We start from the raw sequence: 57,671 nt of genomic DNA, 5'->3' as shown, positions 1-57,671 counted from the left end.
CCTGAACGAGGCGGACAGCCTTCGTTTCGCGCTATCGGTTATGGTCTGGGAAAATACATTACAGCTCCCTGTTTATAATGGAGCAGGTGAAGAGGTTGGAACCGTAAAGCGCGAGCACCTCCTGCAGGGTGGCGCCTGATGCGCGTGTGGCTGACGCCGGTTGTCTGGATTGCATCCTTGTGCGCACTGGCGGCCTGGCTCCCCACAATGACGCCGCTTTTTTCATGGGTGCAGCCCGGTACTGACAATCTGATTTACAACAGAGACAGTTTTTACGTGCTGTTGCAAAGCCACATCTGGCTCGTGCTGGCTTCTGCCACCATCGGCACACTGGTGGCTGTATCTGCCGGCATTTTTGCGACCCGTCCCGCCGGTCGCGATTTTCTGCCGTTGGTCAGCCAGATAGCCTCCATCGGCCAGACCGTGCCGCCCGTAGCGTTGCTGGCGCTGGCAGTGCCTGTTATGGGTTTCGGTGAGAAACCGACGCTGTTTGCGCTGGTGCTTTATGGTTTACTGCCTATTTTGCGGAATACCCTGACAGGACTAAACGGCATAAACCCGGCGGTGCTCGAATCCGCCAAAGGAATGGGCATGTCTTCCGCGCAAGTTTTGCTGAAGGTTGAGCTCCCACTGGCAGGGCGAGTGATACTGGCTGGAATCCGCACCTCAGTCACCATCAACATCGCTACCGCGGCGATCGGCTCAACCATCGGCGCCCGCACACTGGGTGACCCGGTGATTGCAGGACTGGTCAACGGCAATACCGCTTACGTGTTGCAAGGCGCCATCCTGATTGGCCTGCTGGCACTGGCGACCGACAGCTTGTTTGAAGCGATAGAACGCACCTGGGCTCGGGCTTTTGCAGTCTGAATTCAGGGCCCAAGCTCCAGGTGTAAACAATTGCGTGCTTAAAGGAGCTTTGCCTTGGCAGCCCGTGCAGCATGCAGCTTCTTGTAGCTTTCAATCAGGCGCAGATGTTTGTCCAGGCCTTCCAGCTGCATGTTGGTTGGCGTGAGACCGTAAAAGCGCACGCTGCCATCTACTGAGCCCACCACGGCGTCCATGGTTTCTTCCCCAAACATACGTTTGAGATTAAACAGGTAATCACTCAGCTCGAGTTCTTCATCGAGGGTGATTTCCAGCACTGCACTCATCGCACGATAGAACAGTCCGCGTTCAACGGTGTTGTCGTTGAACTGTATAAACATTTCGACCCGCTCAAGGGCTTCTTCGTACTCTTGCAAAGCCAGGTTGATTAACAGCTTCAGCTCAAGAATGGTGAGCTGTCCCCAGACCGTATTCTCATCGAACTCGATGCCGATCAGGGTAATAATATCGGTGTAATCGTCTATCTGGCTTTCTTCCAGGCGCTCCGCCAGAGCGGCCAGTTGCTTATCACTCAGGATGTGCAGGTTGAGGATGTCTTCACGGTAGTCCAGGGCCCGGTTGGTGTTGTCCCAGATAAGATCCTCTATCTGGTAGACCTCAGAGTAGCCCGGCACCAGCATCCGGCAGACCGGCGCGCCCAGGTCGTCATAAACGGTTGTGTACACTTCTTTGCCCATGTCTTCGAGAATGCCAAACAGCGCTGCTGCCTCCTCTTCATTGGTACCCGAGAAATCCCATTCGTGAAACTCAACATCCGGTCGGGCACTGAAGAAACGCCAGGAAACTACCCCGCTGGAATCAATAAAATGTTCCACATAATTGTTAGGCTCGGTGATTGCGAGGCTGTTGAAGGTAGGCGGCGGCATATCGTTCAGGCCTTCAAAGCTACGACCCTGCATCAACTCGGTGAGGCTGCGTTCCAGTGCGACTTCCAGGGTTGGGTGCGCCCCAAACGAAGCAAAAACACCGCAGGTTTTCGGGTTCATCAGGGTGACGCAAGCCACCGGGAATTGGCCGCCGAGAGAGGCGTCTTTGACCAACACCGGGTAACCCTGGGCTTCCAAAGCACGAACACCTTCCAGAATGTTCGGGTATTTTTCCAGCACGTGCAGGGGCACATCCGGGAGGACAATCTCTTCCTGAATAATCTGCTTTTTTACGGCCCGTTCGAAGATTTCTGACAGGCACTGTACTTGCGCTTCGTACAGGGTATTGCCCGCACTCATGCCATTGCTGAGGTACAGGTTCTCGATCAGGTTCGTGGGGAAGTACACCACCTCACCGTCGGAGTGGCGCTCAAAGGGCAAGGAGCATATGCCGCGCTCCACCTTGCCAGAGTTGGTATCGATCAGGTTGGAACCGCACAGTTCATTCTCGGGGTTATAGATGGCCAGGCAGTAGTCATCCAGTATGCCCTGAGGCAGCTCGTCATTGGGCCCAGGTTTGAACCATCGTTCCCTTGGATAATGAACAAACTCGCTGTTGGCGATTTCCTCACCAAAAAACTGATCGTTGTAGAAAAAGTTACAGTTCAAGCGCTCAATAAACTCACCCAGCGCCGAACACAGGGCGCTTTCTTTGGTGGAGCCTTTGCCATTGGTGAAACACATGGGTGAGGCCGCATCGCGCATGTGCAGTGACCAGACGTGGGGCACGATGTTGCGCCATGACGCGATTTCGATCTTCATGCCCAGGTCCGCCAGAATGGCGGTCATGTTGGCGATGGTCTGCTCCAGCGGCAGATCTTTACCAGCAATATATGTGCTGGTATCGCCCTCTGGCTTGGTCATTAACAGCGCCTGTGCATCACCATCCAGGCTATCGACGATTTCAATCTGAAAATCCGGGCCGGTTTGTACAACTTTCTTGACCGTACAGCGTTCAATCGAACGCACAATGCCCTGGCGGTGCTTCTCGGACAGATCCTCTGGCAACTCAACCTGAATCTTGAAAATCTGTTTGTAGCGGTTTTCAGGATCAACAATGTTGTTCTGGGACAAACGGATGTTATCGGTTGGAATATCTCTGGCTACGCAGTACACCTTTACAAAATAAGCCGCGCACAGGGCCGATGACGCAAGAAAATAGTCGAAAGGGCCGGGCGCCGAGCCGTCGCCTTTGTAACGGATGGGCTGGTCGGCAATCACCGAGAAGTCATCAAACTTGGCTTCAACTCGGAGATTGTCGAGATAATTGACGTTGATTTCCATTGCGAGGGTACCCGGGTTGTAGAATTTGGCGCACGACGGCCTTCGATCGCGGCCATTATCCGGTTTTTGTTGCCGTTCGTCAGGTCAGTTTTTGGAAAGCTGTAAGGCTTTGATCTGTTTGGCTCCTGGCAAGATGACCTGTAGATCTCACCTAAAATGTACTCGCAGAGGATGTAAATTGGGCGGAACGCTGTGTGGCGGTATGGGTGCAACTGGTCAAAAGATTTTTTGAAACAGGTGCTTGTGGTGGTTTGACGGTTGGTACAGCAGGCTCGTCGCCCGGGCAGGACTTATAGGTGTTCTTGTCCAATTGTTTTAACGGCTATTAATATTAAACCGCATTAAAAGTACTCCAAAATATACCCCCATTGCCGCCGGTTGCTTGTGTGGTATGCATTCCAGCTACAACAGCAATTGCGATTGATGAATTCAGGAAAATCTTAACCCTCCATTAACCAGCCTCTGGATAGTCTGAACCCCGTCGCCTACCGCAGACCCGACCGCGCCTGACTGGATTTTGTTTATGTGTCGCTTCGCCTTCCCGAAAGCATTAATGATTGCCTTGTGCTGCTTGACTGCTGCCGGCTGCAGTTCGTTGTCCACAAGCCCGGATTATCTGGCTCAGGCCGATTCTGACCGCCAGAATCTTGTCTCCTGGTCTGAGCTGGACGTTGGTTCCGAAACGGCCTACCTGGATGATTTGGTCAACAGCCGTGACCTGAACGCGCTGATTGCCGAAGCGCGCGCGGCCAATCCCGACCTTGGGCAAACACTGCTTTCACTCGAAATCCTCCGTGCTCAATACCGGGCAACTCAAGCGGATCAACTCCCCGACGTCGAGGCAGGATTCGGCGCAAATAAAACAGAAGATCTCGGTACCGCTTACACCGGCAGCATCAGCATCAGCTGGGAACTGGATTTATGGGCGAAGATATCTGATGAGGCGTCGGCAGCTGCGAGCGATGTCGCCGAACAGCTGGCGCTCTACCAGGCTGCCCGGGATACGCTCGCAGCCGAGGTTATGCAGGGCTGGTTGAAGCTGGTTAACCTGAATCGATCCGTTGCCATCGAAAAACAACGCGTGGAACTGCTGGAAAAAAACGAACAGTGGATTCTTCAGCGCTACCGATCCGGTTTGGGTGACCTTGAGGACCTCGACAGTGCCCAAAGCTCCGCAGCCAGTGCCAGAGCGTCGCTGTTTGCCACTCAGGAATCCCTGCAGCAGCAACAAAGAGCTTTGAACCTGTTGCTCGGGCGGAGTCACGGCAGCACGGCCATTGCCGCCGACTACCCGAAAGTTCTTTTGCCCCTGGCCGACCTTGCCGACCAGACGTTACAGCGTCGACCGGACTTGAAAGCGGCCTATCTGGCTATAGAAGCAAACGACTTTCGTACGTCTGTTGCCTACAAAGAGATGTTGCCATCGATCAGTCTGGAAGCGGCCCTGAGCGACACAGGAACATCGCCAAGCGAGGCTCTGTTGAGAAATCCGGTGTGGTCACTGCTCGGTCAATTAACGGCACCTCTGTTTCGTGGCGGTGAGCTTCAAGCCAATGCTGAAGCTGCAGAACTGACCACAGCCAGGAGCTATCAGGCATACCGGGAAACGTTACTGAATGCAGTGCAGGAAGTTGAAAATGCAATCGGTCAGGAATCAAGTCTTGCCAAACAGCAACAGCAGATAGACAGCGCACTGCTGAGTGCCCGCCGCAATTATCAACAGTACCAACAGAAGTACCGGAATGGTCTGGTTTCTGTGCTGGACCTACTCGAAGTGCAACAGCAGACCTTTGATCTGGAATCACAACTTAACGACTTAATCTACGAGCGCCTGGGCAACCGAATCACACTCGGGCTTGCACTGGGGCTGGGCATCAAGGAGACCGATCAGTCATGATCCGACCATACGCAAAATGGCTTGTTTTGTTGGCCGCCGTTGGCGTGCTGATCAGTGTATTCCTTTATAACGGCCAGAAACTCCGGGATCAGGAAAGTCGGCCTCTGCCCGCGAAAGAGGATGGTGGTATTGCACCGGATGTCGGTGTTATTCCGGCAATAACAGGGTCTCATGCCGTCAACGTTGAAGCTTTTGGTGCGGCCAGGTCGCGATATGAAATAACTCTCACTGCCCAGGTTTCCGGCCAGGTCTCTGAGCTCGCAAGCGTGTTTGAATCCGGACGTATCGTGAGCAAAGGCGATCTTCTTTTGACACTGGAAGACAGCGATTATCGAGCGGCGCTTGCCAGCGCAGAAAACGATCTGGCGAGTGCACAAGTAGATCTCCTCGAGGCCGAAAGAGAAGCAGAGCAGGCCGTTCTGGAATGGAAGGCTTCGGGAATGACCGGCGAACCGGACTCTCCGTTGGTACTGCATGAACCTCAAGTAAAACAAGCTCAAGCGGCGGTCGCTAACGCCGAGGCTGCGGTGGCCAGTGCCGAAAAAAATCTTGCACAAACCCGTGTCCGAGCGCCTTTTGACGCGCTGGTTGTCAGCCGCACTGTCTCACCGGGCACTTATCTGCAGGCTGGGAACGACATAGCTGAACTCTACAGTGCAGACCGAATCGAGCTCTCATTGCCTATATCCCAACTCGACTGGCAGAAGCTCCCGGGTATCGAAGTGCTGGACAACGGCCAGTGGCCGGTAAACCTGGTTTCCGTTGAAACCGGGCAGCAATGGCACGGTTATATTCAGCGCACGCAACTGCACCTGGATGATACAACCCGACAACAGTCAGTGATCGCGGCTGTAGATCGGCCACTGGAACAGGCCGACATGCTGGCGCCCGGCACATTCCTCAGGGCAGAAATCAAGGGTCGTGAACTGAGCGATCTCTGGCGCCTGCCTTCGTCCTCACTCAGCCAACGAGGGGAAGTCTGGTACGTAAATAATGGCGTTCTGGCCAGGTTCTCCGCAGGCCCGGTTGCCAGTGACGAGCAGGCCATCTATATCCGTCCACCGGCCTCGCTTTACGGCCAAACCGTGAACGTGCTGACTCATCCATTGAGCACTTATATGCCAGGCATGGCCGTCAATCCGGTGGAGGCATCCGATGAATGATCAAAGCTGGAACAAGGGCCTCATACCCTGGTTTGCAAACAACCCGGTTGCCGCCAATCTTTTGCTGGTCTTGGTCATCGGCCTTGGTGTTCTCCAGGCCGGAGACCTTCGTAAAGAAGCATTCCCGAGCATCGAGCCGGACAGCCTGACCATTTCGGTCACTTACGACAGTGGCTCAGCCCAGCAGTCGGAGGAAGGGCTGGCCATCAAGATTGAGGACCAACTGGAAGATGTTAACGGCATTGAGGACATCACCAGCACATCGACTGCCAGCGGCACGACAGTCACTGTCGAAAAGCAAAGCGATTACGACCTGGATGTGCTGTTACGAGATGTCAAAAACAAGGTGGATGCCATTTCCACGTTTCCGGCGGACGCTGAAAGTCCGGTTATTGAAAAAGCGGAACGTGAAGAGCACTCGCTCTGGTTGCAGCTACATGGCGAAGCAGACCGCCACACTCTGCAACAACTGGCCGAAGAGCTGAAATCTGACTTGCTTGCAATGTCTACAATCAGCCGGGTCAGCAAATCCGGTTGGCTTGACCCGATGATGTCGATAGAGATTAATGAGGGGCGTTTACAAGCCTACGGATTATCCCTGTCCGATGTCGAAGATGCGATCAATCAGGGTTCGTCCAGCACGATGACTGCGGTCCTGAAAAATGAACAGGTCTATCTGCAACTGAAAGCCTCGCAACAGGCATATTTTAAAGAAGAGTTTGCGGCAATTCCTCTGATCACCAGCAGCGATGGTGTGATTGTCGCCCTGGGTGATATCGCTTTCATTCACGACACCTACGACGATGATACTGCTGTGTTGTCCCGCTTTGCCGGCGAAAACAGCGTTGCTTTGCAAGTGATCACTACCGGCCTGGACGACATCACCGAGACGGTAGAAGCCGCCAAACAGGTGGTTGAGGAATGGCATAGCAATGGAACTCTGCCACAGGGCGTGGAGCTCACCAGTTGGTACGACCGTAGCACCTCAATAAGTGAACGACTGGACCTGCTCATTACCAACGCACTTACCGGTATTGCGATGGTATTCGTTCTTCTGGCGTTGTTCCTGAACCTCACGGTGGCGTTTTGGGTATCCATGGGGCTGCCATTTATCTTCTTCGGAACGCTGTATTTCATGGGCGACCGGTTTACCGGTCTTTCATTGAACGAGTTCACCACATTTGGTTTCATCATGGCTCTGGGGATTGTCGTGGATGATGCCGTGGTTGTGGGCGAAAGCATTTATACCGTGCGCAAACAGGAAGGCGATACCCTTCGCAATACCATTCGAGGCACCCTGCGAGTGGCGGTGCCCACGCTCTTCGGCGTGTTCACCACCGTGGTGGCCTTCTATTCTTTGTCGAATCTCAGCGGCAGGCTTGGACAGATCTACGCCCAGTTCGCTGCCGTTGTCACTATTTGCCTGTTGTTGTCCATTGTTGAGTCAAAGCTCATTCTGCCGGCACACCTGGCACACCTGAACACCCACCGAAGAGCCACTGGAAACCCGTTCCTCGAAGTCTGGCGACGCATCCAGCAGGGAGCCGATTCCGGGCTTCAGTGGTTCAACGACCGGATCTATAAAGCGGTTATCAACTGGGCACTCGCTTACCGGTACGCAGTTTTGATTATGTTCCTTGCCCTGTTTGTTCTGGTTATGGCCATGCCTTTCAATGGTACCGTTCGGACCAGTTTTTTTCCGAACATACCGGGCGATACGGTCCGAGCGAACATCACCATGGAAACCGACGCCAGCTTTGGCCTGACTCACTCCGCTTTGCTTGCCCTGGAGCAAAAAGCTCATCAAGTGGATGAGCAGCTTGTTAAACGCGCAAACGTCGATTCACAGACCGGCATTGCCAGCCTGCAGGTACTCTCCGAAAGCGACCAGTCCGGAACAGTCACGGTTGAGCTGGCGCCAGACTCCCCATACGATATCACCACCTTTTCCAGCCAATGGAGACGCAGCGCTAGCCTGCCTGAGGGTGTACGAACCCTCAGCATCGCCAGCCGGCGCGAAACGGTGGACGCACTTCGCATTGAATTGAGGGCTTCTGACGATGAATTGCTGACAGCAGCCGGCCGGGATATCAAGGAACAGCTCGCAACCATCCCGGCGATCAGTGGCATCGAAGATAACATAGAAGCCAGCCAGCCACGCCTGTTTCTGGAACTCAACGCCCAAGGCAAGGCCTTGGGCTTGAGCACGGGCACCCTTGCCACGCAAGTGCTTCAGGCCTTCAGTGGTCAGGTGGTTCAGCGCTTCCAGCGCAGTAACGACGAAGTGGAGGTTAAAGTCCGCTACCCGGAAGGCGCCCGGGAAAACCCGACTGACGTACTGAATGCCAACATCCGTACAGACGACGGCACCGTGCTTCCACTGTCCAGTGTTGCTACGGTCACCTACGGCTACTCCAGGGACACCATTACCCGTATTGACGGCAAGCGGGCACTCTATCTCTCCGCCGAGGTGGACAAGGACATGCTGTCGGCTTCCGAGTTGGTCGCCAATCTGCAGCAGGAGCTGGTTCCGACACTGGAGCGGCAATACCCGGGACTCGATATCAATTTTGCCGGTGAAGCGGAGCAACAGGCAGAAACACAGGATTCCATGGTGCACGTGTTCATGATCGCCATGCTGGTGATCTACATGCTGCTGGCGATCCCTCTGAAATCCTATATTCAGCCCGTCCTCATCATGACCGCCATTCCGTTCGGAATCGTCGGAGCAATCCTGGGGCACTGGATGAACGATCTTTCCATCAGCATTCTGTCGCTCAATGGTATTATTGCTCTCAGTGGTGTCGTGGTGAATGACAGCCTTTTGCTGGTATCCCGTTACAATGAACTGAAACCCGATGTAGACCATCAGATCGAAGCGATCAGTAAAGCGTGCAGGAGCCGTCTACGCGCGGTTCTTTTGACGTCATTCACAACCTTTGCCGGCCTTGCGCCTCTGCTGTCTGAAACATCATCGCAGGCACAGTTTCTGATACCGGCCGCCGTGGCATTGGGATACGGAATTATGTTCGCAACCGTAATCACCCTCATTCTGATACCTGTCCTGGTCGCTATCCAGCACGACGTGGTCGAAAGATTCACAGATATTCGCCGCTGGTTTACTGTGAGCCCAGATAAACAAGAGTCCGATCCATGCTGAAATTGTTATTGGCCGAAGACGATCTCGACCTGGCCCAGACGCTGGTGCAATACCTGGAGCTGGAAGGGTTCATCTGTGACCATGTCAGCAATGGTATCGCCGGGCTGAATTTGATTAAACAAAACAGCTACGATGTCCTTTTGCTGGATATCAACATGCCCCGCCTGGACGGCCTTGGCCTTTGCCAGCGTTTACGAGACGAGGGGAATGATACCCCCGTTCTGATGCTGACAGCGCGCGACCAACTTGACGATAAACTGCAGGGCTTCAACGCCGGCACCGATGATTATCTGGTCAAACCCTTTGAAATGCAGGAACTGTTGGCCAGAGTCCGGGCGCTCTCACACAGGCGCAGCGGTCAGATCCAGAAACTCACCTGCGGTGATCTGCAGATGAACCTCAGTGAGAAGAGCGTGCGGCGCAGCGGGCAGGCCCTGAAATTGTCGCCCACGAGTTGGCGCCTGCTTGAACGCCTGATGCGTGCATCACCGTCGCCGGTATCTCGTGAGGAACTGATGGACTCGGCCTGGGGAGACGATCACCCCGATAGCAACAGCTTGAAGGTTCATATTTACAACCTGCGCAAGGCCATCGATGGCCCCTTTGCTGAGCCGGTTTTGCACACGATCAGCGGAGCCGGTTTCGCTATCAAACCTCCCGGAACAGGCAAAACAAATGCGTAAAGCGAGTGTTAGCCTCAGAGCAGTTCTGATAGCGTCTTTTCTGGCTTTGAGCCTTGTTCTGGTCGCAGCCTACGCATTGGTCGCCAAGGAACATTTTATCCGGGGGCTGGATGCGGCGATGGCAGGCAATATGGAAAAAACAGCTCGAACCTTCAGTGAGGTGATTGGCGCAGAGGAAAGTGAGCAGGTCAGAGAATTCAGCGGTTTTGACGTTGCAACACGATGGGGCGGCTTGCCCGACTACGCTCTTCGTGCCTTCCCGAATGGGCCGGGCGAGTCAGGCCAATTGCTTAAGCAAGAAAACAGCGCCTGGCTCAGTCGCCCTAGGTCGGTCATCTTTGCGATGCGAAACGATACCGGTCACGGCCCACTGTACCTGAGTCAGAAAGTTACGCCCCGAGGAGCATCGGAGGTGCTACCTCAAGCCGCCCGGCAAAACCGTGCGTTTACGCTGACCGTCAGTCTTCTGGTGATTGGTTTCGTTTTTATCGTCGGCTGGCTGCTCCTGTGGCATGTGTCCCGCCCCATGGCTGCATTGCGAGCCTGGACCCGTTCCCTCAACAACGAAAAACTCTCGCATCCGGTGCCGGATTTTTCTTATCCCGAGTTGAATGAAATGGCGGAGCTTATCCGAAACAGTCTCTCAACAGTGCAGCAAGCGGTAGACCGTGAACGGCGCTTTCTCAGACACGCCAGCCATGAACTCCGGACACCGATCAGCACAATCCGCTCCAACATCGAGCTACACCGAAAGCTCACGCAGAAACGAGAAAAGTTCGAGGACGAGCAAAACATCGTCGATCGTATCGACCGCGCCAGTCTGACCATGAAGCACCTAACCGAAACGCTGCTCTGGCTGAACCATGAACCGGATACCCCGCTTCAGTCCGAGGTTGTCGACATATCAGAGCTGATACAGGAGTTGGCTGCCGAGATGACGTATCTGTTGGTCGGAAAGCCTGTGACCACAGAAATTAGCACCGTTCCCTACAGTTGCACTGTACCTTTGGTACCAGCACGCATCATTCTGGGCAATCTGATTCGGAACGCCTATCAACACTGCTGGGAAGGCACGGTCGTTATTGAACAGCAGGAAGATAGGGTTACGATCAACAATCCCGTAGAACCAGATGCGCAAAATCCTTCCCCGGCATCGTCAGAAAATACGGGTTACGGTCTGGGCCTGGAGCTGACAACAAGCCTTAGTCAAAGGATCGGATGGCATTACACATCCAGCCGCCACGGAAACTATCATCGCGTTATTGTTGAGATTGGGCGCAGTCTCGACGGCTAACACGTATCTTCAGTTTTGAGCTCATCAACATATCCGCCATGAAGCTTTTGCCTGGCTGGACAATGCATTACAAGAATTGCTTCTGCCGCCATAGAATCTCTGTAAATTATCACCTTGATTGGCAGACTTGTGGATACTTGCAACTGTAAACATCCCAGTTTTAGTTGCACCCCAAGATGTACCCCAGAATGTATAGATGGGGCGGGATTCTATAGATCGATAAGGACGGATATGTTCCGTTAAGTTCTTTGAAAACAGGTGGTTGGGGTGATTTTTGGATCGATACGGAAGAGTAACTGGTGCCCTCGGCAGGACTCGAACCTGCTACCTTCCCCTTAGGAGGGGGACGCTCTATCCAGATGAGCTACGAAGGCGCTTCTTTGAGAAGATCGGTATGATAACGGCCTGAGGCTTATGGCTCAAGGTGTTACCGTGTTTTCTGTTAGTTCGGGAGTGTGCTTTGTCTGATCCTTTGTCGCTTAGTATTATTGTACCAGTCTGGATGGAGGCTTCGGGCGTTGTTGAAACGCTTGACGCTCTGCAGTCTTTACGCGACGCGGGGCACGAAGTGATTGTTGTGGATGCGGGTAGCACGGACGGCACCGCCAGGTTGGCAGACCTTCTTGCAGATAGGGTGGTTCAGTCAGACAAGGGCAGGGCCACTCAAATGAATGCAGGCGCGTCTGTTGCCAACGGCAGCATTTTGTTATTTTTGCACGCAGATACCCGCCTGCCATCAAGTGCATTGGATCGCTTGAGTGCGTTTGTTTCAAGCGATAGAGCCTGGGGCCGTTTCGATGTCCGCCTGAGCGGCAAGAGTGCGATGTTTCGTGTGATTGCCTGGTTTATGAATCAGCGCTCTCGGTTAACGGGCATTTGCACCGGTGATCAGGCGCTGTTCGTGCGCAGGGAGGTTTTTGAAGCTTTGCGCGGGTTCGATAGCCTGCCGATTATGGAGGATGTTGAGTTCTCCCGGCGCCTCCGCCCGGCTTCCCGGCCCTTCTGTATTCACGATCCGGTGGTCACTGACAGCCGGCGCTGGGAGCAAGGTGGCATCTGGCGTACGATTTTTCTTATGTGGCGTTTACGCTGGCGCTATTGGCGCGGCGAATCACCTGAAGCGCTTGCTCACTCCTACCGTTCGGACGTTCGTAATGCCAAAGATTGAAGCCCCCAGTGCGCTGTTAATGCAATTCGCCAAGTGGCCGGAAGCCGGGCGGGTAAAAACCCGGCTTATTCCGGCGCTAGGTGCTTCCGGGGCGCTGGAGGCGCACATAACTCTTACGCTTGCTGTGCTGGATAACCTGTGTGGCTCTGGCCTTCCTGTGCAGTTCTGGTGGGATAGGGCAGTGGAGGCTGTGCCGGAGGATGCGCAGGAGGTTGTTCGCGCCATCGAGCATCATGGCTTGCGGCAGCGAGTACAGCAGGGCGCTAACTTGGGCGAACGTATGCTGGGCGCTCTGGAAGCCGGTCTTCAATCACATACCTTGGCTTTGATTGTGGGCAGCGACTGCCCTTCGGTTGAGCCAGAATATGTGCGCCAAGCCGTTGCCCGCTTGAAAGAATGCGATGTGATTTTGGGACCATCCGATGACGGTGGCTACGTGTTAATTGGGGTTCGCCGGGTGGTTCCGCACATGCTCGATGATATTGTGTGGGGTACGGAGCACGTTCTTGAGCAAACCTGTGAACGGTTGGAAGAGTTGGGGCTCAGCGTTGGTTTGCTTGAGCCCCGCTGGGACGTGGATGAGCCCGAGGATTGGGCGCGCTTTAAGCTTATTTTGCGGTAACTGGCGGTTGCTGAAGAATAAGGTCGCGAGCTTTATCTGCACTCAATTCGTCGCCCCCAGTCACCACACGTAGCGCCCTGTCACGGTTTAATACCGCAGCCCTGAAGGTGGCCTTCAGCTCTTCAGGGCTGACTGCTTCAATGGCCTTCGCGAGTTTCTCGCGAGAATCAAAGCTATCTGCTCCCCTGTCAATCTCGCGCCAGTAGCGCCCGGAAATCTCACCCAGTTGGCGATCCTGCTCCAGAATACTGCTGATAACCGCCTGTTTTTCACGCTCAATGCGCTCGGCACTCAGGTTACTGAGGGTCGTTTCAAAGCCTTCAGTGAACTCGCGAACTGCCTGGTCAATGGTCGCCTGGCTGGCAGTGGGGGATTGAACCACGAAGCCAAGGGCCGGCGTTTCGAGCATCTCGAATGGGGTTGCGTACACGATGTAGCCAAGTTGGCGTGTGGTACGGATTTCTTCATAAAACGGGCTGCTAATAATCTGCGCCAGCAAGCGGAAGCGTGCGCGCTCTTCGAAGCTGGTGTTCGTACCCTGTGTGTAAAGCGTATATCCGGTATCCGGGTGTTCTACGTTCAGTGAGACCAGTAGTTCCTCTTCCGGCAGCTTGCGCACACGGCTTCGTTCAACCGGTGCAAAGGCACTTTTGCCCAGAACTATGGCATCAATCTGCTGCGCCAGGTTCAGTGCGTAAGCCTGGGTAACATTGCCATGAACCAGCAGCACGGGATCAACTTCCGACAGCAGCGCCTCGGCGAAAGACATGAGCTCGTCGAGGGTTACGCCTCTGGCAGCGAGCAGCTTTTCTTCTGTACTCCAGGTGTCCTCAAGCAGGGCTGTCTGGATGAACTCCGATGTTTGCTCCACTGGGCGGTCTTTGGCTTTGTTTTGCAGGCTGTCTATCAGGTTTTGTCGGGCGATATCAAACCGCTGTCGGGTAACCTGCGGGGTGGCAACCTGCATGAGGATGCGGTTCATCAGAGTGTGGAGTTTGTCGCTGTAGCCGCCAACCCGCACGGTGATGCCACGCAGGTGCGGGTATATGCTGTAATCCAGCCCGGCAAGGCGCGCGGAATAGGCCCAGGCGTTAAGATTGTTGTTGATGCTGTCCACCAGAAGCCGCGTAAGAACATGACTGCGAGCAGATATGCGGGCAGCCGGTGTGCGCAGGCTGAAAAATACGTTGGCTTTTGGCGTATTGAAGCGTGTATCCCGGGCAAACCAGATCGCCATACCCTCATGATTACCCAGCAGCTCGGGCTTATCCATGGCTTTGCCTGGCACCATGGCGAGGTTTTCCGGCACAAACGGGTTGGGTAAGGGAAGCTCGAGCGCTTTGGCAAGCGCGTCTGGTGCTTTGGTCTGAAGCGCTTCCGCATTCAGGGGCTCAATTTGCCAGGGTGTTTCATACCACTGGGTGAGGTTTGGGTCCTTCAGGCCAGGTTGTGGTGCGAGCAAGTACACCATTACGTTATCCGGAGTCAGTCTGGAGAGAATATCCCGGTACTGATCCGGTGCGTAGCGTTCCATCAACCATGGCGCGCTGAGAATGTCATCTGTAGGGTAATCCTGGAGTTGGCTCGACAGGCGCATGGCCTCATGCATGGGCTCGCCCTGTTCGCGAAAGCGAAAATCGATTTGCGCCAGCCGCTGCATTTCCTCAAAACGCTGTTGGCTGATGCCCTGCTCACGGACAATGTCGACATACCGGAATACCAGCGGAAGGATTTCGTCATGCCGCTTCAGGCCTTCCGGCGTCAGGGCAATGCTGATGTCCAGCGTAGCGTTTTCGCCCGTATCCATGCCAATGCCTGCAGACAGGCCATCGGCCAAGCCGTTTTTCTTGAGCACGTCAAACAGGCTTCCGGGGCCTTCGTGGCCCAACAGGTTGGCAACGTAGCTGGCGGGCTTGGTGCGGTAGTTTTCCTGCTGCGAGGGAATCGGGAATGACAGCGACAGGCTGCGCACATCCTTGATGGCTTCTACAGTTACCTTGGCTGGCAGCGCATCGGCTTCCAGCAGGCTGGCGGAGTGGACCCGTGGTTTCAGGTTGCGGTTCTCAATGGCGTCAAAGCGCGCTCGCACCATCGTTTCAAGCCTGTCGAGCGTCTGTGGACCATAGACAGCGAGGGTCATCAGGTTGGCCGAGTAACGGGCTTTCCAGAACTCGATAAGATCGGGCCGAAGCGGGTTGTCGTCGGTGTTTTCCAGCGTGGTCAGGTTGCCCACGGCGAACTGGTGGAAAGCATGCTCGGGATTGCTGGTGGCCTTTTTGACGGAATAGAAGCGCCGGCCATCTTCCATTTGTTTGGAACTGAATTCTGAATGCACTGCGTTGCGCTCGCGGTCGACAAGTTCGGCGGTAAACAGTGGTGCCGCGAACTGTTGGGAGAAGCGGTTCAGCGCTGGCTCCAGGTAATCGGCCTGGATATCAAAGAAGTAGTTGGTGTTGCGAAAAGCCGTAAAAGCATTGTGGCTGCCGCCGTGACTTTTAATGAACTGTTGGTACTCGCCGGGCTCAGGGTACTTTTGAGTGCCCAGAAACAGCATGTGCTCCAGAAAGTGTGCGATGCCCTCGCGTTCTTTCGGGTCATCACCGCTGCCAACGGCTACGTTCATGGAGACGGCGGCTTTATCTGCGTTTTTGTCAGATACCAGAATGGCGCGCAAGCCGTTATCCAGCTCTATGAAGCGGTATTCGTTGTTGTCGTTCGGGCTCTTTTCCGGCGCTTGTGCCGCTGAGGCAAACGAGCTGAAAAATATTAGCAATAACAGCGTAAGTACATTTTCCGTCAGAACCTGCATTCTCGCATTCAAGTTAATACCAATTCGCATAGGGCCTCTGCTATCCGTTAAGGAGCTTTTTGAAAGTCATTCTGGATATACGGTCTTGCGCGGAAACGATGTACGCCGTCTCAATGCATCATTGCCTTACGGGTATTATCCGGCTGTTGATCCAGCGTCTTGCGAGCCAGGTCAGCCGCTTTTTCGCCATCAAGCTGGCCAGACGCAATGCGCTCGAGCACAGTTGCCATGATAGCGACGGATTCGCGGTAATCGGCAAACTCAGCCTGGAAAGCCGTGTCGATTGCCTGGTAAACCGCCTGAATCTTCTGCTCACGGTCTCCGGAGTTTTTCGCCGTGTCATTGATGGCTCTCAGGCAGGCGCGGGCAATAGTGATGTAGCGTTCGGCATTCGGGTTGTCATTTTGCATCGTCTGGTTTCCGGATATTGCTTGGTCTGTGAAAAGGGTTGATGCCTGAAGAGGCGACAAGTTCCGGATTATCGCATTGCTGGCAGGCTGTTTCATTGCTTTGCGGTAATTCATCCGGGGGGAAGGCATACGCAGATTACTGTGCTAATCTCAAATTCCGCATGTCGACAAAAAATACCGGCATGCTGGCCACATATTAGAGTAATGACTCTATTTAAAACAATAGGTTACAGAGTAAAGACTCTAAAAAAGACCGATACATGAAAGCTGCATTTGGTTACAATGCCGCCTTATATGGCCGCCATAAGACTTTGGTCTAATAAGGTCAGCTTTAACAGACAACAACAGAGCAATATGCAGGGTGGATTATCAATGAATTATTTCCTGACCGGTGGTACAGGGTTTATTGGCCGTTTTCTTGTGGAAAAGTTACTGGCGAAGGGCGGTACCGTGCACCTGCTTATGCGCGAGCAGTCGGCGGGAAAGCTCGACGCGCTCAGAGAGCGTTGGGGCGTTGACGACTCCCGTGTCAAGGCCGTGTTTGGCGACCTCACCCGCGAAAACCTGGGTATCGATGCCAAAACCCTGAAAGCGCTGACAGGAAAGGTTGACCATTTTTTCCACCTGGCTGCCGTTTACGATATGGATGCCGATGAGGCAGCTCAGCAAGCCACGAATATTGATGGCACCAGGGCTGCAGTCAATGCCGCCGGAGCCATGAAGGCCAAACATTTCCACCATGTTTCGTCTATCGCAGCAGCAGGCCTGTTCAAGGGCATCTTTCGTGAGGATATGTTTGAGGAAGCTGAAAAGCTGGATCATCCTTATCTGATGACCAAGCACATATCCGAAAAAGTTGTCCGTGAAGAATGCAAAGTGCCGTTCCGTATTTATCGCCCGGGCATGGTAGTCGGTCACTCTGAAACCGGCGAAATGGACAAAATTGACGGACCATATTATTTCTTCAAAATGATTCAGAAGATCCGTCGCACATTGCCCCAGTGGGTGCCGACGATTGGCGTGGAAGGTGGTCGTCTGAATGTTGTCCCCGTGGACTTTGTCGTCAACGCCATGGATCACATTGCGCATCTGGAAGATGAGGACGGAAAGTGTTTCCACCTTGTTGATTCTGATCCTTATAAAGTGGGCGAAATTCTTAACATATTCTGTGAGGCCGGCCACGCACCCAAAATGGGTATGCGTATCGACTCTCGTATGTTTGGTTTTGTGCCACCGTTTATTCGCCAGAGCCTGAAGAATCTGCCGCCGATTAAGCGGCTGACCAGCGCTGTGTTGGACGATATGGGCATTCCGCGCTCGGTGTTGTCTTTCATAAATTACCCCACACGCTTCGATGCTCGTGAAACCGAGCGCGCATTGAAAGGAACAGGTATAGAGGTGCCTCGCCTCGAGAGCTATGCACCCGTGATATGGGACTTCTGGGAGCGTCATCTCGATCCCGACCTGTTCAGGGACCACACCCTGAAAGGTACGGTTGAAGGTAAGGTGTGTGTGATAACCGGCGCAACGTCCGGTATTGGCTTGGCGACGGCTGAGAAATTGGCAGAAGCTGGGGCTGTTCTGGTGATTGGCGCTCGCACCAAGTCAAAACTGGATGAGGTGACTGCATCCCTGGAGGCCAAAGGTGGCAATGTGCACGCCTACCAGTGTGATTTCTCCGATATGGAGGAATGTGATCGGTTTGTGAAAACCGTGCTGGATAACCATGGTCACGTCGATGTGTTGGTGAACAATGCCGGGCGCTCGATCCGTCGTTCGCTGTCGTTGTCATTTGATCGCTTCCACGATTTTGAGCGCACTATGCAGCTGAATTACTTTGGCTCTGTTCGCCTGATCATGGGTTTTGCACCTTCCATGCTGGAACGCAATCGTGGGCATGTGGTTAACATTTCGTCCATTGGTGTGCTTACCAACGCACCACGCTTTTCGGCTTATGTGGCGTCGAAATCGGCATTGGATGCATTCAGTCGATGTGCGGCGTCTGAGTGGTCAGATCGGAATGTAACGTTTACCACCATCAATATGCCGTTGGTGAAGACGCCCATGATCGCACCCACCAAGATCTATGACTCGGTACCGACTCTCTCGCCGGAAGAGGCGGCGGATCTGGTGACTAACGCAATTATTGAACGCCCCAAGCGTGTTGCCACGCGTCTTGGTATTTTTGCTCAGGTACTGCATGCGTTGGCGCCAAAGATGGGCGAAATCGTAATGAATACAGGGTATCGCATGTTCCCGGATTCATCCCCGGGAGTGGGCGGCAAGTCCATTGAAAGGCCTAAGGTGTCCACGGAGCAGGTGGCATTCGCAGCGGTTATGCGGGGTATTCACTGGTAACCAGTATTTTCCGCAGCTTTGAATTAAAAAAACCCGCATTTAATCGCGGGTTTTTTTATGGGTGCTGCGTGCCGAAACAAAGCCTCTGCTATTCGGTTTCGTCCGGGATCAGCGGCGGTGGGAAACCGCCCAGGTCCAGCCAGCGATTAACGATTCCGCAGAACAGGTCGGCTGTTTTTTCCGCATCGTAGGCAGCGGAATGGGCTTCTTTACTACTGAACGGAATGCCCGCCAGTTTGCAGGCTTGCGCCAGAACCGTGTGGCCATAGGCCAGGCCAGCAAGGGTGGCCGTGTCGAATGTGGAGAAAGGATGGAAAGGGTTCCGGTTGATCTCCGCCCGTTGTGCTGCAGCAAATACAAAGTTGTGATCGAAGGTTGCGTTGTGCCCCACCAACACTGCGCGCTTGCAATCGTGTGCCTTGACCGCTTTGCGGATGGGGCTGAAAATTTCACTCAGGCCCTCCCGTTCAGGCACGGCTTCCCGTTCCGGGTTCCAAGGGTCGATCCCTGTGAAATCCAATGCGGACTGTTCCAGGTTAGCGCCTTCAAACGGATCAATCTGTTGCACATGGGTTTCAGCCCGTCGCAACCGGCCGTCTTCGTCCATGGTTAGTATTACCGCAGCGATTTCCAGCAGAGCATCACGTTCCGGATTGAACCCGCCCGTCTCCACATCGACAACAATAGGTAAAAAACCGCGAAATCTGCGGGACATGGGGTGCGATTGTCTGTTTTCGTCAGTCACTAAAGCTCCGGTTGGGCCGTTTATCAGGAAGTCGGGATAGATTTACGCCAAGCGCCAGTTAATGGTTTCGCCAGCTTTCAGCGGAACAATGGTATCGCCCGCCAATGGCAACTCATCGGGCATTGTCCAGGGTTTCTTTACCAGTGTAATGGTATCGGTATTTCGCGGAAGACCATAGAAATCCGCACCGTTCAGGCTGGCGAAGGCTTCCAGCTGGTCAAGAATGCCGAGCTCTTCAAAGATCTCTGCGTACAGTCCAATGGCACCGTAGGCCGAATAACAACCTGCACAGCCGCAGGCCGCCTCTTTCTTATCCTTTGCATGCGGTGCCGAATCGGTGCCCAGAAAGAAGCGCTTGTCGCCGCTTGCAACGGCGTCCCTCAGGGCTTGCTGGTGCCGATTGCGCTTCAGGATTGGCAGGCAGTACAAGTGGGGACGTATGCCACCGACCAGCATGTGATTGCGATTGTACATCAGATGTTGAGGCGTGATGGTTGCACCAAGGTTATCGCCCTGATGATGCCGAACAAACTCAGCGGAGTCGGCGGTGGTTATATGCTCAAGTACAACCTTGAGGTTGGGGAAGGCGTTCAGTGTGGGTGTCAGAACGCGTTCCAGGAACACCTTCTCCCGATCAAAAATATCAATGTCTGCATCGGTGACTTCGCCATGAACGAGCAGCAACATGCCGCATTCTGCCATGGCTTCCAGTACCGGGTAGATATTGCGGATGTCCTTTACGCCGGAAGCAGAATTTGTCGTGGCTCCGGCAGGGTATAGCTTGGCTGCAACAACGCCGTCGGAGCTTGCCTCAAGTATGTCTTCGCGGGTGGTGGATTCTGTGAGGTAAAGTGTCATCAGGGGCTGGAAGTCGGTGCCTTTGGCCGCTGCCAGTATGCGGTCCCGGTACGCCGAGGCTTCAGTGGCATTGGTGACCGGTGGAACAAGGTTCGGCATGATGATGGCGCGCCCAAAACAGGCTGCGGTTGCAGGCACAACGTCTGCTAGGACATCGTCGTCGCGAACGTGGAGGTGCCAGTCGTCGGGGCGCAAAAGAGTGAGCTGTTCGGTCATTAGCTGGTTTCCGCAATACCTTCAAAGAGTAAAGAAGAGGCGTGAAAGGCGCGTTCGTTTCAGAAGGCGCTCTGGCTCTGAAAAATTTTGCAGATTATAGCAGAACGTGCCGCTGATTGTTTTTCCTCTGCGCGATTAAAGAACACAGCGCCGGTGCCGATAAACAGTGAAACCACGAAACATCCGTGAAACAACGGTATGACTGTTATGGCACTCACTTTCACCAAAAATCCGCGAAAGATGCTGGGAATGCTGGCGCTTGGCATCTTTTTGCCCGGGTCAGGTATGGCTGGAAGCTATGGCGCAGGAATCTCAAACAGTCAGTGGTATCTTGCCGAATCCGTATTCGAGTGTTCCCTGGTGCACGAAGTCCCAGGCTATGGTCGGGCTGTTTTTCGCCGCAGAGCCGGAGAAAGCCTGTCGTTTTTCCTGGAGTCTGAATCTCACCTCATGCGCCCCGGGCGAGGTGCGCTGGTTGTCGAGGCGCCTGCCTGGCGGCCGGGTGTCGCCCCAAGGCCAGTGGGTGCGGTAGACATCTCAGAGGGGCGCCGTCAGGTATCCCTTGAAACGCGACAAGCTGTGATTCTTGCGCAAAGCCTTCTTGACGGTATGCGCCCGACGGTTACCCGAGCTTCCTGGTACGACGGAAGCCCGATTCGTGTGCAGGTTTCCAATATCAATTTTAACGGCCAGTATCAGCGCTACCGTTCGTGTGCAGCGAATCTGCTGCCGGTTAATATCGATCAGATCGGGCGGTCAAGAGTTGCTTTTTCCAGCGGCAGCAAGAATCTGTCTGAAGCCGATATGAATATGCTGGACAATATCGTTGCCTACCTCATGGCAGATTCCACGGTTGAGCGAGTATTTGTTGATGGGCATAGCGACAGTATTGGAAGCCGTATTGATAATCGCGCACTGTCTGAGGATCGCGCCAACGTGGTAGCGGATTACCTGAAGAGTCGGGGAGTGAGTCCGAACCTGATTACGGTAAGGGCCCATGGCGATCAGTACCCGGTATCCAAACGGCCTGCCGATAATCGCCGCACTACTATCCGCTTGCAGCGAGAGGGTGAGCGCCCAGGGTTGCAGCAAGCGAATGGGTATGGTGGTACTTCGGCGGGCTAATGCTGCTGGCCTGAGAGTCAGCCGCCTTCAGTAAATCAGTAGATGGAACTCAGCACTTCCAGATGAGCGTTCACACTTTCTGCGAGAGCCTTCAGGTGATAGCCACCTTCCAGGGTTGAAATAATCCGATCGTTACTGTGCTCGGCCGCTACGCCGGCCAGAATTTCAGTTAGCCAGCGGTAATCTTCAGTTTCCAGATTGAGCTCGCCCATAGGATCGAGACGGTGAGCGTCAAATCCTGCGGATATCAGTATAACCTGGGGTTTGAAGGCGTTCAGGCGCTTGATCCATCCGGACTCCACCCGTTTGCGGAAGTCCGCAGCGGAACAGCCCGCTTCGATGGGGATGTTCACGATGTTATCGGCTTGCCGGTGCACGTGTGAGTGCGGGTAGAAGGGGTGCTGGAAACTGGAGCACATCAGTATGCGTTCGTCTCCGCTCACAATGTCTACCGTGCCATTACCCTGATGCACATCAAAATCAACGATGGCTACCCGCTCAAGGTGATGGAAGTTGAGTGCGCGCATGGCGGCAAGTGCAACGTTGTTGTAAAAACAGAAGCCCATGGACTTGCTGCGTTCCGCGTGATGGCCGGGAGGCCGCGCGCAAATAAACGCATTGGTAACCTGGCTGCTCATGACCATATCCACCGCCTGGATGTTGGCACCGGCTGCCAGTCTCGCGGCGCGCAGGGTGTCCGGCATCATGGCAGTATCCGGATCGGTGAATACTCGTCCTCTGGTGGGTTGCATCATGTCGAGCTGTTGCAGGTAGCGTTCGGGATGCACGTTTAAAAGCTGGTCGCGGGTGATTTCTTCCGGGCGAACCCAGTCAAGCTTTTCAGCAACACCCGTGTCGGCTATATAACTGATGATGGCTGCCAAGCGGGCGGGGTTTTCCGGATGCTCCGGCCCCATGTCGTGCTTCATGCAGTCATCGTGGGAAAAGAATGCGGTGGTCATAAATCTCGAAACGCCCCGACTTTGCTTATATTTTCTCTGATCTTATCAGGGATAATCCGATGGTGCCGCGTTTCTTTGGTCTTACAGGAACGCTAGGCATTTCACATCGGCTCGTCTACGCCTAAGATAGGGCAGGCACATACCAAAGGAGAGTCATCTTGAGCACCCGGTACCTGGAAAGTCTTTTCAATCCCGCTTCCATAGCGGTGATAGGGGCATCGGAACGGTCAGACAATCTTGGCGGTATGGTGTTACGAAATCTGATGAGTGGCGGCTATCCTGGCAAGCTTCTGGTGGTAAACCAGAACGATTACGACAATGTGCACGGTGTGCCTTGTGTCAAAAAAGTGGCCAAGATGGGGTTTTCGCCAGACCTCGCCATTGTCTGCACGCCGCCGGATACGGTTGCCAAGACTATAAGACGCCTGGGCGAAGCCGGGGTGCGCACCGCCATAGTGATGACCGGTGGTATGTCCCGTACTCACAGTAAAACCGGCAAGCCGCTGATGTATTCGGTTCGCGAGGCAGCCAAGGAAACCGGTATCAGAGTGTTGGGCCCCAACACTATTGGTTTGATTGTGCCGGCCAGAAGCCTGAACGCCACATACGCGCACATGGGCGTGCTTCCTGGTCGGGTGGCGTTTGTAGGGCAGTCCGGCACGATCGCCAGTTCGGTGATTGACTGGGCGTTTGCCCGGGGAGTTGGCTTCTCCTATTTTCTTACCCTCGGCGATGGCATGGACATTGATCACGACGATCTGATTGATTACCTTGCCCAGGATACCCAGACCCGCGCCATTCTCCTGCATATCGAACACATTCCAAACGCTCGAAGGTTTATGTCGGCTGTACGGGTGGCGTCCAGAACCAAGCCTGTGATTGCGGTAAAGTCCGGAAGAGTGCCGGAGTCCGAGTGGCTGCCCCATGAGTTGCCAGACGGCATCAGGCGCAGTGATCCCATATACGATGCCATGCTACAGCGTGCGGGTGTGCTGCGCGTTGATGGGCTTGGGCAAATGTTTGATGCCCTGGAAACGCTCACACGTATGAGGCCTCTGCGCCGGGAATCCCTTGCGATTATGGCCAATGGAGTAGGCCCCGGCGTGCTGGCGGTTGACCGGCTGGCGGATCTGGGCGGCGAACTGGCCCGCCTGTCTGAAACCAGCATTAGCGCTTTGGCGGAGCTGTTGCCTCCGTACTGGACGCGCAAAAACCCCATCGACCTTAACTACGATGCGTCCCCGGAGCTATATGGCAAGGCGATCAAAATTCTGGCGAAGGACCCTGAAGTAGCAAACGTACTTGTGATGTACGCGCCAAGTCTGACGGAAGATAGCCTGCAAATTGCCGACGCCGTTGTGCAGGCTGCAAAGGGCACGCGGCTCAATATTTTCACCTGCTGGCTTGGACAGAGCACGGTGATGGAAGCTCGCGAGGAGTTCTATCGCGCGGGATTGCCGTCGTTCTTTAATCCCGAGAAGGCCGTTGTCGCGTTTATGCAACACGTTCGGCATCAGCGTGTCCAGCGCCTGCTGACGGAGACGCCTGAATCCTTTACTGATCATTTCTCTGACCACGCCAAGCCTCGGCGTGTTGTTGCAAATGCGCTTCGCTCAGGTCGCAAACATTTGTCGAGCCGGGAAGCACGTGATGTGGTTCGTGACTACGGCATTAACGCCATCGAGACGGTTTATTGTGATGACGTAGACGAAGTTCTCGAGGCTTTTTCTGTTGAACGCCGGCCGGTAGATGTGACCATTGTCCACGAGCAGGGCTGTCATCCGTTTCAAGCGCTCACCGTCGCCCAACGTCGCTATAAGGGCACGGTACAGAAGCTGAATAGCGAAAACGCGATTATTGATGCCTGTCGTTTCCTGATGGAGGAATACCAGAAGCACTTTCCGGACAGCGGATTTCTCGGTTTTGCCATGCAGCGGTCGTATCAGCACGTAGGGGGTATTGAGTTCAGTGTAGGAATAACAAGAGATGCCCAGTTTGGCCCCCTGGTCGTCTGTGGTGCCTCGGGCGCTCATATCAACGTAATGACCGACCGGCAGATTGCGCTGCCACCGCTGAACATGGTGCTCGCCCGGGAACTGTTGCGCCGTACCTATATGTATAAATTGCTCAGAGAGCACAGTTTGAAGCCTGAATCGGATATCCGGGCGGTGTCGGAAACGCTGGTGACCCTTTCCCAGATTGTGATCGATATACCGGAGATCCGCGGGTTGGAGATTTCGCCCCTTTTATTCAACGAACAGGGCGCTGTTGCCGTTAATATTGCGATCAATCTGTCTGAAACGCCCGGTCGGCCGATTATTCAGCCGTACCCGCGAGAGCTTGAGGAGTGGTTGGTGCTTCCAAAATCCGGTCGCCGGGTGATTATTCGTCCGGCCTTGGCAGAGGACGAGCCCTCGCATCGAGTGTTCCACGAGCTGCAGTCACCGGAATCCATCCGCTATCGGTTCTTTCAATATCGTAAGCATTTCTCCCGGGAGGACGTCGCACAAATGGTGCAGATCGACTACGACAGGGAAATGGTTTTTATTGCCAACGCACCGAAAGAAGATGGTGGGGGAGAGGAAACGCTCGGCACTGTAAGAACCTGGACAGACGCCGACAACTTGCAGTGCGAGTTCGCTGTGATGGTCCACGATAAAATGAAGGGTGAAGGCCTCGGTGTCGCGCTGATGCAGAAAATGATCGATTACTGCCGCGCCCGTGGCACGGTGGAAATGGTTGGCAACGTTCTGGCAGATAACCGCCCCATGCTGCAGTTGGCCGAACACATGGGCTTCGAGGTCAAATACAACCTTGAGGAAGAGGTGATGGATTTGCGACTGGTGCTGAATGAGCCAGAGAACGACTGGCAGAAGGAGCGGTTGGGAGCGAGTGTCCACTGAAGCCTTGCAGTGGAAAGCTTCAGTGGTGCCCGAGCGCCGAAGTGACGTCTGAGCGATTACTCTTCGACGATTGCGGAACGGTCTTCACCGCCCATGGCTTCAAGCAATCCGGGAATCAGTTTCGCCAGTTCCAATGTCATGAGGGTGAAGGCTGCATCAAACTTCGCGGCCGCATCATCCACATCCACGTCGTCGAGCTGATCCTGAAGCGTCTCACCAAATTTCAGCCGGCGGATACCCATTTCTTCATCCAGCATGAAGGACACATTGTTGTCCCAGGTCAGGGCCAGCTTGGTCACTTCCATTCCTGCATCCAGATGATTACGGATTTCGTCTGCCTTAAGGTTCAACCCTTTGCAGCGAACCACGCCACCGTCTTCTGAAGGGTCTTTCAGCTCACACTCATCGCCGAGCACCACGGTGCCGGGCAAGTCGATGGTCTCATTCAGCCAGCCCGTAAACGTGAAGATGGGAGCCTGTTCCAGCATCGGCGGGCGTACGGGCAGGGAACCCAGGCTTTTACGCAGGGTTGAAGCCAGATCTTCGGCCTGCTTTGCAGAGCCGGCATCGACAACCAGAACACCGTCCTGTGGCGCCAGGTACGCAAAGCAGCGGCGATTCCTCGAAAATGCCTGGGGCAGCATTTCCAGCATCACCTGCTCTTTGATTTCCTCTTTTTCCTTACGACGAACCTTGCGGCCCTGCTCGATCTCAATGGCTTCGGCCTTGTCTTCAACCGCATCCTTGATCACAGGCCCAGGCAGAATTTTTTCTTCCTTGCGCAAGGCAATCAGGTGGTAACCATTGGCGCTATGGACCAGCTGTTCACCGTGCTTGCCAAGAGGAGGAACCCAGCCTTGGCGAGCGGTTTCTTGCGGGCCGCAGGGCTTGAACGTATCGCCGCTGAGCTTTTCTTCCAGCTCTTCAGCAGAAATATCAAACGGTTTGGTAAAACGGAAAACGCGGGCATTACGAAACCACATCAGGCTTGATCCTTGTCTTTCATATTTGGATGACTTCTACGAGCACTGTCTTGACGATAAAACCGAACACTCCAGCCCCCAGCACCGTGAACAGGGCGATGGTGCCAAACTTTCCGGCCTGTGATTTTTTGGCTAGATCCCAAACAATGAAACCCATCCAACCAATAAGGCCTGTCAGAAACACCAGCATGGCGATCTGGGAAAAAACTGCTTCGTTCATGAATTGCTCCGAATTTAAGCTGGGTTAGTGTTCATCTCGCAGGAAAACCCAGTTATTTTTATCGGATTGGTCTTCGCTGAAATAGTAACCATCAAGGTCAAAACCCTTGAGGTCGTTCGCATCGGTAATACGATTCAGGATGGCGTAGCGACACATAAGGCCGCGGGCCTTTTTTGCGTAGAAACTGATCATTTTATACTGGCCGTTCTTCCAATCCTTGAATTGGGGGGTGATCAGCCGTCCTTCAAGGTCTTTTTTCCTCAAACTTTTGAAATACTCGTTCGAGGCCAGGTTGACCAGCACTTCGTCGTCGTTCTTCAGCAAACGATTCAGTTCCTGAGTAAGGCGGTCACCCCAGAACGCGTAGAGATCCTTGCCGCGTTTGTTCTCAAACTTTGTGCCCATTTCCAGCCGGTAAGGCTGCATCAGGTCGAGCGGTTTGAGAATGCCGTACAACCCTGAAAGCATGCGCAGATGCTTCTGGGCGAAACTGAAATCCTGCTCGTTGAAACTCTCGGCATCCAGACCTGTATATACATCACCCTTGAACGCCAGAACCGCCTGCCGGGCGTTCTTTGGAGAGAAGGGTGTGTGCCAGCTTTGAAAACGCTCGGCGTTCAATTGGCCCAGTTTTTCGCTGATGCTCATCAGATTGCTGACCTGGTGGGGTTCAAGCTCTTTGAGCTGATCGATGAGCTCGCACGCATCGTCCAGAAAGTCCGGCTGGGTAAAGGTTTCAGTTGCCAGCGGGCTCTCGTAGTCGAGGGTTTTAGCGGGTGAGATAACCATCAACATGTCAGATAATTCCTCATTGCAGAAACGTGAGTAACTGTTCCCGGGTAAATGGCCAGTCGAGTTCATGCCCGGTATCGTTGCGCCGGAGCACCGGGATTCGCGTACCGTAGCGCTCTACCAACTCTTCGGACTGCGCAATATCTACCACGTCCACCGGTATCGGAATGGGCATGGGTGTGCTCACGAGCAAGGCTTCGGCCAGCTCACACAGATGGCATTGGGAGGTCGTATAAAAGAGCAGTTCCATTACTTTGGCTGAGCGTCTACTTGCTGGCCGTTTACGCTCGCGCTATCACTGCCCATAAGGTACAGGTAGACAGGCATCAGCTCTTCCGGTGCCGGGTTCTGTTGCGGGTTTTCTGCCGGGTAGGCATGGGCTCGCATGTTGGTTCTGGTAGCACCGGGGTTCAGGCTGTTTACCCGAACGTTGTGGTGTTTGTCGTCAAGCTCATCAGCCAGGAGCTGGCTCAGGCCTTCAACTGCAAACTTGGAAACCGCATAGGCGCCCCAGTAAGCCTTCGCCTTTCGGCCAACGCCGGAGGACGTGAAGATAACGGAAGCGGCGTCAGATTTGCGCAGCAAGGGAATCATTGCCCGGCTCAATAAAAATGGTGCTGTCGCGTTCACGTGCATGACCTTGTTCCAGGTTTCCGGGTCGTACATCTCTATCGGGCTGCGATCGCCGAGAATACCGGCGTTATGCAACAGGCCATCGAGTTTCCCGAAATTGTCTTCCAGCGTCATGGCCAATTCTTCGTAGTCTTTTACGGCAGCGCCCTCAAAATTCATCGGCACAATGGCCGGTTTCGGGTGCCCGTCGGCTTCGATTTCGTCGTAAACCGACTCCAGCTTGCTCACGGTTCTTCCGACAAGAATCACAGTGGCACCGTGGGCAGCATAGGTTTTTGCGGCTGTCCGGCCGATTCCACTGCCTGCACCGGTCACCAGTATGATGCGATCTTTCAGAAGATCAGCGGGCGCCTGGTAATCTTGCATAACCTGTCTCCGTATCAACCTGAGCGTTGGTCAAAATTTGTCTGTTTCAGAAGTACGCTATTGTAACAGCTTTGCGAGATCGTTGACGGTATCCGCGATGATGTCTGCTTGCCATAGGTCAACGGTTTCCGGCTCTTCTATATAGCCATAACGCACGGCTATGGTTTTCATGCGCGCATTGCGGCCGGCTTCTATGTCCCTTGCGTGGTCGCCCACGTAAATCGCGCGGGCAGGATCCACACCGATCTGTTTGCAGGCAAGGAACAGGGCTTCCGGATGAGGTTTGCGATCGACGACGTGGTCCGGGCAGACCAGTGAGGCGCATCGCTCCGCAAGGTCAAGCGCCTGAATCAGTGGCGCGGCAAAGCGTGCCGGTTTGTTGGTCACAATGCCCCAGGGGATTCCTCTTTGTTCCAGGGACTGCAGAAGAGCATCCATACCCTCAAAAAGACGGGTTTCAACGGCGACACCCGCCTCGTAAAGATCGAGAAAAGCGGTGTGTTTGGCAATGTAGTCAGGATGCTCAGGTTCCAGCCCGAAGCCCACTCTCACCATGGCCCGGGCACCGTTGGATACGGATCGTCGAATGTGTTCGGCCGGAAGCGCCGGAAGCCCGTGCTGCTGGCGCAACTGGTTGAGACAGCGGATAAAATCTGGCGCTGTGTCGATCAGTGTGCCGTCCAGGTCAAAAAGAACGGTAGAGGGCTGTTCAGTTTTCACGGATATCCCTGGCGTGCATCAGGTAGTTTACATCCACGTCCCGCCCTAGCTTGTAAGAGCGGGTAATGGGGTTAAATGTCATTCCGGTCAGTTCACGCACATCGAGCCCGGCGTGGCGCAGGTAATCGGACATCTCTGATGGCCGGATGAATTTTTTCCATTCGTGAGTGCCTTTGGGCAGCATGTTCAGAACGTATTCGGCCCCAACAATGGCAAACAGGAAGGATTTGGGGTTGCGGTTGATGGTAGACACAAACAGGTGTCCGCCGGGTTTGAGCAGGGCCGAGCAGGCTTTGATAACCGAAGCCGGGTCGGGCACATGCTCGAGCATTTCCAGGCAGGTAACCGCATCGTATTGGCCCGCATGTTCGGGATTACGCGCCAGCTCTTCAACGGTGATTTGCTGGTAATCAACTTTGACTCCGCTTTCCAGGCCGTGCAGCCGCGCAACGGCCAGGGGCGCTTCACCCATATCTATACCGGTAACATGAGCACCGCGCAGGGCCATGCCTTCGGAGAGCAAGCCACCGCCGCAGCCAATGTCTGCCACTCGCTTGCCCGCCAGGGATACGCGCTCGTCAATATAGTTCAGCCGCAATGGGTTGATATCATGCAGTGGCTTGAACTCGCTTGTTGGGTCCCACCAGCGGCTGGCCAGGGCTTCAAATTTAGCGATTTCGTTACGGTCAACGTTCTGGTTTGTCATGTTACCTTCTGCCTGATCAATCTGTCGGAATTCGGTTAGTCAGCCTGTTTTTCGCGAATTTTTCCGGCCCAGTCCTCAACGCGAATCATAAGATCCGGAACATCGATGCGCGTTAATTTCCCATCCTGCACCTGAGGTACGCCGTTAATCCAGCTATGGGTTACTGCGCGGCCATGATTGCTGTAAACCAGATGAGAGGCGGGGTCATAAACCGGCTGAATAAACGGATCGCTGAGATCGATAGCGATAAGGTCAGCTAGCTTGCCCGCCACCAATGACCCCAGCTCGTGTTCGCGGCCCAGCGCTTTGGCACCGTTAAGTGTTGCCATCTGCAGAGCCTGATGCGCAGAAAGAACGGCTGCATCGTTGGCGACTACTTTTGCAACCATTGCGGCGGTTCGGGTTTCGCCGAACAGGTCCAGATCATTGTTGCTGGCGGCCCCGTCTGTTCCGATTGCCAGGTTGACGCCGCTTTCCATAAGTCTATGGACGGGGCAGAGGCCGCTGGCGAGCTTGAGGTTGGATTCGGGGCAGTGGATGACGTGCGCGCCTGTATTTACAAGCCAGGCGATGTCCGAGTCGCTGACCTGGGTCATGTGAACACATTGTGTTCGGGGGCCAAGAACGCCGAGCCCCGCAAGTCGTTCGATAGGGCGCTTGTCCTGTTTTTCAACAGCATCCGCCACTTCAAATTCTGTTTCATGCAGATGAATCTGGATACGGGCGCCGGTTCTTTCCGAGAGGGCGACAGCTTCGGTCAGGGGGCCGTCAGATACGGTATAGGGCGCATGTGGGCCAATTGCCGGCATGATGTAGCTGTCATCCTTCCAGCTATTGATCAGTGCTTCGCCTTTTCGGATGTATTCATCGGGTCCCGCGCCCCAAACTGTGGGAAAGTCCAGCAACGGAAAGCACACTTGCGCGCGCATGCCGGTGTCGTGAGCCATCTGAGCTACAATCTCCGGGAAAAAATACATATCGGAGAAAGTAGTTGTGCCGGTTCTCAGCATCTCTGCCATCGCCAGCTGCGTGCCGTCTGCAATAAACTGTTCGCTGACAAAACGACCTTCTGCGGGCCAGATATGATCGTTCAGCCAGGTCATCAGCGGAAGGTCATCTGCCATACCGCGAAACAATGACATGCCCGCATGGCCGTGCATGTTGATCAGCCCGGGCATAACCACGTGGTGGGGCAGGTTAATCGTCTCCCGGGTGCGAAACTCACGATCTGCCTGCGTCGCGGGTAACACCGCTGCAATTTTGGCGCCCTGAATGATTACGGCCTGATGCTCAAGCACGACGCCGTGCGGTTCGATCGGAATCAGCCAACGGGCATTGATTCGAATATCGGCTGCGGTGATGGTGTCTGCCGTCATTAACCCTGCCTTGACGTGCCGGCGACGAACCCGATTGAGCACAAAATGTGCACAAGCGTGCCGGATAATGAAATGTAGCCCGGAAGTATAACCGTTATACTGGCCGTTTTCAGCGTTATGAAACCGGAGCCAGACAATGAATAAATCCAGGGAATCTACTCCCTTACGCGCCCCTTCTTCCAGCGCCACAGGCACGGTCGCGCTGAGGTGGCACGGCAGTAGCCTGGAATTACTGGACCAGCGCCTTTTGCCGGCTGAGGAACACTGGATAACCCTGGAAAGTGCTTCCGGCGTTGCGCAAAGCATCCAGGATATGGTGGTGCGCGGTGCGCCAGCTATCGGCATCAGCGCAGCCTACGGTGTGGCACTGGCTGCGCGACGCGCTGAACGCGAAGACTGGCAAGCTGAAATCAAACTGGCTATACGTGACCTGTCCGCATCCCGGCCAACGGCTGTGAATCTGTTCTGGGCCTTGCAGAGAATGGAGCGGGTGTTTGACGGCTGCAACTCTCTCAGCCAAGCGCAGAAGCGGCTGGCCGATGAAGCCGTTGCGATTCATGAGGAAGACCTTGCTGCAAACCTGGCGATGGCAGATCACGCCCTCGAAGCAATGGGGCTTTCTGCGGGCGCCGGCACCCCCGATCCCATTTCGGTTCTTACCCACTGCAACACAGGTGCGCTTGCAACGGGTGGCTATGGTACCGCGTTGGGTGTTATTCGCCGGCTCCATGAAAAAAAGCTGCTCGAGCGGGTCTTTGCAGACGAGACCCGGCCCTGGCTTCAGGGTAGCCGCCTTACGGCCTGGGAACTGATGCGGGATGGTATTCCGGTAACTTTAAATGCCGATGGCGCAGCGGCGGCCATTCTGGCTGCGGGCGAGGTCCGATGGATTATTGTAGGCGCTGACCGGATCACCGCGAACGGCGATGTGGCTAACAAGATTGGCACATACAGCCTGGCGGTGCTGGCCCGGTTTCATAAGGTCGGATTTATGGTCGTCGCGCCCTCCAGCACAGTGGACATGGCATTGGCGTCTGGTTCAGACATTCCCATTGAGCAGCGTGATGGCCGCGAAATCAGGGAAATACGCGGTATCCCCCTGGCTCCAGCAGGTGTGCAAGTGTTCAATCCGGTGTTTGATGTAACGCCTGCAAATCTGATTGACGTCATCATCACAGAGAAGGGGGCCGTACGGAATCCAGGTATCAACGGGATGAGGGACTTATTCGGATGAAGACTTCTTCCCGGTGGGAGTTTTTTCGTCAGACGGCTTGTTCTCCGGGTTCTCAAAGCTGGCGCGGAGCTCCGCAACCTGCTTCTCCTGATCTTCCGCAAAATGCAGAGACATTTCAAAACTCTGCCGGGTGAATTCCAGCACTTTGTGGAAACCTTCGTCTGAAAGAGTGCGTGCGGAGTCATGCCTGCGGAAAATATTGATAAATTCCCGCTCGCGCTCGAATTGCAGAGGCACTCTGCCAATGCCCCAGTCGTTCAGGATCTGCCAGACCTCGGGATTGTAATTCCGGGTGGTGCGCATGATAAAAGGAATGGGATCGTTCCTGGCAATCAATGCCGCGAGGCGGAGAATCAGCTCAAAGGAAAGCGTAGCCGTTCCGTTCTCAATGGCTTCAAGAACGGATTTGTCACGGAGATCAAGAGCTTCGCTCATCTCCGATAAGGTCAGTCCGGCCACCTCCCGTATGTCTTTCAGGGATTGGCCCGCGGCCAACATGGTTCGGAGCTGATCTTGAGAATTGATGAGCGCACGGCCAACCCGCAGGGATGTGTCGGTCGCGCGCGCGCCCAAGCGAAATGCAGAGCCGGTCAAGCTGGCCAAGCGATCAATGATGCCTTCTGATGCTTTTTCCGTTGCTGCCGGCTTGCGCAGATCATCAACTTGTTCCAGCGAACGCATGGCATGGAGTGCATCCAACAGCATGTCCTGCAGAGCGCGTGCCTTGTTCTGGCTTTCCTGGTCCCTGTTAGCCTGTTTGCCGGTTCCGTCACTCATTACCGTGCTTCAGCCTGAGCAGCAAACTGTTGTGGAGTGAGAATAGAGGCCATTCGCTTATCCAGTTCCAGCATATCCGCCATGATGTGGCCACCTTCACGAATCACGAAATCAAGCTCTTCATCGGTAGAGTCCAGATCTGCAGCTTGCAGGTCCTGCCAATCCTCAAGCTCCTCCAGAGATGCAAAAGGCTCTTCGTCGCGCAGTTCGCGGCGTGCGTTGGCAATAGTCAGTCGGGTGCGCTGGATCTGCTCCTGCTGGGTAGTACGCTCGCCCAGATTGAGGCTCACACTATCTCGTTGACGTTGCTCATGCAGGAAATTGATCTCCTGCTGAAGAAGGCTGAACTCGGGACTCTTGGCAAAGCGGTTCTCATGACGCTTACGGAGCTCATCGATGATGCCGCTGAAATCAAAATACCGGGCATGGGGAACGGCGTCGATCTGGTCCCAGGGCAGGGCGTGATCGAGCGCATCTTCACCAATGCGGGTTTTGTCGATACGCGAAGGGATCTCGATATCCGGGATCACGCCTTTGTGCTGCGTTGACCCCCCGGAGACACGGTAAAACTTCGACTGGGTAATCTTGAGCTGGCCATGGTTGAGCGGGCGAACGGCCTGCACGGTGCCTTTGCCAAACGTTTGCGAGCCAACCACCAGGCCGCGGCCGTAATCCTGAATTGCACCCGCAAAAATTTCTGATGCCGAGGCGCTCATGCGGTTGGTAAGCACAACCAAAGGCCCGTCGTAGGCAACTGATGCATCGTCGTCATTAAGAACCTGAACTTCGTTGCTGGAATTCCGAATTTGCACGGTGGGGCCGGTATCGATAAACAGACCAACCAGGTCGTTGGCTTCGTGCAGCGCACCGCCGCCATTATTGCGCAAATCCATCACCAGCCCGTCTACGCCGTTCTCCTGCAGCTCCGCTATGAGTTTCCGAACGTCGCGGGTCGTGCTTTTGTAGTTGGGGTCTCCAGCCTGCATGGCGCGGAAATCGGCGTAAAACGTGGGAATGGTAATCACACCAACCGTGTATTCCTTGCCATTACGCTCAAGCTCAATGGTGTCTTTGCTGGCGCTTTGCTCTTCCAGTTTGACTTCATCGCGGCTGATGGCAATGGTTTTGGTCAGGGTTTCATCGGTTGAACTGGCCGGAACCACTTCCAGGGTAACTACGGAGTTACGTGGGCCGCGAATAAGGTCGACCACCTCATCAAGGCGCCAGCCGATCACATTGACGGGTTTTTCGTCTTCCTGTGCAACCGATACAATTCTGTCGGCAGGCTGCAGCTGCCCCTGCTTGGACGCTGGGCCGCCCGGAACCAGTCGGACGACTTTGGTGTACTCGTTATCCGCCTGCAGAACCGCACCTATGCCTTCCAGTGAAAGGCTCATATTGATGTTGAAGTTTTCAGAGGTGCGAGGCGAAAAGTAGGAGGTATGTGGATCCCACATGCCGGTAAAGGCATTCATGTAGGCCTGAAAAGCATCTTCGCTGCGAGCTTGGTAGGCGCGCTTCAGCTGGCCTTCATAACGGCGCTTCAGACTGTCGGTGATGGCTTCGTCGTCTGTGCCGTTAAGCCGTTGCGCAAGCACTGCATTTTTGATGCGTTTTACCCACAGCTCATCAAGTGCTTTTTGGTCTGGCTCCCATTGTGCTTCGGAGCGATCAAGAAGAATGCTTTCATTGGTGTTGAAATCGAGATTTTCAATGCCGGCGTCGAGGGTCTCAAGCGCAAACTGAAGCCGCTCGATAACACGTTGCTGAACCAGGTTGTAGATATCGAATCCAGGCTGCAGTTGGCCAGTTTTAAGGGCAGATCCCAGCCGGCTTCGGACTCGGTCGAGTGCCTGGATGTCGCTGCCAGTCAGGTAAACTCGCTGGCCATCCAGATAATTCAGGTATGCATCAAATACATCGCCGGAGAGCTTGTCGCTGATACCCAGGTCGCGGAAATGGGTGAACTGCAGCTGTCTGGCAATGAGTATGTTGGCACGTGCCTGGTCAATGGTTGGAGCAACCGGATTGTACGTTTCTGTTTCGGTTGCTTTCGCCTGAACGCCGAAAGGTGCTGAAAGCAGCAGGGCAACGGTGAGCGCTTTGCACACACCTATCCTGCCGGCTTTTAGCGGCGCGCGACGGACAGATGTTTTTTCCGCGATGGTCATATAGACATACCTGACGATACTGGGGCCTGCCAGACGGATCTGGAACCGGTTTACCCGTGGGCTGATAGATTTATTGTAGGCAAGGGCTACACCCGTTGCTATAGGCATGGCGTATCGGTTCGTGACAATATGTCCATGACACGTCACGATTTCACTAAAAATGTGTTATGTGTCAGTCAGTTGAAGGTTAATTGCGTGTGCCGACAGTGCAGCGGAGGGGCTAGCCCTCCGCCTTTCAGTCAATTCAGATGAAGGGTTTGTCCTGTTCTGCATGCTCAAGCAGCAATGCCGGTGGCGCAAAACGCTCGCCATAGGCTGCCGTCAGCTCTCGGGCCCGCTCTGTAAAGGCCATCACGCCGTACTGGTTGATAAACTGTATAGCGCCACCGGTCCAGGGCGCGTACCCGATTCCGAAGATGCTTCCAATGTTGGCATCTTCTACGGTACGGAGTACGCCTTCTTCCAGGCAGCGAACGGTTTCAATGGCCTGAATGAACAGAATCCGGTCTTTCAGATCCTGCAGCTTCACTTTCCGGGCTTTTTCATTATCCACATAGAGGGTTTCAAGTTCCGGCCACAGGTACTTCTTGCCTTTGGCAGGGTATTCATAGAAACCGGCGCCGGCAGCCTTGCCTTTGCGACCATGGTCGTTAACCATCTGATCGATGACCGCTTCTGCCGGATGGGGCTTCCACGTCCCACCAGCTGCTTCCATATCCTTTCTACTCTGGGTGCGGATGTGCTGCATCAGAGTCATGCTGACTTCATCGGAGATGCTCAAAGGGCCTACGGGCATGCCCGCCAATAATCCGGCGTTCTCGATGCTGGAGGGATGAATACCCTCACTGAGCATACTGATCCCTTCGTTAACAAAGGTGCCGAAAACCCGCGAGGTGAAGAAGCCACGGCTATCGTTCACAACCACGGGAATCTTGCCAATTTGCTGAACGTAATCGAAAGCCCTTGCCAGAGTCTCGTCTGAAGTTTTCTCGCCCACGATGATTTCTACGAGCATCATTTTGTCGACGGGTGAGAAAAAATGCAGCCCGATGAAGTTTTCCGGCTTGGCGGAAGCTTCGGCCAGCTGGGTAATCGGTATGGTCGAGGTGTTGGAGGCAAAAATACCATTGTTAACCAGCTTCGGCTCGGACTCAGCTGTAACCTTGGCTTTTAGCCCGCTGTCCTCAAACACTGCTTCGATCACCAGATCGCAACCTTCCAGATCGGCGGCAGAGTCAGTGGCCGTGATGCGACCCAGAACTTCCGCTTTCTTCTCTTCGGTCATGCGGCCGCGGCTGACTTTTTTCGCGAGCAGGTTTTCAGAGTAGCTTTTGCCCTTTTCGGCGTTTTCCTGAGAAACGTCTTTAAGTACGACCTCTACTCCACGGCTGGCGGTGGAGTAGGCGATGCCTGCTCCCATCATTCCTGCGCCCAGCACACCAACTTTTTTAAAGGCTTCTTTCTTTACGCCTTCGGGGCGGCTTCCGCCTGCATTGATGTCATTCAGCTGGAACCAGAAGGTGCCCGTCATGTTCTTGGCGACCTGGCCAATAACCAGCTCGGCAAAATAACGGGTTTCGATCAAGCTGCCGTTATCAAAGTCTACTTGGGCACCTTCAACAGCCGCAGCCATGATGCGCTCCGGTGCCGGGTAACAACCTTTGGTCTTTTGCTTCAGCATCGCAGGCGCAATGGCCAGCTTTTGTGCCATTGCAGGATGGTGAGGTGCGCCACCTGGGAGCTTGAAGCCTTTTTTGTCCCAGGGCTGTTGGCATTTGGGGTTGGCATCGATAAAGGCTCGGGCCTTGGCCAGCATGTCTTCCGGGGAGTCTGCCAACTCGTCGATAATGCCGGCTTTCTGAGCGGCGGAAGGGCGAAGTTTTTTGCCTTCCATCAGAAGCGGGAACGCCGCTTCCAGGCCAATCATTCTGGGTAGGCGCTGGGTACCACCGCCGCCAGGGAGCAGGCCGAGCGTTACTTCCGGAAGCCCCAGTTGGATGTTGTTGTCGTTCAGCACGATGCGGTGGTGGCAAGCCAGAGCGATTTCAAGCCCGCCCCCCAGCGCACTCCCGTTGATTGCAGCGACCACCGGCTTACCGCAGGTTTCCAGTGCCCGCATCTGGGCCTTCATGCCGTTGACCATGTCTTCGAAGAGCTGCGCGTCATTGCGGGTGACTTTGTGGATCTCATTCAAGTCGCCACCGGCAAAAAAGGTCTTTTTTGCAGAAGTAACGATAATGCCGCGAATGTTTTCCAGATCGCCTTGCGCCTTGGTGACGGTCTCGTCGAGGGCTTCACGGAACGCCATGTTCATCGTGTTTGCGGACTGGCCCGGCATATCAATGGTAAGGGTCAGAATCTGATCTGAACCCAGTTCGTAACGGATAGCACTCATAATCGGTTCTCCTGTCAGAAAAAGTGTGGGGTTCAGACCCGCTCAATGATGGTGGCAATACCCATGCCGCCGCCAACGCAAAGCGTCGCCAGACCAAAGCGCAACTCACGGCGCTCCAGTTCGTCCAGCAAGGTGCCCAGAATCATTGCGCCGGTGGCGCCGAGGGGGTGACCCATGGCGATTGCACCGCCGTTTACATTCACTTTGTCATCGGGAACCGAAAGCTCCTTCTGGAAGCGCATCACCACAGAGGCAAAGGCTTCGTTTACTTCAAACAGATCAATCTGATCAACGGTCATGCCGGCTTTTTCCAGTGCCTTCAGGGTCGCTGGAGCAGGACCAGTGAGCATGATGGTAGGGTCGGTGCTGGTGACCGCAGTTGCAACGATGCGGGCCCGGGGCTTGAGGCCCATGGCCTTACCCTTTGCTTCACTGCCAATAAGAATGCCGGTGGCGCCATCCACCATGCCGGAGGAGTTGCCAGCGTGGTGAACATGAGTGATTTTTTCTACGTAGTGGTATTTTTCACTGGCTACACTGTTAAAGCCCATTTCGCCCATCATCTGGAAGGATGGCTTGAGGCTCGAGAGGGACTCAACGGTGGTGTCGCTCCTTATGTGTTCATCGTGGTCGAGGATGACAACACCGCTCTGATCTGTGACCGGAATGACCGATTTGGAAAAGTAACCCTGCTTCCAGGCATTGGCCGCTTTTTGCTGGGATCTTACCGCGAAGCCGTCAACATCCTCGCGACTGAAGCCTTCCAGAGTCGCAATAAGGTCTGCGCCAATACCCTGGGGCATGAAGCCTGTATGCAGGTTGGTTTGCGGGTCCATCGCCCAGGCCCCGCCATCGGATCCCATGGGTATGCGGGACATGGATTCCACGCCGCCAGCAACGACCATGTCTTCCCAGCCTGAACGCACTTTCATCGCGGCCATGTTAACCGCCTCAAGGCCCGAGGCGCAGAAACGGTTCAGAGTTACACCCGCCACTTTTTCGTCCCAATCGGCGGCCAAGGCTGCGGTTTTTGCGATGTCAGCGCCCTGATCACCAACGGCCGTAACACACCCCATCACGATGTCGTCTATCTGCGCTGTATCCAGGTTGTTTCTCTGCTGCAGCGCATTGAGCACAGTGGTCAGTAATGCGATGGGTTTTACATTGTGCAGAGATCCGTCTTTCTTTCCACGCCCTCTGGGAGTGCGGACCGCGTCGAAGATATACGCCTCGGTGGTCATTGATTTTCCTCTGATGATGATTGCTTTGTGGGTGACCTGTAAGAAGCAACACCATAGCTCTTTGATAGCATTGCGGGTAATGACGCGGCCTGCCAATCGGATTGGCGAAATTGCTCAGAGACCATGACAGGTGAGGCCGGGGGTTCTATTGTTTAAATACAGGTGAAGCTTTCCAGAGGTTCCCATGCAGAATCAGGAGGCACAGAGTCATGTCTTTCAGAGATGCCATTGATAATTTTTACGAACGCCTGGTGCTGGACGCTATTGATGCGACGAGAGAGCCGGGGGATACCGCGGACTTTCTGACCGACGTGATGTGCGTGGCCCTGAACCGGCTGCCACCGCGGTATTACAGGCACACCATTGATATGATGTTTTATCTGGCTGATGAAGAACTCAGGGGGATGAAAGAGAAATCCCTGGCTGCTGTTCAGGGCGCCAGGGAATTCGTCAGAGAGCATCAGCGGGAGTGATGCTCTCTGTGCTTATGTTCTGATTAGACTTTGGTCAAAAAGCGATCAATTCGTGATCAGGTTGTTCAGCGCATTGTTCAAACGGCTTGCCAGAGCAGGGTCGGCAGGCTGGCCTGCAGACTGAATGCACCAGCTTGCGACCAGGGCTTCGATGCTCTGGAGGGCGCTGTCCGCTTTTTCTGCTGAACCCATGCCTTCTGCCAAGCGCTGAACCTGTATTTCCATACGTTTGTTCTGGTCTTTTTCCGGCGATGACACGCCGGCCAGGATTTCTGCACGAATAACCAGCTCCTGATCATCCAATACGCCCGCGCTTTCTGCCAGTGCGGCCCACTTGCCCGGGAGCTTGCGATCCGCAGATGCTTCGCCCTCTGCACGGGCAAGCACAAACGTCTGCCATTCCGAGATGCCCGCCCTGAGTTTTTGAGCCGCCACAGCTTGGCTTATGCGTTGCTTCTCTTGCTGGACCCGCTCTTTTACTCCGGCTGAAACTTGCGCAATATCGAGGCTGCGCAACGCAGCCGCCGCCTGCTCGAGCGACTGAGCGTCCTGATCGGAGCTTACGTTGACTGTCTGCTGCAACACCGTTTCTGCGGATGAGTCTGCCTCTTTCGAAGCTTGTTGCTGTTCCGAGCGCTCGGAGTCGCGACGTGCAAATACCTCATCGCAGGCTTTGCGGAATGCCTGCCACAGTTTGCGGTCTTCCCTGTGGCGGGTAATGCCAACGGCTTTCCAGTCTGCTTGTAGTGCTTTGGCTTTGCTCATGGCCTCTTGCAGAGGTTCGTGTTCAGTTAGAGCCTGTGCCCGTTCGACGATTACCTGTTTCAGAGCTTCGTTTTTCAGGCGTTCCTGATCGATGGGGGCTTCCAGCTTTTTAAGCAAATCGTCAAATTGTTTCTGCACCTGACGGTTGTCCCGGAACTCTATAGGCCAGGCCGACTTCCACTCCTGGCGGGCGGTCTGCAAAATACGGTCGACAGCTTTCCAGTCGACCGTGCTCCAGTCTGCTCCGTTAACAAAATGCTCTAGCTCGGCACAAATGGTTTTACGCTTTTCCAGGTTTGCCTGCTTCAAGCCAGACTTGGCTTTAAAGTAAGTTTTGCAGGGTTCATAAGCTTTGTCGGACGCCTGCTTGAAACGAGACCACAGGGTGCGGTCTGACGATCCACCCAGCTCCTGCCACTCTTTCTGAAGTTCTTTTATGTGCTCTGCCTTCGCTTCTGGCTCAATGGACTGCTCAGCCAGGTGTTCCATCTGCTCGCACAACGCCATTTGTTTGGGTTCGGTCGCGAATCCCTGCCAGTCCGTCAGTTCTCTGAGCTGGCCGGTAAGCAGTTGTATGCGGGCCTGAAAGCCTTTGCCGTGGCGATGATCAAGGGCTTTGTAATATTGCTGGGCAGTTTTCATAAGCTGTCTGGATTCTTTCAGCTGCTTGGCTTCAAGAGCGCTTTCCAGGTGATCCAGAGATATTTTCAAGCTATCAGCTGAAGCCTGTTGGTGCTTCACGTCATCACTTGCTTCAACCGGAGCTTTGGGTTTTCCAGCCAGCTTGCGAACGGGCTCCAGCAAATCCGGAGCCAGGAAGTCTTGGGGCCAGTTGATTTCGTTTAGCAGAGCCTGAGCGCGCTCGCGGTTTTCCGGGTTTGCCTCTTCCTGATCAACAGAGTCAGAGAGAGCGAGAAGCTCATCTTTTGCCTGGTTTATCTGCCGGATCGCTGAAATATAGTTGCGTAGCGTCATCATCGACGCTTCGTAGGTTTTCTGCTGCGGCTTTTCAACCTGAGTATCGCGGGTTGCCTCAAGCCATCGATTTTCCTGGGTTTTTTGAAGTGCGTCCAGTGAGGCGAGGGAAGCGAGCTCTTCGGCAGGTTGATGGCGCAGATCTTCAAGGGTGCGGGCGATCAAAACCAGAGTTTCATTGCGCTGAAGCTGCTGTTCACGTTGGCGTTTTTCTTCGATCCGGGCAGCTTCCATTTCAGCGAGCCGTTCCCGGCAGCGATGTGCCGACTGCAGGAACTCACTGAGCTGATCCGGTGTTGCGCTGGGCTCTACCTTGGTCCACTGGTTCATGAGTGTGTCCAGGCGGGCTTCATAGAGGTTCGTGTCGTCGCTTTTTGCCTGGTCGTGGGCATTGCGGATCAGCGCAGTTATGGTTTCGGAAACAGCCTTCTGGCGAGACTGCTCATCCCGAATAAGCTGCAACTTTTGCCGCACAACCTGATAGACACCTTTATCTCGGCCTTTGGCGTGCTTTTGGACGCGCGTAAGGAGTTCTGCTTCCTGAAGTTGGTTCGCCGCTCTGAGCCGGATGTCCGCTGTTAAACCTTCAATCGCAAGGCTAGCGGCGACTTCTTGAGTCGGGGTCGCTTGCAGCGCCTGAAGCTGCTCTTCCCTCAGTTCTGCACGCTTGTCCTCCACTGGGGCTGCAACCGGCTGCACTTGAACTTTGGTTTTGCGATCAGTTGCGGTGATGGATTTGCGGGATTTAAACAGTTTCTGGAGGAATGCAGCCATGAAGATATCCTTTGGGATTGAAACCAGTCTGCGGTGTCGGGCAAAGTATCCCGGCACCGGTCGTCGGAGATTCGGGAATCAGGGCCGACGGTTGAAATTGGGGTTAGTCTAGCGTTTTGTGAACGTTTGCGGGAAGGGCTGAATGGCAAAACAGGAAAATAGTGACGATCAGGAGTACAAGGCGCGCTCGGTAGCGCTGAGACTTCTTGCCCGTCGCGAACACAGTCGCCAGGAGCTGGCGCTGAAGTTACGACAGCGCAAGCTTGATGGCCCGATTATCTCTATTGTCCTGGATGATTATGAGCGCGAGGGCTGGCTGGATGATAATCGTTTTGCGGATGTTTATTCCCGCCAGCGTATTGATCTCGGCTACGGCCCCCTGAGAGTGCTGGCAGAACTCCAGCAGCGTGGTATTCATCGTTCTCCGGAGTGCCTTGAGGAGCTTGCTGATGAAGACTGGATCCGCAATGCAACGTTACTGAGAGAGAAGCGTTTCGGCTTGTCGGATCTGAGTAAGGACTGGGATGAAAAGGTGCGTCAGGCCCGCTTCCTGACTCGTCGTGGATTTTCGGCGAGCCAAGTGGAGCGAGCGCTTGAGGCCAGTGAACCACACGATTCTCGCAGGTAGGCGTCAGAGTGTTGGCGGTATCATCCCCAGCTCCGGGGGCAGGCTGGCACGCATGTCAGCCCCTTCTTCGGACAACTGTCCAAAAGCTCTCCCTTCAGAGCCCTGCTCCAAACCGACATACGGTGAATCTGTGGCGGGGGTGTCCTCGGTAGGCTTCATCATTCGCGCCAGAACATCATAGTAACGGCGAATGTTCTGTACGTAGAGGACAGGTTCGTGGCCGCGGGCGTAACCAAAGCGGGTTTTTTTGTACCACTCCTTCTGCGCCAGCAATGGCAGAAACTCCTTTACATCCATCCAGCGATCAGGGTTTTTGCCAGCTCCCTCAGTTAACCTGCGGGCATCTTCCAGGTGCCCGTAACCTACGTTGTAGGAGGCCAAAGCAAACCAGGTTCTATCAGGCTCGGCTATGCGTTCCGGAATTCTTTCGTGAACCATGCGGAAGTACTTGGCCCCACCCTGAATGCTTTCTTCTGCGTCCAGCCGGTTATTAATTCCGATGTAGTTCGCTGTGTTGCGAGTCAGCATCATCAGTCCACGGACACCGGTTGGCGAGACCGCATTGGGGCGCCAGTGTGACTCCTGATAACCAATGGCGGCGAGCAAGCGCCAGTCCATACTGAATATCGACGCATTATCCCTGAACAAAGTTTCATAGTCGGGTAAGCGGTTTTCCACGTGGTGCATGAACGTGCGCGCGCCCACATAGTTAAGGTGGTCCAGGTGGCCGTAAAAGCGTTCAGAGAGCTGCGCAATGGTGCCATCAGCCTGCATTTTCTCGATAAATGCTTTTGCTGCACTAATCAGCGAGTCGTCCTGGTTTGCGGGGAATAGCCATGCCAGTTCCTTGGCGTCGCCAAGGGCAAAGCCTTGTTTTACCTGGGGAAAAAATACGTGGTTAAGCTCAAGCTCATTGGAGGAGACAATTGCATAAGACAGTTCACCGGACTCTACACGATCAAGAACACCGGCGGCATCCAGGCCAGGATGGACCTGCCAGTGGATGTCAGGAGCCGCGTCTGCAAGTGCCTGAAGCTGATATTCATGATTGCTGTCAGAGACCAGATGCAGGGTCTCACCGGCAAGATCCCCAAGAGCCTCCGGGCGCTCCGCGTCGCGATTGTAGACGACGATGGACTGGGCTTCGATGCCGGTAGGAAGTGTCTTGTAATGGTTTTCGAACAAGGGTTGCGCAGAGAGGCCAGCCAGCCCGATGTGGGCAAAGTCTTTGGAAAGCACGGAAAGCACTTCCGTGTTGTCTTCGGCAACGCGTAGTCTGAGTTCAACACCAAGTTCTTCAGCAAAGAGCTTGGCTAATTCAAAGTCATAGCCCGTTGGCCCGTCGCGCCCCTCGTAGTATATGGAGGGCGCAACCCGGGTAATAACGTGCAGCACACCTTCGTTCCGGATTTCCTGCAACGTGCTTGGCTGACTGCACCCGGAGAGGGTCAGCAGGGCAAAGGTGCAAGCGATGAGATATTTGTTGGCCGTCGCTAAGTAGCGTGCAGTCAGGATTCTGCGCAAGTCCCTGTTCTCCGTTACCGCTGGATCATCGGGATGCACGCACAATGGCTGGCGGCATCCGGTGTCTTTTCGGGTGTGGTCTCCATGTCCACGTTCTAATAATCCATGCTGCCGGACGAAGGGTCAATGAAGTTGATCAATAACTATGCAAAATAATGTCAATTGCACTCGAGGTGAATAACGTTTCCGCGCTGTATCCCGGCGCTGCTTTCAAGTATCATGTGCGCCTTCTCAGAATGCACCCGGACTTCCCCGTTTCGCGCGATACAGGTTGATATCATGCTTGAACTTCGCGGCGCACCCGCGCTTTCGCCTTTCCGCTCTCATAAACTGTTCGCCAAAATTCGGGCCATCGTGCCGGAGATTGAGCATGTTTATGCCGAATTCATGCACTTTGTGGATCTTGAGGGCGCCCTCTCTGATTCCGAGCAGGCCATTCTTGATCGGCTCCTGACCTACGGGCCCAGCGTGCCGGGCGAAGAGCCGGATGGCGTGCTGTTTCTCGTTGTGCCACGCCCAGGAACCCTGTCTCCATGGTCCAGCAAGGCAACCGATATTGCACGTAATTGCGGTTTGCGCCAGATTCAGCGCATCGAACGCGGCACGGCTTTTTATATCAGAGCCAGCAAGAAGCTTGGCCTGGATCAGCGCGAAAAGGTTGCAGCGCTGCTGCATGATCGCATGACCCAGAAAGTCTTCCACGAGATGGGCGGTGCCCAACTGTTGTTCAGCCATGAAGAGCCACGCCCGTTAGAGCGGGTATCCGTACTGGCGGGCGGCCGAAAGGCGTTGGTAGATGCAAACATGCGTCTGGGTCTTGCGCTGGCAGATGACGAAATCGATTACCTGGTGAAGTCGTTTGTCAGTCTCGAGCGGGATCCGACCGACGTTGAGCTGATGATGTTTGCCCAGGCAAACTCAGAGCACTGTCGCCACAAAATATTCAATGCATCCTGGGATATTGATGGTGAGGGGCAGGAAAAATCACTGTTCGCCATGATCCGGAACACCTTCGAGATGAACAGCGAAGGTGTGTTGTCTGCCTACAAAGATAACGCCTCTGTTATTCGTGGCAGTCGTGGCGGGCGTTTCTTCCCGGATCCTGTAACCGGTGTTTACGGTTATAATCAGGAAGATATTCACATTCTTATGAAGGTGGAGACTCACAACCACCCGACCGCAATTGCGCCAGCCGCAGGCGCGGCAACGGGTTCGGGCGGTGAGATTCGTGATGAAGGCGCAACCGGACGTGGCTCCAAGCCGAAGGCGGGGCTTACAGGTTTTACCGTCTCTAACCTCAATCTGCCAGACGACTCTCAGCCTTGGGAAATCAATTACGGTAAACCCGATCGAATCGCTTCCGCGCTGGATATCATGATTGAGGGGCCAATTGGTGGCGCCGCATTCAATAACGAGTTTGGTCGTCCTAATATAGCCGGCTACTTCCGGACATTTGAAGAGAGGGTTGCCGGCCCGGCGGGTAACGAAGTGCGGGGCTATCACAAGCCCATCATGATTGCCGGCGGTCTTGGTAATATTCGCGCAGAACACGTGGAAAAAGGTGAGATACCAGTCGGCGCCAAACTCATCGTGCTAGGTGGGCCTTCCATGCTTATCGGCCTTGGAGGGAGCGCTGCTTCCTCCATGGATTCCGGCTCCAGCAACGAGAACCTTGATTTCGCATCCGTGCAGCGTGATAACCCGGAGATGGAGCGCCGCTGTCAGGAAGTAATTGACCGCTGCTGGCAAATGGGCGAGAAAAATCCCATGTGCTTCATTCACGACGTAGGCGCTGGCGGCCTTTCCAACGCCATGCCGGAACTGGTGAAAGATGGTGGCCGTGGCGGAAAGTTCGAATTGCGGGATATTCCCAGCGACGAGCCCGGCATGTCACCACTGGAAATCTGGTGTAATGAATCCCAGGAACGCTACGTTATGGCGGTTGCTCCAGAAAATCTGGAGCTTTTCGATGCACTGTGCCGTCGGGAACGTTGCCCTTATGCAGTCATTGGTGAGGCAACTGAAGCCCATTACCTCGAACTGAGCGATTCCTATTTTAACGACAAGCCTGTTGATCTGCCGATGGATGTGCTCTTTGGCAAGCCGCCTCGCATGCACCGGAGTGTTAACCGGACATCATTTACCAAGCCGGTATTTGATTCTACGAAAGTTGATCTGAATGACGCGATCCGCAGAGTGTTGCGGCTTCCTTCAGTCGGTTCGAAGAGTTTCCTGATAACCATCGGTGATCGCACGATTACCGGGCTTGTGGCGCGTGACCAGATGGTGGGCCCCTGGCAGGTGCCGGTAAGCGATGTTGCAGTCACGGCAACTTCTTTTGACGTGCTGGCCGGTGAGGCTATGGCCATGGGTGAGCGCACGCCGATTGCAACCATTGATGCGCCCGCATCTGGCCGGATGGCTGTGGGTGAGGCTATTACCAACATGGCCGCTGCGTCTATTGGAAAGCTTTCTGATATTCGTCTGTCGGCTAACTGGATGTCTGCTGCCGGCCATCCGGGTGAGGACGAAAACCTTTACGAAACAGTGCGCGCCGTTGGCATGGAGCTGTGCCCGGAGCTCGGGATTACCATTCCTGTGGGCAAGGACTCCATGTCCATGAAAACCATGTGGGAAGAGGACAGCGGCGAACAGAAGAGCGTTACGGCGCCGCTGTCGTTGATTATCAGTGGCTTTGCGCCGGTTATCGACGTTTCGCGCACTTTAACACCGCAGCTGATAAAAGATGCGGGTGAAACCGATCTTATTCTTATTGACCTGGCCGCAGGGCAGAATCGCCTGGGCGGGTCAGCTCTGGCTCAGGTGTATAGCCAGGTTGGTGCTGTGGCTCCGGATATTGACGATCCGGAGGACATCAAAGCGTTTTTCGCAGCCATACAGGGCCTGAATACTGACGACAAGATCCTCGCCTATCACGACCGCTCCGATGGCGGCTTGTATGTGACTCTCGCAGAGATGTGTTTTGCCGGTCGCACCGGTGCGGACATCAAGCTGGACGGTCTTGCGGACGAATCCAGCCAGTTTGCCCGCGAGCTGTTCAATGAGGAGCTGGGAGCGGTTATCCAGGTGCGCAGAGAAGATACCAATTTTGTGCTGCAGCAGTTTTCAGCAGCTGGGTTGGGCGACACCATCAGCGTCATAGGCACATTGAACGATAACGATCGCCTGCGGCTGACCTTTGAGGGTGAAGCGGTTGTAGATGACGCTCGATCTGAGTTGCAGCGCCTGTGGTCTGAGACCAGCTACCGTATTCAATCCCTTAGGGACAATGCGGATTGTGCCCTTGAAGAGTTTGATAATCTTCTGGATGCAGATGATCCGGGCCTGCACGTCGAACTCTCTTACGATGTGAATGAAGACATTGCAGCGCCTTACATTAATACGGGGGCGCGACCGAAAATTGCGGTTCTGCGCGAGCAGGGTGTCAACGGTCAAGTTGAGATGGCCGCCGCATTTGATCGGGCCGGCTTCGAATCTGTAGACGTACACATGAGCGATCTGCTTTCCGGGCGGGTGAGCCTTGAGGCATTCAATAGTCTCGTGGCTTGTGGCGGATTCTCATACGGGGACGTGTTGGGTGCGGGCGAGGGCTGGGCCAAGTCCATACTGTTCAATGACCGTGTTCGTGACCAGTTTGCAGCCTTCTTTAACCGTCAGGACACGCTTGCACTCGGTGTGTGTAACGGCTGTCAGATGCTTTCCAATTTGCACGAGCTGATTCCGGGTAGTGAAGGGTGGCCGCGCTTTGTCCGCAACCAGTCCGAACAGTTCGAAGCCAGGCTGGCTATGGTTGAAGTGACGCCGTCGCCGTCCGCTTTCCTCGAAGGCATGGCGGGTTCCCGTATGCCCATAGCCGTTGCTCATGGCGAAGGCAGGGTAGAGTTTTCAGGAAGCGCGTCTGCTGCAGATCTGGCAGAAAGCGAGCGAATAGCACTTCGCTTCGTGGACAACAGAGGTCAGGCAACGGTTCGTTATCCTTACAATCCTAACGGCTCGGAGAGTGGCATTGCAGGTGCCACCACGCGCGATGGTCGTATCACGATAATGATGCCGCACCCGGAGCGCGTATTCCGCGCTGCTCAGCACTCGTGGCGCCCGAAGGATTGGCAGGAAGATGGTTCGTGGATTCGCATGTTTAGAAATGCGAGACGCTGGTTCGGTTAACCGAATTCTGGTTGAAAAACCGGCTTTGGAGGCCCTCGACAGGGTGCAATTCAAAAGCCGGTTTTTTTGTGGGTGCGATCCGGAGTTTTTTGTGTTTTTCAAGTGAAAAAAATCGTTATATTGCGGAAATAGCCCTTGACTCAATATGTTTATGCACATCTCAGGCGGTTCCCTGTGCGTTCTCTGAACAATACAGGTGATACAGGTTCATTTTTTAATCGGCGGGTATAAGGCGTTGAAAAATAACAATAAAATATATCAGGTGAATTTGTCGCCAATTTAACGCGAGGGCAGTAAATACGGGGTTTGGAGCGGGGTTCCCTAAAACTTTCCCCAGAGTTATCCACAGAATCTGTGGGTAAGTACCTAAGCTATTAATCTGTACAAAAAATATCCTGTTCGGAGAAGGTTCGCATGTACAAAATATGCTATTTCGTACCAGAAACGCACCTGGAGAAAACCAAACAGGCACTCTTCAATATTGGTGCCGGGTGCATTGGCGATTATGATTCCTGTGCGTGGCAATGTCTTGGGCAGGGACAGTTCCGACCGCGGGAGGGCAGCAGGCCTTTTCTGGGAGAAAAAGACACGCTGGAGGTTGTGAGTGAGTTCAAGGTTGAGCTCGTTTGTAAGGATGAGCTGATCAGGCAGGCGGTTGAAGCACTCAAGCAGGCCCATCCTTATGAAGAGCCTGCGTACGAGATTTACCGGATGGAGATGCTATAGATCGTCCTTGGCCCGGGTGGCGGCCATAGGGTGACGTATGTCACTTACATGAACGCCGAAGGACTCTTTTTTCAGATCCTCGAGAAAAAACTCCAGAGTTTTGCGCACGGTGGGAAAAGAGATGTCATCCCACGGGATGTCGTCCAGCGCAAACAGGCGGCTTTCAAGAGACTCTTCGCCCGCACCAAAGGTCCCGTCTTTAAGCGTCGCCCGATAGAACATGTGCACCTGGTTTATATGAGGGACGTCGATAATGGAATAGAGCCCTTCAATATTTACTTCGGCCAGGGCCTCCTCCAGGGTTTCTCGCTCAGCAGCTTCAACGGTGGTTTCGGCGTTCTCCATATACCCCGCGGGAAGAGTCCAGTACCCGTACCGCGGCTCAATTGCACGGCGGCAAAGCAGAATCTGCCCTTCCCATACAGGAACTGTGCCCGCAACGATGCGCGGGTTCTGGTAGTGTATTGTGCCGCAATCTACGCACACATAGCGGTGGCGATTGTCGCCCTCGGGGATACGCTGTTTAACCGGATGGCCGCATGTGCTGCAGTACTTCATGTTTTTCCCCGTATACTTGAATTGGTTGTGCGCTCAGTTTAATGATCCTTGCTGTCGCTGTCTCATTCAACACCGGATTTGCTCAGGAGTTCCGATTTGCGTGATTTACTTGTTCAACGTTTAACAGACTATGCACCCCGGAAGCTCGATCTGGATTTTCCCGAGGCAGGCATTCTTGTGCCGGTTACAGATGACCCTGGCAATCCCGAGATGATATTTACGTTGCGCTCAGCAAATCTGAGCACCCATCGTGGGCAGGTTGCTTACCCAGGTGGTAAGCGCGACCCTGGAGATGAATCGCTGGCCGCGACCGCCCTGCGGGAAACCCATGAAGAAATCGGCTTGCCGCCTGATCAGGTAGAGATCATCGCGCCCCTTGGGCAGGTGATGTCACGTTACGGGATTCTCGTGTCCCCCTATGTTGGCATTGTGCCTGAGGGGCATCCGCTGGATCCGAACCCGGATGAGATCGAAAGCGTTTTCCGTGTTCCGCTGTCCTTCTTTCTTGAAGACCGTCGGGAACGTACAGATGCGTTGCACTTTCAGAACCATACCTTTCACGTGCCCTGCTATCGTTGGGAGCGTTATCAGATCTGGGGGTTGTCCGCGGTGGTTCTGGTTGATTTTTTAAACGCTGTATACGATACCGGCATTGATTTGCTGGAACCCCCGAAATGAGTCTCAATTAGTCCCTCTGGTTTTCACTCTCCTCAGACTTGCCATGCTGCCGGACACGCTCGTCCTGGCAAGCACTCCCTCCTTATTTAACAACAGTTCTTTGGCCTCCAGTGTTTTTATCCGTGTCGGAACGACATAGTCGTGTGCTTAAAATTAACCATATTAGACTTAAGTCTAATATGGTTAAAAAGAAAACAGGTATTACATGGTGAATACTGTATGCAAACGATAGTCAGGGAGATGCGTCGTGGAGTTTGATCGATGAAAAAAATCCAAACCGAGAAGAACCTGCCGGAGTTGATATACGACTCTGTGGTCAATGCCATCGTGGAGGGCTTGCTCAAACCGGGTGAACGAGTGACCCAGGAAAGCCTGGCCGAGAGGCTGGATGTCTCACGGTTGCCGGTAAGCCAGGCCATGCAGCGCCTTCGGGATGATGGATTTCTTTCCAGTGTGGGGCGTCGGGGCCTGATGGTGTCGGTGCTTGATGAGAATTTTGTGGCGCAGCTGTACGAATTCCGGTGCGGGATTGATTTGATCAGTGCCGGGCTCGCGGCGCAGCGGGCAGATGCCGGGGCGCGGAAGCGTGGAGAGGATATTATCGATGACGGATATGCAGCCGGGAAGGCGCATGACCTTCCGGCACTTATCGATGCGGATATGCGCTTCCATGGCTTTATTTACGAGCTGGCGGGGAACACCTTCATTCTGGATTCGATGGAAGCCCACTGGAACCACGTAAGGCGCGTTATGGGTGACATCCTCATTGTTGAAAAAAACCAGAAGCAGATATGGGAAGAGCACGCGGCCATACTTGATGCGGTATTGGCTGGCGATGTGCGGAATGCTGAAACGCTTGCGAGGCAGCATGTGGAAACGGCTTCAAAATGGCTCCAGCAGGAAATTCAAGGCTGCCGCGACCCCCTGAAAAGAAGTGGTAACGCTACTCTTTAATTGAAGGAGAATACGATGCAAAACAAAGACAAAAACGCAAATGTTATCCGAGTGATGTTGGCCAAGATTGGCCTGGACGGTCACGATCGAGGCATAAAGGTTGTCGCGCGTGCGCTCAGAGATGCTGGCATGGATGTGGTCTATACCGGGTTGCACCGCACACCGGAGGAAGTCGTGGATGCAGCTGTTCAGGAAGATGTGGATATCCTTGGTATCAGCCTGCTCTCGGGCGCGCACATGCACATTTTTCCCAAGGTGCTGGAGCTCCTTAAAGCCAGGGAAGCGGACGACATGATTATTGCGGGTGGCGGTGTCATCCCGGACGACGATGTCGAAGAGCTATACCTGATGGGCGTTCACAAGATTCTGTTACAGGACACTCCCCCCCAGGAAATCATTGATTCGTTCCGGCAGTTGGTCGCAGACCGTGGTGCCAGATAAGTACGCCACCCTGGTGTCAGGGCTTTCATGACAGGTTTCCTCAGATGACAACCAATAACAATATCAGGAGTCTCCGATGGAAGATTGGAATTTCCCTCCAAGCTACAACAACGGCTACTTTCCAGATACGGGCAGCGCTTACTGGTTTCGGGATCGCGAAACGATGGATCCTGACAAACGCGACGAGCTAATTGTTGCGCGTATTCGGGACGTAATGACGTATGCCTACGATCACTCGCCATTTTACCAACGCAAATGGGACGAAGCCGGTATAAAGGCAAACGACGTCCGTACACTTGCAGACTTCGAACAGGTTCCTGTTGTCACCAAGCAGGAATTGCGTGAATCCCAAGCGAAACATCCGCCATTCGGGGACTACCTCTGCTGCCCGGAGAGCGACATCCACCATATCCACGGTACCTCAGGAACAACCGGTCGGCCTACGGCCTTTGGCATCTCCCGGCGTGATTGGGACACCATTGCCAACAACCATGCTCGTATTATGTGGGGTATGGGCCTGCGTCCGGGGGATACAGTGTTTGTAGCTGCCATCCTGAGTCTGTACATGGGGTCCTGGGGTGCTTTGATCGGCGCTGAGCGGTTGGGTTGTAAAGCCTTTCCGTTTGGTGCCGGTGCGCCGGGGATGACGGCGCGAGCGGTCACTTGGCTGGCAATGATGAAGCCCGCTGGTCTCTACTCCACGCCGTCCTATGCGCTGAGGCTGGCAGAAGTCGCCCGTGAGGAAGGGATTGACCCCAGGGTTTTCGGTATCAAAGTGCTTTTCTTCTCCGGTGAACCTGGTGGGTCAATTCCTTCTATCCGGGACAAAATTCAGGATATCTACGGTGCGAAGGTGGTTGATTGCGGCACCATGGCCGAACTTACGCCGTGGATGCACGCCGCTGGCAGTGCCGACACCGAGGGCATGCTTCTGTGGCAGGACATCGTTTACACCGAAGTGGCGGATCAGAATACCCATCTCCGTGTCCCCTACGGTGAACAAGGGACACCGATCTATACCCACCTCGAGCGTACCTCTCAACCGATGATTCGCATGGTTTCAGGCGATCTGACCTTTTGGGTGATGGAAGACAACCCGTGTGGCCGAACCTATCCCAGGCTGCCAAAAGGTATCTACGGACGGATTGACGACATGTTCCAGATCCGTGGTGAGAATGTTTACCCAAGTGCCATTGCAGAAATTCTGGAAGGTCTTGCCGGTTATGGCGGCGAACACCGGATCGTCGTTTCACGCGGTGGCTCAATGGACGAACTGGCCGTGCAGGCAGAGTTTGACCAGGAAACCGCGAATAAGGGCCCAGATGCAGTAAGAGCGATGTCAGAGCGAGTAGAAGCTGAGTTCAGTCGCGTGTTGGGGGTCCGGGCAATGGTTGTGATGGTCGAGCCGGACACCTTTCCGCGCACAGACTTCAAAGCTCAGCGGGTGGTTGACGACCGGGATCTTTACCAAAGTCTTAACCGGAAGCGGGGAGGCTAAATGACGAATCGCATATCCTCGATGAAGCTGGCCGAGCGGGTGCAAGAAGGGCATGTTCGTGCCATCGCCAGGCTTATTACGCGGGTTGAAAGTGGCGATCCTGAAGTACGCCAAGCCATGGCTCAGCTCTATAAATGCACTGGCCGCGCCCATGTGGTGGGCATTACCGGTGTGCCGGGAGCGGGAAAGTCAACGCTTGTTACCCAGCTGGTGCTCGAATACCGGGCCAGTGGCCGCACTGTCGGTGTTGTTGCCATTGACCCCTCAAGTCCTTTTTCCGGTGGTGCGATCCTCGGGGATCGCATCCGCATGGGAGAGCTGGTTTCCGATCCGGGTGTTTTCATCCGCAGTATGGCGACCCGGGGAACTCTGGGAGGACTTGCCAGACCCGCCCTGGATGCGGTCGACCTGCTGGATGCAGGCGGGTTCGACGTTGTCCTGATCGAGACGGTCGGAGTTGGTCAGGATGAAGTGGATATTGTGCGTGCCGCGCACACCACCGTTGTAGTCAACGCGCCAGGTTTGGGGGATGACATTCAGGCTATCAAGGCAGGGGTGCTGGAGATTGCCGATATCCATGTGGTGAGCAAAGCCGACCGGCCGGATTCCAATAAAACCATCCAGGAACTCAAGGCCATGTTGATGATGAGTCTTGAGCCTGGAGAGGGAGTTTGGCGAGTGCCGGTGGTGCCAACCAGTTCTGAGAAACACGCCGGTTTCGGCGAGCTGATGGCCGCGATCGATCTCCACGCCGAACACCTTGAACGAAGTGGCGAAATCACCGAACGGCGCCGCCAGATTGCGTTGACCCGGGTCGTGAAAGTTGCCGAGGAAATCGTCCGGGATAATTTTGCACGTGATAGCAGATCGCAAACTGAAGAGCTGCTAGAAAAAGTTACTCAACGCCAACTGGATCCCCATGGAGCCGCGGTGACCCTGTTAAAAGCCATGAAGGAGACGATCCATGAATCACACTGACCAGTATGACTCCGCTGCACTCAAGCACATTGAAAATGAGTTCGACGAGTGGGAAAAGAATGAAGTGTCGTCTTTCCTCAAGCGGGCTCCAGAAAGTAAATCAGAGTACGCCACCGCTTCCGGGATGCCGACGAAACGCACTTATACACCTTTGGATGTTAAAGATACGTCCTTCGAGAATATTGGCTTTCCCGGGCAGTATCCGTTCACCCGCGGGCCATACCCCACCATGTACCGGGGCAAGAACTGGACTATGCGTCAGATAGCCGGTTTTGGTACAGCGACGGAAACCAACGGGCGGTTCAAGTATCTCATCGCCCAGGGCCAGACCGGGCTTTCGATTGACTTCGATATGCCTACGCTTATGGGGTATGACTCCAGCCATTCCATGAGTCAGGGCGAAGTGGGTCGCGAAGGTGTTGCTATCGACACTCTGGCAGATATGGAGGAGTTATTCGATGGTATTGATCTGACGAAAATTTCAGTCTCAATGACGATCAATCCGTCGGCATGGATACTCTACGCAATGTATATCGCCCTGGCGCAGAAGCGCGGTTACGACCTGAATGACCTTTCTGGCACCATCCAGAACGACATTCTCAAGGAATACATTGCCCAGAAAGAGTGGATATACCCGGTGCGACCGTCTGTTCGCCTGGTCCGCGACTGTATCCAGTACGGATCCGAGAACATGAAGCGGTATAACGCCATCAATATTTCCGGATACCATATATCGGAAGCTGGCTCGACAGCTGTTCAGGAAGTGGCGTACACCATGGCTACTACAATGGTGTACGTCCAGACGGCTATCGATGCAGGTGTGGATGTTAATGAGTTTGGGCCCCGCCTCTCGTTCTTCTTTGTGAGCCAGGCAGACTTCTTTGAGGAAATTGCCAAGTTCCGTGCTGCCAGGCGGATATACGCCAAAATCATGCGCGAAAAATTTGGCGCTACGAACCCCGAAGCCAGCCGGCTTCGCTTCCACGCACAAACGGCGGCAGCGACCCTGACCAAGCCACAATATACGATCAACCCGATTCGTACTGCGCTCCAAGCGCTGTCCGCCGTATTGGGCGGAGCGCAGTCGCTACATACCAACGGTATGGACGAGGCGTTCGCCATTCCTACCGAGGAGGCGATGCGTATTGCCCTGCGCACGCAGCAAATCATCGCCTACGAGACCAATGTCACTCAGGTGGTAGATCCACTGGGCGGCTCCTATTTTGTCGAAAGCCTTACTGACGAGATTGAGAGGGAAGTGTGGAAAATCCTTGATGAGGTCGAAGAACTTGGTGGCACTCTGCAATGTATCGACGATGGCTATTTCCAGAGAGGTATATCCGATTCCGCTTATGATTTCGCGCTACGCAAGGCCAGTGGAGAAAGGCCGGTTATAGGCGTGAATATGTTCGTGCAGAAGGAAGAGGATGTTAAAATTGAAATCCACCCCCACGATCCCGAAACAGAGCGCCGGCAGATTGATCGCCTGAACAAGGTCAGGAATGGTCGCGATGAGGAAAAGGTTCAAAGCATGCTCAAGCAGTTGAAAGAGCAGGCAGAAGACGAATCGGTAAATCTCATGCCAATCACTATTGAGTTGGTAAAGGAAGGGGCGTCGATGGGTGATATTGTTGAAACACTCAAAGGTATTTGGGGAACCTATCGGGAAAAGCCTGTCATTTAATCGGTACTTATTGACTGGAGCGGGCTGGCCCAGCCTGGATTAGAAGGAGAGTGCAGGAAAGGTTAAAGTAACGACTTTGTTTAAGAACAAGGTGGTAACCGTTAATGCAGTCAGTTGAGGTAGCAGGATGAATGTGGCTGATAAGGTGCGCTCGCCCTGTGTGAGCATTTGCGCGCTGGATGAAAATGATCTGTGTATCGGGTGCCAGCGTAGCGGGGATGAAATCACGCGGTGGTCTCAGATGAGCAATGAGGAGCGCCGTGAAGTGCTGCGAAAAGTCGCAGAGCGGGAGAACAAAGTTGCGACCTGATGTCTCTCGCGGCAACTCAGGTACTCACAAACTATACACAGGGCTTGCACAATCATGACTGACACAGTTCGGATAGGCACTCCGCTGAAAGAAAACGCCTTCAGGGTTCTCTTTTGCGGTGCCGGGGAACTAGCCAAAGAAGTCGTTATCGAACTTCAACGTTTCGGCGTGGAGATAATCGCGGTTGATCGTTATGCCAATGCTCCGGCCATGCAGGTTGCTCACAGAAGCCACGTTGTCGATATGCTGGATGGGCAGGCCCTTCGCCGCATTATCGAATCGGAGAAACCTGACCTGATTGTGCCTGAGATAGAAGCCATTGATACTCCCGAGCTCGTGAGCCTGGAGCAAGAAGGTTATCGGGTGATTCCCACCGCGCGAGCCGCCAACCTGACAATGAATCGAGAGGGTATTCGTCGCCTGGCAGCTGAAGAGCTTGGTCTTGCAACCTCGCCGTACCGGTTTGTGACATCGAGAGAGGAATACCTTGCTGCGGTGGACGCAGTTGGTCTGCCATTGGTAGTAAAACCGGTTATGAGTTCGTCGGGAAAGGGGCAAAGCACTGTAAAGACGCCAGCCGATATTGAAACAGCCTGGGAGTATGCACAGACGGGTGGGCGTGCCGGTAAGGGCAGGGTGATTGTAGAGGGCTTTGTAGACTTTGATTACGAAATAACCCTGCTTACTGTAAGACACCGGGGCGGCATAACCTTCTGCGCGCCGATTGGTCACCGCCAGGAGGACGGGGATTACCGTGAATCATGGCAGCCGCAGCCGATGAGTGATAAAGCTCTGGCGCGCTCGAAAGAGATTGCAGAGTCTGTTGTTGAAAACCTTGGTGGTTGCGGCGTATACGGTGTTGAACTATTCGTTCGGGGTGATCAGGTATGGTTCTCTGAGGTGTCACCTCGCCCTCACGATACAGGTCTTGTAACCCTGGTTTCACAGGACTTGTCGGAGTTTGCGCTACATGCACGGGCAATACTTGGGTTGCCAATACCGGCTATACGACAGCATGGCCCATCGGCGTCTGCGGTGATACTTCCCCAGGGGTCTTCGGATGCAGTTACATACTCGGGCCTGGAGATTGCGCTATCGGAGCCTGATACCCAACTCCGATTGTTCGGGAAGCCGGAATTGAAAGGGCGTCGCAGAATGGGTGTTGCACTTGCCAATGCGCCATCAATCGCGCAAGCCAGGGGGAAAGCGACCAAGGCGGCTGCGGCGATCAAAATCGACCTATGATGTTAAATCGTCGGAATTCCAAAAAAACACCAACGAAGCGTTGACAGTCTGAGCAGGCTCTGTAGAATACGCATCTCCTTCGAGGGACACACCGCTGAGGCGGGGAGTTCTGAGAAGGGCAACTGTTTGAAAGTATTGAAGAAAACGAGTTTGAAGTTTCTTTAATTAAACGGTTGACAAGGCGGCGAGA

The 57,671-nt window shown here is 54.4% G+C and carries 46 protein-coding genes and 1 tRNA gene (1 of these 47 running past the window's edge); 25 read left to right on the top strand and 22 right to left on the bottom strand.

Annotated features, from left to right (window positions below; genetic code table 11):
* Positions 1–139, top strand: the 3' portion of a protein-coding gene (locus FFI90_RS16820; RefSeq protein WP_144779661.1) for an ABC transporter ATP-binding protein. It extends 809 nt beyond the left edge of the window; the window shows 139 of its 948 coding nt (coding positions 810–948); its start codon lies beyond the left edge, outside the window; it ends in the stop codon at positions 137–139.
* Complete coding sequence (locus FFI90_RS16815; RefSeq protein WP_144779659.1) at positions 139–870, top strand: ABC transporter permease; 732 nt, start codon at positions 139–141, stop codon at positions 868–870. Before FFI90_RS16820 ends, FFI90_RS16815 begins: the two co-directional genes overlap by 1 nt.
* A 38-nt stretch (positions 871–908) precedes the next feature.
* Here the strand turns inward: FFI90_RS16815 and FFI90_RS16810 are convergent, their stop codons facing one another.
* Positions 909–3,098 carry an OsmC domain/YcaO domain-containing protein gene (locus FFI90_RS16810; RefSeq protein ID WP_144779657.1) on the bottom strand — a complete coding sequence of 730 codons (2,190 nt, stop codon included), beginning with the start codon at positions 3,096–3,098 and terminating at the stop codon, positions 909–911.
* 523 nt (positions 3,099–3,621) lie between these two features.
* Here FFI90_RS16810 and FFI90_RS16805 point away from each other — a divergent pair.
* The 5 genes from FFI90_RS16805 to FFI90_RS16785 are packed head-to-tail and all read left to right on the top strand — an operon-like array spanning position 3,622 to position 11,295.
* Positions 3,622–4,995 (top strand): TolC family protein, encoded by a 1,374-nt coding sequence (locus FFI90_RS16805; RefSeq protein ID WP_144779655.1) that lies wholly within the window; start codon positions 3,622–3,624, stop codon positions 4,993–4,995.
* Entirely contained in the window at positions 4,992–6,158 is a 1,167-nt protein-coding gene (locus FFI90_RS16800) for an efflux RND transporter periplasmic adaptor subunit (RefSeq protein ID WP_144779653.1), read from the top strand. The genes FFI90_RS16805 and FFI90_RS16800 overlap by 4 nt, the downstream gene beginning before the upstream one ends.
* Positions 6,151–9,318 carry an efflux RND transporter permease subunit gene (locus FFI90_RS16795; RefSeq protein WP_144779651.1) on the top strand — a complete coding sequence of 1,056 codons (3,168 nt, stop codon included), beginning with the start codon at positions 6,151–6,153 and terminating at the stop codon, positions 9,316–9,318. Before FFI90_RS16800 ends, FFI90_RS16795 begins: the two co-directional genes overlap by 8 nt.
* Entirely contained in the window at positions 9,312–10,001 is a 690-nt protein-coding gene (locus tag FFI90_RS16790) for a response regulator transcription factor (protein WP_144779650.1), read from the top strand. The genes FFI90_RS16795 and FFI90_RS16790 overlap by 7 nt, the downstream gene beginning before the upstream one ends.
* Complete coding sequence (locus FFI90_RS16785) at positions 9,994–11,295, top strand: sensor histidine kinase (RefSeq protein WP_186318012.1); 1,302 nt, start codon at positions 9,994–9,996, stop codon at positions 11,293–11,295. The genes FFI90_RS16790 and FFI90_RS16785 overlap by 8 nt, the downstream gene beginning before the upstream one ends.
* Before the next feature lie 297 nt (positions 11,296–11,592).
* Here the strand turns inward: FFI90_RS16785 and FFI90_RS16780 are convergent.
* Positions 11,593–11,669, bottom strand: a tRNA-Arg gene (locus FFI90_RS16780).
* An 86-nt stretch (positions 11,670–11,755) separates the two neighbouring features.
* Between FFI90_RS16780 and FFI90_RS16775 the strand changes: the two genes are divergently transcribed.
* Positions 11,756–12,463, top strand: a complete 708-nt coding sequence (locus tag FFI90_RS16775) for a TIGR04283 family arsenosugar biosynthesis glycosyltransferase (RefSeq protein ID WP_144779646.1) — start codon at positions 11,756–11,758, stop codon at positions 12,461–12,463.
* Positions 12,450–13,085, top strand: a complete 636-nt coding sequence (locus FFI90_RS16770) for a TIGR04282 family arsenosugar biosynthesis glycosyltransferase (RefSeq protein ID WP_144779644.1) — start codon at positions 12,450–12,452, stop codon at positions 13,083–13,085. Before FFI90_RS16775 ends, FFI90_RS16770 begins: the two co-directional genes overlap by 14 nt.
* Here the strand turns inward: FFI90_RS16770 and FFI90_RS16765 are convergent.
* Together FFI90_RS16765 and FFI90_RS16760 are read right to left on the bottom strand one after the other, a co-directional pair.
* Positions 13,072–15,924 (bottom strand): insulinase family protein, encoded by a 2,853-nt coding sequence (locus FFI90_RS16765; RefSeq protein ID WP_246123642.1) that lies wholly within the window; start codon positions 15,922–15,924, stop codon positions 13,072–13,074. The genes FFI90_RS16770 and FFI90_RS16765 overlap by 14 nt on opposite strands.
* An 80-nt stretch (positions 15,925–16,004) precedes the next feature.
* Entirely contained in the window at positions 16,005–16,304 is a 300-nt protein-coding gene (locus tag FFI90_RS16760) for a hypothetical protein (RefSeq protein ID WP_144779642.1), read from the bottom strand.
* A gap of 372 nt (positions 16,305–16,676) precedes the next feature.
* Here FFI90_RS16760 and FFI90_RS16755 point away from each other — a divergent pair, with 372 nt between their 5' ends.
* Positions 16,677–18,662, top strand: a complete 1,986-nt coding sequence (locus tag FFI90_RS16755; RefSeq protein ID WP_144779640.1) for an SDR family oxidoreductase — start codon at positions 16,677–16,679, stop codon at positions 18,660–18,662.
* A gap of 88 nt (positions 18,663–18,750) precedes the next feature.
* Here FFI90_RS16755 and rnt read toward each other — a convergent pair whose 3' ends face one another.
* Together rnt and pyrC are read right to left on the bottom strand one after the other, a co-directional pair.
* Positions 18,751–19,407: a ribonuclease T gene (rnt, locus tag FFI90_RS16750; RefSeq protein WP_144779638.1), complete on the bottom strand. Its 657-nt coding sequence runs from the start codon at positions 19,405–19,407 to the stop codon at positions 18,751–18,753.
* Positions 19,408–19,449: 42 nt separating this feature from the next.
* Positions 19,450–20,481, bottom strand: a complete 1,032-nt coding sequence (pyrC, locus tag FFI90_RS16745; protein ID WP_144779636.1) for a dihydroorotase — start codon at positions 20,479–20,481, stop codon at positions 19,450–19,452.
* A gap of 240 nt (positions 20,482–20,721) precedes the next feature.
* Here pyrC and FFI90_RS16740 point away from each other — a divergent pair, with 240 nt between their 5' ends.
* Positions 20,722–21,606 (top strand): flagellar protein MotY, encoded by an 885-nt coding sequence (locus tag FFI90_RS16740; RefSeq protein WP_144779950.1) that lies wholly within the window; start codon positions 20,722–20,724, stop codon positions 21,604–21,606.
* Between the two features lie 35 nt (positions 21,607–21,641).
* Here FFI90_RS16740 and FFI90_RS16735 read toward each other — a convergent pair whose 3' ends face one another.
* Complete coding sequence (locus tag FFI90_RS16735) at positions 21,642–22,568, bottom strand: histone deacetylase family protein (RefSeq protein ID WP_144779634.1); 927 nt, start codon at positions 22,566–22,568, stop codon at positions 21,642–21,644.
* A 158-nt stretch (positions 22,569–22,726) separates the two neighbouring features.
* Between FFI90_RS16735 and FFI90_RS16730 the strand changes: the two genes are divergently transcribed.
* Positions 22,727–25,471 (top strand): bifunctional acetate--CoA ligase family protein/GNAT family N-acetyltransferase, encoded by a 2,745-nt coding sequence (locus tag FFI90_RS16730; RefSeq protein ID WP_144779632.1) that lies wholly within the window; start codon positions 22,727–22,729, stop codon positions 25,469–25,471.
* 56 nt (positions 25,472–25,527) lie between these two features.
* Here FFI90_RS16730 and rdgC read toward each other — a convergent pair whose 3' ends face one another.
* The 8 genes from rdgC to FFI90_RS16690 are packed head-to-tail and all read right to left on the bottom strand — an operon-like array spanning position 25,528 to position 31,267.
* On the bottom strand, positions 25,528–26,454 hold the full coding sequence (rdgC, locus tag FFI90_RS16725) for a recombination-associated protein RdgC (RefSeq protein WP_144779630.1): 927 nt from the start codon (positions 26,452–26,454) through the stop codon (positions 25,528–25,530).
* Between the two features lie 19 nt (positions 26,455–26,473).
* Positions 26,474–26,674: a DUF2788 domain-containing protein gene (locus FFI90_RS16720; protein WP_144779628.1), complete on the bottom strand. Its 201-nt coding sequence runs from the start codon at positions 26,672–26,674 to the stop codon at positions 26,474–26,476.
* A 24-nt stretch (positions 26,675–26,698) separates the two neighbouring features.
* Positions 26,699–27,469 (bottom strand): peroxide stress protein YaaA, encoded by a 771-nt coding sequence (yaaA, locus tag FFI90_RS16715; RefSeq protein ID WP_144779626.1) that lies wholly within the window; start codon positions 27,467–27,469, stop codon positions 26,699–26,701.
* Between the two features lie 13 nt (positions 27,470–27,482).
* On the bottom strand, positions 27,483–27,716 hold the full coding sequence (locus FFI90_RS16710; protein WP_144779624.1) for a glutaredoxin family protein: 234 nt from the start codon (positions 27,714–27,716) through the stop codon (positions 27,483–27,485).
* The gene (locus tag FFI90_RS16705) at positions 27,716–28,465 is read right to left on the bottom strand and encodes a YciK family oxidoreductase (RefSeq protein ID WP_144779622.1); all 750 of its coding nucleotides are present in this window, start codon (positions 28,463–28,465) and stop codon (positions 27,716–27,718) included. The genes FFI90_RS16710 and FFI90_RS16705 overlap by 1 nt, the downstream gene beginning before the upstream one ends.
* 57 nt (positions 28,466–28,522) lie before the next feature.
* Positions 28,523–29,185 (bottom strand): HAD family hydrolase, encoded by a 663-nt coding sequence (locus tag FFI90_RS16700; RefSeq protein ID WP_144779620.1) that lies wholly within the window; start codon positions 29,183–29,185, stop codon positions 28,523–28,525.
* Positions 29,175–29,891, bottom strand: coding sequence for a bifunctional 2-polyprenyl-6-hydroxyphenol methylase/3-demethylubiquinol 3-O-methyltransferase UbiG (gene ubiG / locus FFI90_RS16695; protein WP_144779618.1), 717 nt, complete (start codon positions 29,889–29,891; stop codon positions 29,175–29,177). Before ubiG ends, FFI90_RS16700 begins: the two co-directional genes overlap by 11 nt.
* 35 nt (positions 29,892–29,926) lie before the next feature.
* Complete coding sequence (locus FFI90_RS16690; RefSeq protein ID WP_144779616.1) at positions 29,927–31,267, bottom strand: TRZ/ATZ family hydrolase; 1,341 nt, start codon at positions 31,265–31,267, stop codon at positions 29,927–29,929.
* 136 nt (positions 31,268–31,403) lie between these two features.
* Here FFI90_RS16690 and mtnA point away from each other — a divergent pair, with 136 nt between their 5' ends.
* Positions 31,404–32,501 (top strand): S-methyl-5-thioribose-1-phosphate isomerase, encoded by a 1,098-nt coding sequence (mtnA, locus tag FFI90_RS16685; protein ID WP_144779614.1) that lies wholly within the window; start codon positions 31,404–31,406, stop codon positions 32,499–32,501.
* Here mtnA and FFI90_RS16680 read toward each other — a convergent pair.
* The 4 genes from FFI90_RS16680 to FFI90_RS16665 form a co-directional block, all read right to left on the bottom strand.
* The gene (locus FFI90_RS16680; RefSeq protein ID WP_144779612.1) at positions 32,490–33,278 is read right to left on the bottom strand and encodes a helix-turn-helix domain-containing protein; all 789 of its coding nucleotides are present in this window, start codon (positions 33,276–33,278) and stop codon (positions 32,490–32,492) included. The two genes, mtnA and FFI90_RS16680, sit on opposite strands and share 12 nt — an antisense overlap.
* Positions 33,278–35,449 carry a carboxy terminal-processing peptidase gene (locus FFI90_RS16675; RefSeq protein ID WP_144779948.1) on the bottom strand — a complete coding sequence of 724 codons (2,172 nt, stop codon included), beginning with the start codon at positions 35,447–35,449 and terminating at the stop codon, positions 33,278–33,280. Before FFI90_RS16675 ends, FFI90_RS16680 begins: the two co-directional genes overlap by 1 nt.
* 244 nt (positions 35,450–35,693) lie before the next feature.
* Positions 35,694–37,844: a 3-hydroxyacyl-CoA dehydrogenase NAD-binding domain-containing protein gene (locus FFI90_RS16670; protein WP_144779610.1), complete on the bottom strand. Its 2,151-nt coding sequence runs from the start codon at positions 37,842–37,844 to the stop codon at positions 35,694–35,696.
* Between the two features lie 32 nt (positions 37,845–37,876).
* Complete coding sequence (locus FFI90_RS16665; RefSeq protein WP_144779608.1) at positions 37,877–39,085, bottom strand: acetyl-CoA C-acetyltransferase; 1,209 nt, start codon at positions 39,083–39,085, stop codon at positions 37,877–37,879.
* Between the two features lie 209 nt (positions 39,086–39,294).
* On the opposite strand from FFI90_RS16665, the gene FFI90_RS16660 reads away from it, so the two are divergent.
* The gene (locus FFI90_RS16660; protein ID WP_144779606.1) at positions 39,295–39,558 is read left to right on the top strand and encodes a late competence development ComFB family protein; all 264 of its coding nucleotides are present in this window, start codon (positions 39,295–39,297) and stop codon (positions 39,556–39,558) included.
* 45 nt (positions 39,559–39,603) lie between these two features.
* Here FFI90_RS16660 and FFI90_RS16655 read toward each other — a convergent pair whose 3' ends face one another.
* Positions 39,604–42,072, bottom strand: a complete 2,469-nt coding sequence (locus tag FFI90_RS16655; protein WP_144779604.1) for a DUF349 domain-containing protein — start codon at positions 42,070–42,072, stop codon at positions 39,604–39,606.
* Between the two features lie 142 nt (positions 42,073–42,214).
* Here FFI90_RS16655 and FFI90_RS16650 point away from each other — a divergent pair, with 142 nt between their 5' ends.
* Entirely contained in the window at positions 42,215–42,700 is a 486-nt protein-coding gene (locus tag FFI90_RS16650; RefSeq protein ID WP_144779601.1) for a regulatory protein RecX, read from the top strand.
* 3 nt (positions 42,701–42,703) lie between these two features.
* On the opposite strand, the gene mltF is transcribed toward FFI90_RS16650, so the two are convergent.
* On the bottom strand, positions 42,704–44,173 hold the full coding sequence (gene mltF, locus FFI90_RS16645; protein ID WP_144779946.1) for a membrane-bound lytic murein transglycosylase MltF: 1,470 nt from the start codon (positions 44,171–44,173) through the stop codon (positions 42,704–42,706).
* A gap of 330 nt (positions 44,174–44,503) precedes the next feature.
* Here mltF and purL point away from each other — a divergent pair, with 330 nt between their 5' ends.
* Together purL and FFI90_RS16635 are read left to right on the top strand one after the other, a co-directional pair.
* On the top strand, positions 44,504–48,409 hold the full coding sequence (gene purL, locus FFI90_RS16640) for a phosphoribosylformylglycinamidine synthase (protein ID WP_144779599.1): 3,906 nt from the start codon (positions 44,504–44,506) through the stop codon (positions 48,407–48,409).
* A 414-nt stretch (positions 48,410–48,823) separates the two neighbouring features.
* Positions 48,824–49,135 (top strand): YqfO family protein, encoded by a 312-nt coding sequence (locus tag FFI90_RS16635; RefSeq protein WP_144779597.1) that lies wholly within the window; start codon positions 48,824–48,826, stop codon positions 49,133–49,135.
* On the opposite strand, the gene FFI90_RS16630 is transcribed toward FFI90_RS16635, so the two are convergent.
* Positions 49,130–49,693, bottom strand: a complete 564-nt coding sequence (locus tag FFI90_RS16630) for an NUDIX hydrolase (RefSeq protein ID WP_144779595.1) — start codon at positions 49,691–49,693, stop codon at positions 49,130–49,132. The genes FFI90_RS16635 and FFI90_RS16630 overlap by 6 nt on opposite strands.
* 96 nt (positions 49,694–49,789) lie before the next feature.
* Between FFI90_RS16630 and FFI90_RS16625 the strand changes: the two genes are divergently transcribed.
* From FFI90_RS16625 to purT, 8 genes are all read left to right on the top strand, one after another.
* Positions 49,790–50,371 (top strand): NUDIX hydrolase, encoded by a 582-nt coding sequence (locus FFI90_RS16625; protein WP_144779593.1) that lies wholly within the window; start codon positions 49,790–49,792, stop codon positions 50,369–50,371.
* 261 nt (positions 50,372–50,632) lie between these two features.
* Positions 50,633–51,325, top strand: coding sequence for a GntR family transcriptional regulator (locus FFI90_RS16620; RefSeq protein WP_144779591.1), 693 nt, complete (start codon positions 50,633–50,635; stop codon positions 51,323–51,325).
* Between the two features lie 15 nt (positions 51,326–51,340).
* Positions 51,341–51,766 (top strand): cobalamin B12-binding domain-containing protein, encoded by a 426-nt coding sequence (locus tag FFI90_RS16615; RefSeq protein WP_144779589.1) that lies wholly within the window; start codon positions 51,341–51,343, stop codon positions 51,764–51,766.
* Between the two features lie 76 nt (positions 51,767–51,842).
* Complete coding sequence (locus FFI90_RS16610; protein WP_144779587.1) at positions 51,843–53,264, top strand: phenylacetate--CoA ligase family protein; 1,422 nt, start codon at positions 51,843–51,845, stop codon at positions 53,262–53,264.
* Positions 53,265–54,242 carry a methylmalonyl Co-A mutase-associated GTPase MeaB gene (gene meaB, locus FFI90_RS16605; RefSeq protein ID WP_144779585.1) on the top strand — a complete coding sequence of 326 codons (978 nt, stop codon included), beginning with the start codon at positions 53,265–53,267 and terminating at the stop codon, positions 54,240–54,242.
* Positions 54,229–55,926, top strand: coding sequence for a methylmalonyl-CoA mutase family protein (locus FFI90_RS16600; RefSeq protein WP_144779583.1), 1,698 nt, complete (start codon positions 54,229–54,231; stop codon positions 55,924–55,926). The genes meaB and FFI90_RS16600 overlap by 14 nt, the downstream gene beginning before the upstream one ends.
* Before the next feature lie 127 nt (positions 55,927–56,053).
* Positions 56,054–56,236 carry a DUF1289 domain-containing protein gene (locus FFI90_RS16595; RefSeq protein ID WP_144779581.1) on the top strand — a complete coding sequence of 61 codons (183 nt, stop codon included), beginning with the start codon at positions 56,054–56,056 and terminating at the stop codon, positions 56,234–56,236.
* Between the two features lie 54 nt (positions 56,237–56,290).
* The gene (gene purT / locus FFI90_RS16590; RefSeq protein WP_144779579.1) at positions 56,291–57,481 is read left to right on the top strand and encodes a formate-dependent phosphoribosylglycinamide formyltransferase; all 1,191 of its coding nucleotides are present in this window, start codon (positions 56,291–56,293) and stop codon (positions 57,479–57,481) included.
* Positions 57,482–57,671: the final 190 nt, after the last annotated feature.

The organism is Marinobacter maritimus, assembly GCF_007671675.1.
Classification (GTDB): Bacteria; Pseudomonadota; Gammaproteobacteria; order Pseudomonadales; family Oleiphilaceae; genus Marinobacter; species Marinobacter maritimus.
The sequence above is the reverse complement of the archived record's forward strand: the minus strand, read 5'-3'. Positions and strand labels throughout refer to the sequence as shown.

Excerpts from the sequence above, each read along its gene's own strand:
- FFI90_RS16815 (WP_144779659.1), top strand. The coding sequence starts at position 139 with ATGCGCGTGTGGCTGACGCCGGTTGTCTGGATTGCATCCTTGTGCGCA.
- FFI90_RS16810 (WP_144779657.1), bottom strand. The coding sequence starts at position 3,098 with ATGGAAATCAACGTCAATTATCTCGACAATCTCCGAGTTGAAGCCAAG.
- FFI90_RS16805 (WP_144779655.1), top strand. The coding sequence starts at position 3,622 with ATGTGTCGCTTCGCCTTCCCGAAAGCATTAATGATTGCCTTGTGCTGC.
- FFI90_RS16800 (WP_144779653.1), top strand. The coding sequence starts at position 4,992 with ATGATCCGACCATACGCAAAATGGCTTGTTTTGTTGGCCGCCGTTGGC.
- FFI90_RS16795 (WP_144779651.1), top strand. The coding sequence starts at position 6,151 with ATGAATGATCAAAGCTGGAACAAGGGCCTCATACCCTGGTTTGCAAAC.
- FFI90_RS16790 (WP_144779650.1), top strand. The coding sequence starts at position 9,312 with ATGCTGAAATTGTTATTGGCCGAAGACGATCTCGACCTGGCCCAGACG.
- FFI90_RS16785 (WP_186318012.1), top strand. The coding sequence starts at position 9,994 with ATGCGTAAAGCGAGTGTTAGCCTCAGAGCAGTTCTGATAGCGTCTTTT.
- FFI90_RS16770 (WP_144779644.1), top strand. The coding sequence starts at position 12,450 with ATGCCAAAGATTGAAGCCCCCAGTGCGCTGTTAATGCAATTCGCCAAG.
- FFI90_RS16765 (WP_246123642.1), bottom strand. The coding sequence starts at position 15,924 with ATGCGAATTGGTATTAACTTGAATGCGAGAATGCAGGTTCTGACGGAA.
- FFI90_RS16760 (WP_144779642.1), bottom strand. The coding sequence starts at position 16,304 with ATGCAAAATGACAACCCGAATGCCGAACGCTACATCACTATTGCCCGC.
- FFI90_RS16755 (WP_144779640.1), top strand. The coding sequence starts at position 16,677 with ATGAATTATTTCCTGACCGGTGGTACAGGGTTTATTGGCCGTTTTCTT.
- pyrC (WP_144779636.1), bottom strand. The coding sequence starts at position 20,481 with ATGACCGAACAGCTCACTCTTTTGCGCCCCGACGACTGGCACCTCCAC.
- FFI90_RS16740 (WP_144779950.1), top strand. The coding sequence starts at position 20,722 with ATGCTGGGAATGCTGGCGCTTGGCATCTTTTTGCCCGGGTCAGGTATG.
- FFI90_RS16735 (WP_144779634.1), bottom strand. The coding sequence starts at position 22,568 with ATGACCACCGCATTCTTTTCCCACGATGACTGCATGAAGCACGACATG.
- rdgC (WP_144779630.1), bottom strand. The coding sequence starts at position 26,454 with ATGTGGTTTCGTAATGCCCGCGTTTTCCGTTTTACCAAACCGTTTGAT.
- FFI90_RS16720 (WP_144779628.1), bottom strand. The coding sequence starts at position 26,674 with ATGAACGAAGCAGTTTTTTCCCAGATCGCCATGCTGGTGTTTCTGACA.
- yaaA (WP_144779626.1), bottom strand. The coding sequence starts at position 27,469 with ATGTTGATGGTTATCTCACCCGCTAAAACCCTCGACTACGAGAGCCCG.
- FFI90_RS16710 (WP_144779624.1), bottom strand. The coding sequence starts at position 27,716 with ATGGAACTGCTCTTTTATACGACCTCCCAATGCCATCTGTGTGAGCTG.
- FFI90_RS16705 (WP_144779622.1), bottom strand. The coding sequence starts at position 28,465 with ATGCAAGATTACCAGGCGCCCGCTGATCTTCTGAAAGATCGCATCATA.
- ubiG (WP_144779618.1), bottom strand. The coding sequence starts at position 29,891 with ATGACAAACCAGAACGTTGACCGTAACGAAATCGCTAAATTTGAAGCC.
- FFI90_RS16690 (WP_144779616.1), bottom strand. The coding sequence starts at position 31,267 with ATGACGGCAGACACCATCACCGCAGCCGATATTCGAATCAATGCCCGT.
- mtnA (WP_144779614.1), top strand. The coding sequence starts at position 31,404 with ATGAATAAATCCAGGGAATCTACTCCCTTACGCGCCCCTTCTTCCAGC.
- FFI90_RS16680 (WP_144779612.1), bottom strand. The coding sequence starts at position 33,278 with ATGAGTGACGGAACCGGCAAACAGGCTAACAGGGACCAGGAAAGCCAG.
- FFI90_RS16675 (WP_144779948.1), bottom strand. The coding sequence starts at position 35,449 with ATGACCATCGCGGAAAAAACATCTGTCCGTCGCGCGCCGCTAAAAGCC.
- FFI90_RS16670 (WP_144779610.1), bottom strand. The coding sequence starts at position 37,844 with ATGAGTGCTATCCGTTACGAACTGGGTTCAGATCAGATTCTGACCCTT.
- FFI90_RS16665 (WP_144779608.1), bottom strand. The coding sequence starts at position 39,085 with ATGACCACCGAGGCGTATATCTTCGACGCGGTCCGCACTCCCAGAGGG.
- FFI90_RS16660 (WP_144779606.1), top strand. The coding sequence starts at position 39,295 with ATGTCTTTCAGAGATGCCATTGATAATTTTTACGAACGCCTGGTGCTG.
- FFI90_RS16655 (WP_144779604.1), bottom strand. The coding sequence starts at position 42,072 with ATGGCTGCATTCCTCCAGAAACTGTTTAAATCCCGCAAATCCATCACC.
- FFI90_RS16650 (WP_144779601.1), top strand. The coding sequence starts at position 42,215 with ATGGCAAAACAGGAAAATAGTGACGATCAGGAGTACAAGGCGCGCTCG.
- purL (WP_144779599.1), top strand. The coding sequence starts at position 44,504 with ATGCTTGAACTTCGCGGCGCACCCGCGCTTTCGCCTTTCCGCTCTCAT.
- FFI90_RS16635 (WP_144779597.1), top strand. The coding sequence starts at position 48,824 with ATGTACAAAATATGCTATTTCGTACCAGAAACGCACCTGGAGAAAACC.
- FFI90_RS16630 (WP_144779595.1), bottom strand. The coding sequence starts at position 49,693 with ATGAAGTACTGCAGCACATGCGGCCATCCGGTTAAACAGCGTATCCCC.
- FFI90_RS16620 (WP_144779591.1), top strand. The coding sequence starts at position 50,633 with ATGAAAAAAATCCAAACCGAGAAGAACCTGCCGGAGTTGATATACGAC.
- FFI90_RS16615 (WP_144779589.1), top strand. The coding sequence starts at position 51,341 with ATGCAAAACAAAGACAAAAACGCAAATGTTATCCGAGTGATGTTGGCC.
- FFI90_RS16610 (WP_144779587.1), top strand. The coding sequence starts at position 51,843 with ATGGAAGATTGGAATTTCCCTCCAAGCTACAACAACGGCTACTTTCCA.
- meaB (WP_144779585.1), top strand. The coding sequence starts at position 53,265 with ATGACGAATCGCATATCCTCGATGAAGCTGGCCGAGCGGGTGCAAGAA.
- FFI90_RS16600 (WP_144779583.1), top strand. The coding sequence starts at position 54,229 with ATGAATCACACTGACCAGTATGACTCCGCTGCACTCAAGCACATTGAA.
- FFI90_RS16595 (WP_144779581.1), top strand. The coding sequence starts at position 56,054 with ATGAATGTGGCTGATAAGGTGCGCTCGCCCTGTGTGAGCATTTGCGCG.
- purT (WP_144779579.1), top strand. The coding sequence starts at position 56,291 with ATGACTGACACAGTTCGGATAGGCACTCCGCTGAAAGAAAACGCCTTC.